Below are 56,781 nucleotides of genomic sequence, written 5' to 3' on the forward strand. Positions count from 1 at the left end.
CGCGCGAGCGCGACCGGGCCACGCCCCCTGCGGCAGCGCCCGCCCCCGCGCCATCGCGCAGCGCTGCCGCCGAGCCCACTCGCCCGCGCGGGGCAGCCCCGGCGCCCGCACCTGCCGCCGCTGCGAACCGGGCCGCCCCGGAGGCCCCCGCGGGCGCCCCGGTGTTCACCCAGGGCGAGCTGCCCGAGGCGCTGCGCACGCAACTGCCCACGCTCAAGGTCACCGGCGCCACCTATTCCACCAACCCGGCCTACCGCATGGCCATCGTCAACGGCCAGGTGCTGCATGAGGGCGACCCTGCGGCGCCCGGGCTGGTGCTGGAGCGGATCGAGCCCGGGCGGACGGTGTGGGCGTTTCGGGGGTACCGGTATGCGGTGCCCGCGCAGTAGCGGCGCCGCGCCGGCGCAGCGCGCCGGGGATCGCGCGGGGCGGGGGGCGCGATGAAGATCCTGCTGGCGGACGACCACGTCCTGTTCCGCGAGGGGCTGCAGTTCCTGCTCCAGTCGCTGGGGCCGCAGCCCGAGATGCTGTGCGCTGGCGACTATGCCGGGACGGCCGCGCTGTTCGCGCAGCACCCGGACGCCGCGCTTGCGCTGGTAGACCTGGACATGCCGGGCCGCGAGCGCGAGGGCGGCATCGAGCGGCTGCTGGCCCTGGCGCCGACGGTGCCGGTGGTGGTGCTGTCGGCCTGCGAGGATGGCGACGCCGTGCGCCGCGTGCTGGACGCTGGCGCCATGGGGTTCGTTCCGAAGCGGGAGCGCCCCGACGTGCTGCTGGGCGCGCTGCGCCTGGTGCTGGCGGGCGGTGTCTACGTGCCGCCCATGCTCCTGTCGTCAACGCCACGCGCCGCGCCGGCCGCGGTGCTCACGCCCCGGCAGGTCGAGGTGCTGCACTGCCTGTCCGAGGGCTTGGCCAACAAGCTCATCGCGCGCCAGCTGGGCATGACGGAGGCCACGGTGAAGGCGCACACCGGTGCCATCTTCCGCAGCCTGGAGGTGGCCAACCGGGCGCAGGCCGTGCTGGCGGCGCGGCGGCTGGGGCTGCTGCCGCCCGCGTAGTTCAGGCCGAGTTCAGGCCGCCTCGGGCGCCGGACGGCGGGTGGCCTGGCGCAGGAACGCCCGCAGGCGCGCGGCGGGCACGGGCTTGTGCAGCACCGGGTACCCGCTGGCGCTGGCCTCGCGCAGCCGGTCGGGCGCGGTGTCGCCCGTGACGATCAGCGCCGCGATGGCGTTGCCCCAGGCGCCGCGCACCTGTGCGATGGCCTCGGCGCCGGTGCGCTCGTCGCGCAGGCGGTAGTCGGCCACGATGGCGTGCGGCGGGTGGGTGAGCCGGGCCAGGGCTTCGCTGGCGGAGCTGGCCAGCGTCACCTGGTAGCCCCAGTCGCCCAGCAGCAGGGCCATGGCGTCGCGCACGCCGGCTTCGTCGTCGATGACCAGGATGTGTGCGCCCGCCACGTCGGCGGACGCTTCGGGCAGCGCCTCGGAGGGCAAGGGGCCGGCGGCCGACGGCATCGCGGCGTGTGCGGGCAGCGCCAGCGTGAAGGTGGTGCCCCGGCCGGGGGCCGAACGCAGGGTGAGCGCATGGCCCAGCAGCTTGCCCAGGCGCTCCACCACGGCCAGGCCCAGGCCCAGGCCCTTGCTGCGGTCGCGCTCGGGGTTGTGCAGCTGCACGAATTCGCGGAACACCGTGCGGTGGTGTTCCGGCGCAATGCCCACGCCGGTGTCGCGCACCTGCAGCACGGTGGTGCCTTCCTGCGTGTACCACAGCAGCGCGACCTCGCCCGCGTGCGTGTAGCGCACGGCGTTGGACAGCAGGTTGCGCAGCATGGTCTCGAGCAGGACGGGGTCGGACTCGACCACGGTCGGCGGTCCTTCGCAGCGCCACGCCAGGCCCTTGGCCTGCGCCAACGGCGCAAACTCTGCCGCCAGCCGGTCGAGCAGCCCGTGCAGCGCCACCGGGCCGCGCTGGGGCTGCAGCACGCCCGCGTCCAGCCGCGAGACATCCAGCAGCGCGTTGAGCAGGCCCTCCAGCGCACCCACGCTGCCCGCAATGCGGCCCGCCAGGGCCTCCAGCCCGGACCCGCCGGCCCGCTGCTGCAGCGCGGTGACGAACAGGCCCAGCGCGTGCAGCGGCTGGCGCAAATCGTGGCTCGCGGCCGCCAGGAAATGCGTCTTGGCCAGGCTGGCCTGCTCGGCCAGTTCCTTTTGCTGCTGCAGGCTTTCGGCCAGCGCAATCTTTTCGAACTGCAGGCGGATGGTCTCCATCGTCATGCCGTGCGCCTGGCCCATGATGCGGTAGAGGATGCCCAGGAAGAACACCAGCCCCACGCCCATGCCCACGCCGCCCTCGCTGCCTTGCAGGGCCAGTGCCACGGCGGTGAGCCCCACGGACGGCACGGCAAAGGCGAATTCGGACCGGGGCCAGAACGAGGTGACGAAGATCGAGCCGGTGGAGGTGCCCACCACCATGGTGATCAGCAGCATCTGCAGCGCCGGGGAGTCGTGCACCAGGAACAGCATCCCGGCCACGCCCCAGGCCACGCCGTCCAGCAGGGCCGACACCGTGACCTCGTTGGCCCAGCGCACTGCGCTGGCGTGGTCCGTCACGCTGGCCGCGTAGCGGCGCACCAGCAGGTAGCGCAGCCCGGGCGCCAGCAGCGCCGCCAGCAGCCAGGCGCCCAGCTGCCAGCCGCCGCAGCGGTTCCACAGCGCGCCGGCCGCGACCAGCGGCAGCGTGGGCATCAGCGGCACCGCCCCCACCAGCACGGCCTGCATGCGGCGGATCGCCTCCTGCTCGATGGCGGCTTGCGCCTGCGCCTGCGCCGGCGTTGTCGTCTGCGGTGTGCCCTCTGCGGCCATGGGCCTGCCTCCTGTGCGCGGTGCGGTGATCGGGTCTGCGGGGCCTTGCATTGTGCCGGCGGCCCGGGTCGTACGACCGGGGCATTGACGTCGTAGGCCTTCAGGCGAATGGACCCGCGGCGGGGCGATTTCCACAATGGCTGCAGCTGGGTGGCGGAGGCCGCCAAGTCCGTCTGCATTGCCGGATGCGTCGTTTGATTGCTATTTATTTGATAGCTGCTAGCGCTTGATGGATAAGCGCTAGAGCCCACTTTTATTCAAAACCTATGACCCGCCCTTTTCGCACTGCCCTTACCGCCTTCGTTCTGTCGACCGCCGCTGCCGCGGCAGGCGCCGCGCCCTATGCCACCACGTACACGGGCACGGTGTTCGAGTCGACGATTCCCGAGGTGCGCGATGGCGACCCGTACAGCCTCACCCTGGTGATGGACAACGGCGGCACCACGGCCCGCACCCAGACCTGGACCCCGGGCGACCTGCAGTGCGCCATCTGGCGGCTCGACAGCGGCGGCACGGCCGTCTTTCGGCACAGCCTGCGCGCGTTCCCGCTGGAGACGCTGGATGGCAATGTCGCCACCGACGCGGGCGGCGCGCTCACGCAGATGGCCAGCGCGCTCGTGTCCGACGGCCTGCGCACCGGCCAGTTCAGCGCCACCGGCGTTGCGCTGGTGCCGCCCGTGGCGTGGGAGGCCGACGGTACCAACCACGTGTTCTTTGACCGGGGTGGCCCCGGCGGCCTGCCGCGCGGCTTTGGCGACGCGGCCGGGGGCGTGCTGATGGATCCGGCCCGCTGGAGCGCACCCCGCGCGGTCGTGGGGCCTTGCGACGACACCCCGGTGGCGGCCGCGGCACCGGCGGCCGTGCCCACCGCCAGCGGGCCCGCGCTGGGCATGGCGGTCCTGGCGCTGGCCGGCCTGGGCGGGCTGCGGCTGCGCCGGCGTGCGGGACCGCAGGGCCGGCGGTTGTAAGGCGGAATTTTGAGGGGGTAAAGACATGAACATTTTTTCCAGGGAGGTTTTCTGATGCACACATCACACGCACACGGCGGCTTCGGCCACAGCCGCGGCGCCGCGGGGCCTACCCCACGGCGCCGGCGCACGGGGCTGCGCGCCTGGGCGCTGCCCCTCGTGGCTGCGCTGGCATGGACCAGCGGCAGCGCCCTGGCGCAGGCCTGCGCGCCCGGCCAGTGGCTGGCCGAGTATTTCCCCAACACGGCCCTGTCCGGGCCGGCGGTGCTCACGCGCTGTGAGAACGGCCCCATCGACCGCTACTGGATGACGGACAGCCCGGACCCGCAGCTGCCCGTGGACAGCTTCTCGGCACGCTGGTCGGCCACCTTGTCGTTCCCCGGGGGCAGTGCGACCTTCACCACCTTCACCGACGACGGCGTGCGGGTATTTGTCGACGGCCGGCCGGTCATTGACAACTGGACGCCGCACGGCATCACCATGGACACGGCGTCCGTGCCGCTTTCCGCAGGCGAGCACACCGTGCGCATGGAGTATTTCGAAGCCGGCGGCGAAGGGCTGGCGCAGCTGGTGGTGGACGGCACCGGGCCGGCACCGGCGCCCGCGCCGCGCATCGTGTCGTTCCTGGCGGAGCCGGGCACCATCGACGCGGGCGGTGCCAGCACGCTGGGCTGGTCCACCGAAGACGCTGTGGGGTGCGTGGCCTCGGGCGGGTGGAGCGGCAGCCGCCCCGCCAGCGGCACGGTCAGTGTCACGCCGGCCGCCACCACCACCTACAGCCTGGAGTGCCAGAACGCGCAGGGCGACAGCACCAGCGCGTCCACGGTGGTCGTGGTGCGCGGCACGCCGCCGGGGGCGCCCAGCATTGCGCACTTCAGCGCCACGCCCGCCAGCATCCGCCGCGGCGAAAGCGCCAGCCTGAACTGGCAGGCCGACAACGCGGCAGAGTGCACGGCGTCGGGCGGCTGGAGCGGCGCGCGCCTCACCCAGGGCAGCGAGCCGGTGAGCCCATCGGCCACCACGGCCTATGCGCTGGTCTGTGCCAACAGCGCCGGCCAGACGGCCAGCGCCACGGTCAACCTCACGGTGGAGGCCACCAACTCGCTGCCGCAGGTGGGCGGCGTGACGGCCAGCGCCACCTCCCAAGGCGTGCGCGTGGGCTGGAATCCCGTGGCGCAGAGCGGCAAATGGGTCTATGGCTACTACGCCGGCTGGTACTGGAACACGTACCCGCCGGAGGCGGTGGATATGACCACCATGACGCACTTCGTCTTCGGGCGGTACGCCCCCGGCACCGGCCCGCTGGGCGGGCAGGCCGGCGACCTGGTGGAAGGCGCGGGCGGCGCGCACACCGAGGTCGAGGAGCCGCTGATCGCCAAGGCCCACGCCAGCGGCGCCAAGGCGGTGATGATGGTGGGCGGCGAAGGCGACGGCCCGGGTTTCCGCGCCGCCACCGCCGATCCGCAGACCCGCGCACGCTTCATCAAGAACCTTCTGGACAAGGCCGAGCAGAAAAACTACGACGGCGTGGACATCGACTGGGAAGAGGGCCTGGACACCGACCAAAGCCGCGCCCAGGCGCTGGCCCTGCTGCGCGAACTGCGCGCGGCGTCGCAGCAGCGCCCCCGCTACCAGGCCACGCCGCTGGAAATCAGCTGGCCCGGCTTCTGGGTCAACGTGAACCACAAGGACGTGACCCAGTGGCACGCCGAAGTGGCGGCCGTGGTGGACCGCTTCAACCTCATGACCTACAGCATGACGGGCGACTGGGGCTGGCTGTCCTGGCACCACTCGCCGCTGTTTGGCGAAGGGCCGCAGCATCCGACCTCCGTGGCTTCCACCGTGCAGACCTACCTGGACGCCGGCATCCCGCGGGCCAAGCTGGGCATCGGCATCGGCCTGTACGGCGCGTATTTCAACAACCCGGTGACCGGCCCGCGCCAGAGCACGGCCGGCATGCAGGGCTGGATGAACAACGGCGACTGGATGAACAACACCCAGCGGCTGGTGGAGGACAACGCCTTCGGCCAGATCGGCGCCACCTACCACTGGGATGACGTGGCCAAGCAAAGCTACATCACCTACAGCCATCCATGGTGGCGCGCAGCCGATGTGCCGGTCACGTACCTGAGCTACGAGGACGAGCGCTCCATTGCCGAAAAAGGCAAATGGGTGCGCGAGCAGGGGCTGGGCGGCACGCTGGTGTGGACGGTGAACTACGGCTACCTGCCGCAGTCCGGCACCAATCCGCAGATGCAGGCCGTGAAGCAGTCCTTCATCGCGGGGGCCGCCGCGGGCTACCGGGTGTACCGCGACGGCGTGGCGATCGCCACCGCCACCAGCCCCGCCTACACCGACACCGGGGCGCCGTCCGGCAGCCACAGCTACCAGGTCAGCATGCTGGATGCTTCGGGCAACGAGGGGCCGCTGTCCAGCCCCGTGGTGGTCCAGGTGCCTTGAGCCTGGGGCCGCCAGCGGCGTGCGCGCCGCTGGCGGCGCTACCGCAGAAACCGGCCGTCGCGGCCCACCAGCGTCAGCTCCACGAAGCGCGACGCATTGCGGTCCGGGGTGGTGGCATGGATCTCGAAGCCGCCCAGGTCCCACTTCTTGAGACCCCACAGCGCATCCAGGAAGGCCGCGCGGCTGGGGTTGCGGCCCGCGCGCTGCAGCGCCTCGGCAAACACGCGGGCGTTGATGTAGCCCTCCAGCGCCAGGTGCGACGGTTCTGCCGTCGCGCCGGCCGCCTTCCACGCGGCCTGAAAATCGCGCACCACCGGCATGACGACGTTCGACGGCAGGGGAACCACCTGCGAGATGGCCATGCCCGTGGCGTCCGGCCCCAGGGCCTTGACGGTGGCGGGCGTGCCCATGACGGACAGCGCATACAGCGCCACGCCGCGCTGGAGTGCGCGGAATGCCTTGACGAACTCGAGGGTGGGCTTGCCGGCCAGGCCGATCACCACCGCCTCCAGATGGCCCCCCGCCAGCTTGGCTGCGGCCGCGCCGGCGTCTGCCGCGTTGTTCTCCACCGTCACGGTCAGGGCCTCGGGCAGCTTGAGCCGGTCCATCGACTGCTTGGCCGCCTGGAACACTTCTTTGCCGAACGAATTGTTCTGGTAGACGATGCCCAGGCGCTGGATGCCGATGGTCGAGAGGTGCTGCACGAGCTTCTCGGCCTCGTCGGCATAGCTCGCGCGGATGTTGAAGACGTTGCGCGCGCCTTTCACGCGGCTGAGCTGCGCCCCGGTGAAGGGCGCCACGAACGGCATGCCGCTGTCAATCACCTTGGGCAGCATCGCCTCGATCATGGGCGTGCCCATGCAGTTGAACAGCGCGAACAGGTCGCGGTCGGCCAGGAACTGGTCCACGTTGGCGAGCGCCTTGGGCACCTCGTAGGCGTCGTCCAGGGTGACCAGTTCGATGGCCTTGCCATGAACGCCGCCCCGGGCGTTGAGGGCGGCAAAGGCGGCCTTGGCACCCTGGTGCATGGCCGAGCCGAGGTCGCCGAGCGGGCCGGTGAGGGCGGTGGACTGGCCGATGCGCACGGCGCCTTCTTGCGCGTGGGCACGGCCCGCGCCCAGCCAGGGCGCGCAGGTGGCGGCTGCGGCCGCGGCCAGCCAGCGGCGCCGCGTGGCATGCGCCGGGGGGAGGGCGAAAGTCAGGTCAGGCCGGGCGGCGGCCGGCCGTTGCGGGATGGACATCACGGGGTCTCCTCTAGAAATCCCGGGCAGCCGCGAGCGGCCCCGGGGAGGCGCCATCATCCCGTCAGAATTGGCATTTTTTTGTCGGTCTGACGACAATCTGAATCGTGGTATTCCCGGAGGCCGGCACCCGGCGCACCGTGCGCGAGCGGGGCCGAGCGGTTTCCTGCAGTCTGCCGGGGGCCTCCTGCGAGATACTCGGCCCGCTCCCCTCTCCGCCCATGGACCACCGAACGCACCACGACCTGTCGCTGCACCAGCGCCGCCGCTCGCCCACCGCCGCCGAGCTGGACGGCATCCCGTGGCTGGGGCTGCTGCAGCCCGCCGAGCGGGAACGCGCCGTGGCTTCGCTGCTGGTGGGCGACGCCAATGCGGGCGACTACGTGTGCCGCGTGGGGCGCCCGGTGACGTACTGGTTCGGGGTGGTCGAGGGCCTGCTCAAGATGAGCAGCGACAACGCGCAGGGGCAGACCATGACCTACGCCGGCCTGCCGCCGGGCGGCTGGTTCGGGGAAGGGACGGCCCTCAAGCGCGAGCCCTACCGCTACAACATCCAGGCGCTGCGCAGGAGCGTGGTGGCCGGCCTGCCGGTGGACAGCTTCCACTGGCTGCTGGACCACTCCATCGGCTTCAACCGTTTCGTGATGAACCAGCTCAACGAACGGCTGGGGCAGTTCATCGCCGCCCGCGAGATCGACCGCCTGAACAACCCCGACGTGCGTGTGGCGCGCAGCCTGGCGTCGCTGTTCAACCCGGTGCTGTACCCCGGCGTGGGCGAGGTGCTGCGCATCACGCAGCAGGAACTGGCCTACCTGGTGGGCCTGTCGCGCCAGCGGGTGAACGAGGCGCTGGCCGCGCTGGAGGCGCAGGGCGCGATCCGCGTGGAGTACGGCGGCCTGCGCGTGCTGGACCTGGCTGCCCTGCGGTCGAGCGTGACGCCCTCCTGAGACGCTGCGCGCCTTCCCTTCGGGGGGACGATGCTCTCGCTGCGGGGCGGTCTTCGCCCTGGCAGAAATAGTGTGTACAGGAGGCCCTACCTGCGCGGCAGTGCAGGCGCGCGGGAGGTGGCCGCCGCCAGGGGGCGCGGGGCTGCCGTGCGCACAGGCGCCGGCACAGCCCTGGGCGATGCGGCGGGGCTGGCCGTGCCCCAGCTGTCTTCGTCGCCGCCATCGTCGCGCGAGAGGCGGAACGCCCCCACCATCTGCGTGAGCCGGGCGGCCTGGTCCTTGAGGCTGTCCGCGGCGGCGGCGCCTTCTTCCACCAGCGCCGCGTTCTGCTGCGTCATTTCTTCCAGCTGCCCCACTGACTGGCTGACGTGGCCGATGCGCTGGCTCTGCTCCTGCGTGGCGGCGGTGATCTCACCCATGATGTCCGAGACGCGGCGCACCGACACCACCAGGTCTTCTATGGTCTGCCCGGCATGGTGGACCAGGCTGCTGCCTTCCTGCACCTGGTCGACGCTGGTGCTGATCAGTGCTTTGATCTCGCGCGCGGCCGTGGCCGAGCGGCCCGCCAGGCTGCGCACCTCGCCCGCCACCACGGCAAAGCCCCGCCCCTGCTCGCCGGCGCGCGCTGCCTCGACGGCGGCGTTGAGGGCCAGGATGTTGGTCTGGAACGCGATGCCGTCGATCACGCTGATGATGTCGGCGATCTTGCGGGAGCTGGCGCTGATGGTGTCCATGGTCTGCACCACCTGCGACACCACCGCGCCGCCGCGCGTGGCGGTGTCCGATGCGGCGGCGGCCAGCTGGTTAGCTTGGCGCGCCGAGTCCGCGCTGTGGGCCACGGTGCCCGTCAGGTCCCCCAGGGCCGAAGCCGCGCCCTGCAGGTTGTGCGAGGTCTGCTCGGTGCGCTGGCTCAGGTCCAGATTGCCGGATGCCACCTCGGAACTGGCCACCAGGATCGAGTCGGCGGCCTGCCCGATGTCGCCCACCAGGGCGCGCAGCCGCGCCTGCATGGCAGCAATGGCCTCCAGCAGCCGCCCGGTCTCGTCGTGGATGCGCACCTCGACCTGCGAGGTCAGGTCGCCGCGCGCGATGCGCTCGGCCACCACCACCGCGCGGCCCAGGGGCGCCGTGATGCTGGCAGTGATGCGCCAGGCGATGAGCGCGCCCAGCCCGATGGCCAGCGCCACCAGCACCGCCGCCACCGTGCGGGCGCGCAGCTGGGTTTGCTCGGCGGAGGCCGTGGCCTCGGCATTGAGGGTGTTCTGCAGGTCGATGAGTTCGCGCAGCTTGGCGCGCCACTGGGCTTCCGCCGGGGCCACCCGCGTCATCAGCGCCAGCGTGGCGCTCACGGTGTCGCCGTCGTCCGCCGTCTTGATGGCGCCCTCCAGCTCCGGGCGCGTCTTGTCCCGCAGCGCGCGAATCTCGCCCAGCAGCTGCGTTTCCGCAGGCGTGGCCGAGGCCGGTGGCAGCAGGTCGGCCAGCGCCGCTTCCTGGCGGGCGTAGTCCTGCAGCGTCTTGGTCACGGCGCTGATCTGCTCGTGCGCCTGCTTGGGGTCGATGTCATTGAGCATGGCCGCCGAGCGCGCCTGGATGCCGATGGCGCTCACGTTCTCCAGCATGCCGTTGACCAGCTTGGCCTTGGCGGCCCCGGCCCCGGTGATCTGCTGCATCTGGCTGTGCAACTTGCCCACCGAGAGCTGGCCCACGGCGGCCACGGCCACCAGCAGCGCCAGCAGGCAGCCAAAGCCCAGGCCCAGCCGGCTGGAGATGGACAGGGATTTGAAAGTTCTGGCGGGCTGCATGGGGTTCCTCATCGGTCACGAAGACGTTGGGCGGATAGAGAGGTCAAGCAACATCGATGCCCGCGGCCCGTCCCGGTGCGGGGCAGTGTAGGCACAAACCGCAGGGCGCGTGATGTGCCTTTGGGATCGGACAATGCGCGATTTGCATGGCGTTCTTGTTACATGTTTGCGACCTGCTGGGCGACAAGGTGTGATGCAGGGGCGTGGCGCCCTCCGATGCTGCGTTTCGAAGATTTCTTCAAGGAACGCATGGGCTCAGCGCAGAGTGCTCTTATTTACGAAGCAAAGCGGCGGCAGTGGGGCGCGATGTACCTGCGGGGAAAAGATTGCTTCTTGTATAAATCAGTTACATCCAGAGGGGTCTAGAGGGAACCCTTAAAGCCCTTTTGCGCCCGGCACTGCGGTGCGCCGTTCGCGGGGCGCGCCATGATCCTCCGGCGCTCTGTCGCCGGCCGCAGGGACCCAGGCGAAAATACCGGCAATGTCCTCGTCTTCCTCCCGCCCGCCCGGCGCGCCTGCGGCGCCGTCGGCCCCGGCCTCTGCCGGCCGCCCCATCCTGCGCCGCCCAGTGCTGGCCCCCCAGCCTGCCCCTGCGGCGGGCCGTAGCGCCGCGCCGGTGCCGCCTGCGCCCCGCAAGGGGCCGGCGCCCGCGCGCCCCCGCCCCGCGCCGTCCGCCGCCAGCGGCGGACCGGTGCGCGGCGCCCCCGTGAAGGCTGCAGCGGCCGCAACGGCCGCCGGCGGCAGCAGCGCCGAGGGTTCGCGGCTGAACAAGCGCATGGCCGAGCTGGGGTTGTGCTCGCGCCGCGAGGCCGACGACTGGATCGCCCAGGGGTGGGTCCGCGTCAACGGCCAAGTGGCCGAGATGGGCATGCAGGTGCGGCCCGGCGACCGCATCGAGGTGGACAAGGCCGCGCAGGGGTTGCAGCAGCAGCGCGTGACCATCCTGTTGCACAAGCCCGTGGGCTATGTGAGCGGGCAGGCGGAGGACGGGCATACCCCGGCCGTGGCGCTCATCAACCCGCGCACGCACTGGCCGGGCGATCCCAGCCGCCAGCGGTTCTCGCCACCGCAACTGCGCGGCCTGGCGCCCGCGGGGCGGCTGGACATCGACTCCGTGGGGCTGCTGGTGCTGACGCAGGACGGCCGCGTGGCCCGCCAGCTGATCGGCGAGGATTCCTCGGTGGACAAGGAGTACCTGGTCCGCGTGCAGTACGGCGAGGTGGCCACCAACGTGCAGGCCGCGTTCCCGCCTGCACAGCTGGCGCGCCTGTGCCATGGCCTGTCGCTGGACGGGCAGCCGCTCAAGCCCGCCCGGGTCGAGTGGCAGAACCCCGAGCAGCTGCGCTTCGTCCTCACCGAGGGCAAGAAGCGCCAGATCCGCCGCATGTGCGAACTGGTGGGGCTGAAGGTGGTGGGGCTCAAGCGCATCCGCATCGGCCGCGTGACGCTGGGCAACCTGCCGGTGGGGCAGTGGCGCTACCTGGCGCCCCACGAGCGGTTCTGAGCGCTGGGCGCCTTCCCCGGCCGGCCTCCCTCTTCCGGATTCAGGAGCCCCGTGCCATGACCTCTTCCTCGCGGCGCAAAAGCGCGGCTCCTCCGTCCCGGGCTGTGGCCAAGCCGCAGGCGCCGGCCTCCGCGGCGGGGGCGCTGCGGCAGCTGCGTGCGTCGGACTTGCGGGGCGTGGCGCGGCTGGCCGCGCAGGCCACGACCCGCGTCAGCCGCGTGGCCGAGGGGGTGCACCAGGCGGTGCTGGGCACGGTGGGCCTGCCCGGCGGTGCGCAGCCCGGCCAGGCCCGGGGTCTGACCGGGCTGGTGTACCGGAGCATTCGGGGGGTGACGCGTCTGGTCGATGGAGGGCTGCAGGCGGGCCTGGCACGGCTGGAACCGTTTTTCGAGCCCGCGCAGGCCTCTGCAGTCGTGCATTGGGAGCGTGAGGCCGTGCTGGCAGCCCTCAACGGCGTCCTGGGCGACCGGCTGCAGCGCGATGGCAACCCCTTGTGCACGCACATGGGCCTGTTCCAGCACGGGCTGCCGCTGGACTTGCCCGCGCTGGCCGCCAGCGGAGCAGCGACCGGCAAGCTGCTGGTGCTGGTGCATGGCCTGTGCATGAACGACCTGCAGTGGCTGCACGGCGGCCACGACCATGGTGCCCACCTGGCCCAGGCCCTGGGCTATACCCCTGTGTACCTGCGCTACAACTCCGGCCTGCACGTCTTCGACAACGGCGCCCAGCTCAGCGCACAGCTGCACGCGCTGGTGGCGGGCTGGCCCGTGCCCGTGACAGAGCTGGCGCTGCTGGCGCACAGCATGGGGGGACTGGTGTCGCGCAGCGCCTGTGCGCAGGCGGGCGGGCTTGCCGCCCCACCGGCGGCTTGGCTGCCGCTGCTGCGGCATCTGGTCTTCTTGGGAACCCCGCACCACGGCGCTCCGCTGGAGCGCGCCGGGCACTGGGTGCATGCGTTGCTGGGCCGCTCTGTGTATTCGCGGCCTTTTGCGCGCCTGGCGCGGTTGCGCAGTGCGGGCATCACCGACCTGCGCTATGGCCATGTGCTCGCGTCCGACGGGCAGGGGCGCGACCGTTTTGACCCCGGACCGGACCTGCGCACCCCGGTGGCGCTGCCGCCCGGTGTGGCCGCCTGCGCCGTCGCCGCCACGCTGGCCGCGCAGCGCAGCCCGATGGCAGAGCGGCTGGTGGGTGACGGACTGGTGCCGTTGCGCAGCGCCTTGGGTGTGCACGACGATCCGGCACGCACGCTCGCATTTTCAAAGGACCGTCAGGCGGTGTTCTTCCGGATGGGGCATCTGGATCTGCTGGGTGACGTGCGTGTGGCCCGCCAGATTGAGCGCTGGCTGGCAGGCGGAGTCTGAGCTTCCGCCCGAAAGGACGTTTTTTTGATCCCAGCGGGCTTGCCGCCCGCGACCGCGCCGCTACCATGGGGCCCGGCGAATGTAACAAGGAGAAACGCGTGAGCGAAGCGAAATACCGTCTGGTGACCCGCAGCGATTTCGACGGACTGGTCTGTGCCGTGCTGCTCAACGAGCTGGACCTGATCGACGAGATCACGTTCGTGCATCCGAAGGACATGCAGGACGGCAAGGTGGCCATCACCAGCCGCGACATCACCACCAACCTGCCCTATGTGCCCGGTGCCCACCTGGTGTTTGACCACCACGAGTCGGAGACCGTGCGCAACTCGGGCCGGCGCGACACCAACCACATCATCGAGGCGCATGCCCCGTCGGCCGCGCGCGTGGTCTACAACCACTATGGCGGCAAGGCTGCGTTTCCGCGCATCACCGACGAGATGATGGCGGCGGTGGACCAGGCCGACTCGGCGCAGTATTCGCGCGAGGACATCCTCAACCCCCAGGGCTGGGTGCTGCTGAACTACATGATGGATTCACGCACGGGCCTGGGGCGATTTCGCGACTTTCGCATCAGCAACTACGCGCTGATGATGGACCTCATCCAATACTGCCGCGACCACACCATCGATGAGATCCTGGCGCTGCCCGACGTGCAGGAGCGCGTGCAGCTGTACCGCGAGCACGCCCCCAAGGCCCGGGAGCAGCTGCTGCGCTGCGGCATCCGCATCGGCAAGCTGGTGGTGCTGGACCTGCGCGAGGAGGAGACCATCTGGGCCACCAACCGGTTCATGATCTACGCGCTGTTCCCCGACTGCGACATCTCCATCCACGTGCTGTGGGGCCTGCAGAAGCAGAACACCGTGTTCGCCACCGGCAAGTCCATCCTGGACCGCGGCAACCCGGTGCACATCGGCAACCTGATGCTGGAGTTCGGGGGTGGCGGGCACGCCGCAGCCGGCACGTGCCAGGTGGCCAACGACAAGGCCGACGGCATCCTGCAGACGCTGGTGCAGCGCATCACTGCCGGCGGCTAAGGCCGTGTTGACGATCTCCCCGAGAGATCGTCAACACGTTCGCAGGCCCGCGCGTGGAGGGCCTGCGGCCTGTCACTCATCGCTCAGGAGCAAGCGGTAGATGGCCGCGCCCAGCAGGGCGCCGACGATGGGGGCGAGCCAGAAGATCCACAGTTCCGACAGCGCGTACGACGGGCCGAACAGCGCCGGGCCGGTGCTGCGCGCCGGATTGACCGAGGTGTTGGTCACGGGGATGGACACGAGGTGGATCAGCGTGAGGCACAGGCCGATCGCCAGGCCACCCATGCCGTTGTTCGCGCGCTTGGCTGTCGAGCCCAGGATGACGATCAGGAACACGGCCGTGAGCACCAGCTCCGTCACCGCCGCCGACAGCAGGCCGTAGCCGCCCGGGGAATGGGCGCCATAGCCGTTGGTGGCAAAGCCGCCCAGCGCGGCCTCGGGCTTGCCGGTGGCAATCAGGTACAGCACGGCCGCCGCAGCGATGGCGCCTGCCACCTGGGACACCACGTAGCCGGGCAGCTCGGAGAGCTTGAAGCGGCCGGCCAGCACCAGGCCCGCAGAGACGGCGGGGTTGAAGTGGCCGCCCGAGATCGGCCCCAGCGCATAGGCACCCGTCAGCACGGTGAGGCCGAAGGCCAGGGAAACGCCCAGGAAGCCGATGCCCAGTTGCGGGAAGGCGGCCGCCAGCACGGCGCTGCCGCAGCCGCCCAGGGTGAGCCAGAAGGTGCCAAGAAATTCGGCAGACCATTTTTGAAGGGAAGTGGGCACGGTGGGGCTCCTACGCAGGGAAATCAAAAGAAAAGGGAACACGGGCGGCGTTGCGCCCGGACGCCCGGGATGGTAGGGGGCTGAATGCGCTCCGGACGGGCGGCTTTGTTGCCAGAGCGTCAACAATGTTTAGGCACGCGCGGCGCCCCCGCCCTTGAAATGGCGCGGTGCGCCCCGAATTAGCACGCGCGAACGGTTTCGCCATTCCCAAGCCCATTCAAGACACCATGAGCCAGAACAAACAGACCCTGTCTTTCCAGGCCGAAGTGGCCCAGCTGCTGCACCTGGTCACCCACTCGCTGTATTCCAACCAGGAAATCTTCCTGCGCGAGCTGATCTCCAACGCCTCCGACGCCTGCGACAAGCTGCGCTTCGAGGCGCTGAACAACAACGCCCTCTACGAAGATGCGCCCAACCTGGAAGTGCGCGTGAGCTTCGACCCAGCCGCCCGCACGCTCACCATCACCGACAACGGCATCGGCATGAGCCAGCAGGAGGCCATCGACCACCTGGGCACCATCGCCAAGAGCGGCACCAAGGACTTCATGGGCAAGCTCTCGGGCGACCAGAAGCAGGACGCGCAGCTGATCGGCCAGTTTGGCGTGGGCTTCTACTCGGGCTTCATCGTGGCGGACAAGATCACGGTGGAGTCGCGCCGCGCCGGCCTGAAGGCCGAGGAGGGCGTGCGCTGGGTGAGCAGCGGCACGGGCGACTTCGAAGTGGAAACCATCACCCGGCCCGCGCGCGGCACCAGCATCATCCTGCACCTGCGCGAGGATGCCGAGGAGTTCCTGAACGCCTGGAAGCTCAAGTCCGTCATCGCCAAGTATTCGGACCACATCAGCCTGCCCATCCTGATGGAAAAGGAAGAGTGGAAAGACGGCGAGCTCATCAACCCCAATGACGAGAACGGCGGCCGCCAGCCCGGCGGCATGGTCAAGACCGGCGAGTGGGAGACGGTGAACAAGGCCAGCGCCCTGTGGACGCGGCCCAAGAAGGACATCACCGACGAGCAGTACGCCGAGTTCTACAAGACCATCAGCCACGACCACGAGGCGCCCCTCACCTGGGCGCACAACCGCGTGGAAGGCAACACCGAGTACACGCAGCTGCTGTACATCCCGTCCAAGGCCCCGTTCGACCTGTGGAACCGCGACAAGAAGGCGGGCGTGAAGCTGTACGTGAAGCGCGTCTTCATCATGGACGATGCCGAGGCGCTGATGCCCACCTACCTGCGCTTCGTCAAGGGCGTGATCGACTCGGCCGACCTGCCGCTGAACGTGAGCCGCGAGCTGCTGCAGGAAAGCCGCGACGTGCGCTCCATCCGCGAAGGCTCGACCAAGCGCGTGCTGAGCATGCTGGAAGACCTGGCCAAGCACGACAAGCACACGGCCGGTGAAGGCGCCGATGGCGTGACCGACGTGGTGAGCGAGGAGGACAAGGCCAAGGAAGGCAAGTACACCGCGTTTTACAGCGAGTTTGGCGCCGTGCTGAAGGAAGGCCTGGGCGAAGACTTTGCCAACCGCGAGCGCCTGGCCAAGCTGCTGCGTTTTGCCAGCACTACCAGCGACGCCGTGACCGTGTCCTTTGCCGACTACAAGGCCCGCATGAAGGAAGGCCAGGAGGCCATCTACTACATCACCGCCGAAACCCTGGCTGCCGCCAAGAACAGCCCGCAGCTCGAAGTCTTCAAGAAGAAGGGCATCGAGGTGCTGCTCATGACCGACCGCGTGGACGAATGGGCGCTGAACTACCTGCACGAGTTTGACAGCACGCCGCTGCAAAGCGTGGCCAAGGGCGCCGTGGACCTGGGCAAGCTGCAAGACGAGGCCGAGAAAAAGGCGGCCGAAGAGGCTGCCGAAGCCTTCAAGCCCGTGCTGGCCAAGCTCAAGGAAGCCCTCAAGGACAAGGCCGAGGACGTGCGCGTGACCACGCGCCTGGTCGACTCGCCCGCCTGTCTGGTGGTGCAGGACGACGGCATGAGCACCCAGCTCGCGCGCCTGCTCAAGCAGGCCGGCCAGCAGGCCCCGTCCACCAAGCCGGTGCTGGAGGTGAACGCCGAGCACCCGTTGGTCAAGAAGCTCGATGGCAGCGTGCACTTCCACGATCTGGCGCACATCCTGTTCGACCAGGCCCTGCTGGCCGAAGGCGGCTTGCCGGACGACCCGGCGGCCTACGTGAAGCGCGTGAATGCCTTGTTGGTGTAGCGCATGAAAATGGCTTCTGGCGCTGATGTGGTAAGCGCTGGAAGCTATTGAAAATATAGCGAACCCGGCGGTCCCGCACTGCCGGGTTTTTTGTGGGTGCGGCTGCCGTTCAGTCTTCTTCGGGCTGCGCCTGCTCCAGGATCCGGCTGTGCGCGCGGTTGCGTTCCTGGGGGTCTGCGTCCATCAGTTCCTTGAGGGCGCCCACGGGCGCGCGCAGCCCCTTGCGCCGGTCGTGCTTCACGGGCAGGTTGCGCCAGCCCGAGAGCACCAGCCAGTCCCACAGCTCGGGCGGGACCTCGTGCGTGATGAGCATCTTGACCGGGCCGCGCACCAACGTGGCGCCCGGCGCGGGCCGGGAGCCCACCGGCGCCGGCCGGCGTTGCTGGCGGATCGACAACGCGTTGCGTATCCAGTCCTTCATGGGCGTGGTGAACCGCGAGGCCACGGAATGATGAAAGAGCGGCCAGCATAGCGGAGATGGCGCCAGGCGGCTGGCACCGCCCTCGGGCCGGGGCTTTGCGCTCAGCGCGGCGGCATGCGCCGGCTGGCCAGCACCACCCCCAGCAGCACCATCATGCCCGCCAGCGCGGTGCGGGCCCAGTCGCCCAGCGTGGGCACCTGGGACACCGTGCGGCGGGACAGGAAGCAGCCCAGTGTGGCCAGGGCGGGGGCGTCCAGCTGGCCGGCGGCGGTGGAGAACCGGTTCCCCCCGGGCGCCGGCCCGGGGGCGATGGCATTGGTGACCAGCGACGCCGTCGCGCAGGCCTTGATGCCGTCGGCCGTCCTGGGCCAGGCGACTTCGGCGGTGATGGTGCAGCCCCCGGGCGGTATGGTGGCGCTGTACAGCTGCAGGCGGCTGCTGCCCGCCGCGGCCGCCAGCGCACCGCCGCCGCAGGTGTGCGCCGCCTGGATGAGCTGCAGCGGCGCGGGCAGTTCGTTGACCACGTTGGCGCCCGGCACGGGCGTGTCGAGATCGGGGTTGGCCAGCGTGATGGTCAGGGTGCTGTGCTCGCCGGGCGCGACCGCGGCGGGGGCGAAGGCTTCACTGACGCTGGGCACCTCCGCCGCCTGCGGGCCGGCGTCCGGCATGCCGGGGGTGCCGCCCGCCGGGGTGGTTGCGGTGGGAGCTGCGCCTGGCCCATTCGCTGCCGGGCTGTGCGCCGAAGCCCGGTCAGCGCCCAGGTCGGCGCGGGCGACGGTGCCAGGGTGGCCGTGGCCGCCCGGCGCGGTCTGCCCTGTGGCCGCCAGGCTTGCAAGTACCAACGCCGTGAAGGCTGTGGCCCGCAAAGCGGTGGAAACGGCGGGAAAAAGCGGGCGGCGTGAAGGCATCGTGAAACCCCTTGCAACGGGGTTTACCGATCTTCTCTTGCGGTTTCACGCGGGGCAATGGACGCCAGGGCTTGCCCGCGCACCTTTGACATTTGTTGACGGCCGGCGTGTCGGCACCACCACGGGGGGCGGCGCGGGGCCGCGCGCCGGCCGCGCCGCGCTGCAGCGCGCCGGCCCGCGGGAACGCCGCGGCGTTCAGTCCCGGGGGTTCATCGGCCCGATCACGTCCAGCCGGTACCCCATGCCGTAGAAGGCGTTGATGGTGTAGCCGTTGTCGGGGCTCAGGTGCAGCTTGGTGCGCAGGCGCGAGACGTGGGTGTCCAGCGAGCGCGACGGTGAGTCGCTGAATTCGCCCCAGGCCGCTTCGCGCAGGTGCGAGCGCGACAGCAGCCGCCCCGCATTGCGGAACAGGAAGAGGGCCAGGTCGTACTCGCGGTTCTTGAGGGAGATCAGTTCGTCCCGCAGCGTGAGATTGCGCTGCTCGGCATCGAAGCGGTAAGGGCCGAACACCAGCTGCTCGCTGTGCGCCTGGGGGTGCGAGCGGCGCAGCAGGGCCGACACGCGTGCGGCCAGTTCGCCGGTGCGCACGGGCTTGACCATGTAGTCGTCGGCGCCGCGGCTCAGGGCTTCGACCACGTCGCGCTCGTCGTTGCGGCGGGTGATCACCAGGATGGGCAGATGCTGGCCCGTCATCTCGCGGATGCGTTGCACGACCTCGATGCCGTCGCGGTCGCGCAGATGCCAGCCCGCGATCAGCAAGTCAAAGGTCTCGTGCCGGAAGTCCTTGAGGAGGTTCGTGGCGTGAACGTAAAAGTGGCAGGAATGTTCGGGCTGGAGGTGAACCCGGATCTTTTCAAGCAGGACGGGATCGTCGTGAAATACCGCGATGCGCATGGTGGAGTCTTCGGGCTGTGCTATCCCGGTATAAATCGAAGAAACCTCTTCCTTCGAAGGGGCATATTCCGATGTTCCGCGAGTTCGCGCATTGGTGCAAACCCATTGACAATCGTTTGCACAAGATGCCCAAAGAACAACGCAGCTGCGGCCCCAGGAGGGCACGGCCCGGACCTCAGGCAAGCCCGGAGGGATCTGGACGTATCGAGAGCGGGCAGTGTGCGAGGGGGCGAGCCGGCATGGCCTCGATCTGCTCGACCAGCATGTCCACCTGCCCGCGCCAGGAGTCGCTGGTGCCAAACCCCGGAAAGTTGGCGGGGAAGATCGGGTCTGCCAGCGGCGCGCCAGCCAGGCGCTGTAGTGGATGAGGCGCAGCGTGCGCAGCGGCTCGATGAGCGCCAGCTCGCGGCGGTCAAAGCGGCGGAACTGCTCATCACCGTCGAGCAGCACGCTGAGCTGGTGCGTGCGCTGGCGCCTCGGGAATTGCAATTCACCAGTTGCGTGCTCTCATCGCGAACGCTCCCCGAGCCTGGTGCCGCCAGGGGTTGCGCCCCTAGCGGAGACACCCCTGAATACACGCCAGAATGCTTGGGCCTATTGACAATAGTTGACATTTGCAGCAGGGGCTGTGGCGGCCGTGTGCGGCGATGATTGACATTTCGTTACTCAGTCTACATCTCGATGCCCACGCTTTTTCGCCCATTCGCTGCCAGCGTGATCGCGCTGATTTGCAGCCACAGCATTGCCCAGGAGGTGCCGGAAATTCCCACGGTTTCCTGCACAACCAATCCGTCGTCCTTCAACACCGGTGTGAACGCTGACGGTTCCATGATCGCTGCGGGTTCGCCCGATCTGCAGTGGTGGGTGACGTCGGTGATGCAGAACAACGCGACAAACATTCCGCCTCCCGGCGGTGCAGTCTGGACCCCTGCCTATGTGCCCACGGCGCCGCCGCCCTATGCGCACCCGAGCCAGGCAGATTGGGTGTCCCCGCTGCCTGGCGGATACACCTATCCTAGAAACTCGCCTTACCCGTGGCCCTATCCCACCCCGGTCACCACTTACTACCGAACGCAGTTCAATTTGGCCCCTGAGGTGCCGCCATCCGCCGTGCAGTTCACCATGAACTATGTGGTTGACGATGTTGCCCACGGGGCATTTGTGAACGGCACACCCACCGCCAGCATTGCGTCACCACTCGTTCTTTCCGGGCCCTGGCAGAGCGGCCTCAACACGATCGTTTTCCCGGTGGACGACTTGGGCTGGAACACCGGCCTGGTGCTGGACAGCCAACCGCCGGCCGCCTTCACAATCTGCAGTGTCTCTCCCATCCGCGTGCAGAAGGCCGTCTCGCAACCCTCGTTCACGCCTGGTGCGACGGCGACCTACTCCGTGCAAGTGACAAGCCTGGGGCTGCAGCAGGCAACTGGGGTGCAACTGGCCGACCCGGTGCCAAGCGGTCTCAAGAACCCGGTCTGGGGCTGTTCCGCCAGCGGGGGCGCAGTCTGCCCGACGGTGACTTCAGGCCCGCCGTTCACCTTTGATCTCCCCGGGCAGGGCTCTTTGACGTTTACCTTGAGTGGCACCGTAGCCACCACCGGAAGCCTGAGCAATACCGCAACCCTCAATCCCGGCACGGGCGGCGTCTGTGCGGCAGATACGCCCACGCCGTGCAGTGCAACGGCCGCGGCAGCCATCGGGGCGGTTCCACGGGTGGTGCCCACCCTGTCGGAATGGGCTTTGCTCGGCCTCTTCGGGGCGCTTGCGCTGTTCGGAGCCCGAAAGGTCGCACGGCGTCCTTCTCGCTGAAAAGCCCCGGGGCCGCTGCAGTCAGGTTCACACGTTTAACGGCGCCTCCTGCATGGCCTCGATCTGCTCGACCAGCATGTCCACCTGCCCGCGCCAGTAGTCGCTGGTGCCAAACCACGGAAAGTTGGCGGGGAAGATCGGGTCCTGCCAGCGGCGCGCCAGCCAGGCGCTGTAGTGGATGAGGCGCAGCGTGCGCAGGGGCTCGATGAGCGCCAGCTCGCGGCGGTCAAAGCTGCGGAACTGCTCATAGCCGTCGAGCAGTGCGCTGAGCTGGTGCGTGCGCTGGCGCCGGTCGCCCGACAGCAGCATCCACAGGTCCTGCACGGCGGGGCCCATGCGCGCGTCGTCCAGGTCCACGAAGTGCGGGCCGCCGCGGCCCCATTCGTCCAGCGGTGTCCACAGGATGTTGCCGGGGTGGCAGTCGCCGTGCAGGCGGATGGGGGTGGCGTCCTTCAAGCAAAAAGAGGCGCCAGCGCCGGTGGTTTGGGCGGTGGCAGCTATCAATTCAAGAGCAATATTGCACTGTGTCTGCCACGCGGCCTGCATGTCCAGTGGGATGATTTCGTTGGCGAGCAGCCAGTCGCGCGAGGCCGTGCCGAAGGTCTGCAAGTCCAGTGCCGGCCGGTGCGCAAAGGGCTGCGCCGCGCCCACGGTGTGGATGCGTGCCAGAAAGCGGCCGATCCACTCCAGCACCTCGAAGTCGTCCAGCTCGGGCTGGCGCCCGCCGCGCCAGGGGCTCACCGAAAAGGCAAAGCCGCCGTGGTGGTGCAGCGTGCGGCCTTCCAGCACCCGCGGGCCCACGGCGGGCACTTCGGCGGCCATCAGTTCGGCGGCAAAGGCGTGCTCCTCCAGGATCTGCGCCTCGCTCCAGCGGTCGGGCCGGTAGAACTTGGCCACCACGCGCTGGCCGTCTTCCAGCGTGGCCTGGTACACCCGGTTTTCGTAGGACGACAGGGCCATGAGGCGGCCGTCGCCGTACAGGCCCACGCTGGCCAGCGCGTCCAGCACCTGGTCGGGCGTGAGGCGGGCGTAGGGGTGTTGGTCGGGCGCGCTGTGGGCGCCAGCGGAGTGGGCGGGGAGGGCGGCGTTATCGTCGAATTCTTCGTTAGGGGGCGATGCGGTCATGCTCCATTGTCGCTGCCCGCCCCGTGCAATCCGCCCGCGTGGCGTCAGCTGGGCAGCATCGTCGCAATATGCCCGGAACGCGGGTCGCCGCCGCCCGCCAGCACGGCGGCAAACAGCGCCTGCGTGGCCTCGGGTCCTGCATGGTGCTGCACCACCAGCCAGGGCCGGGGGCCGGCCGACACGGCGGTGCTGAACTGGGTCCAGGCTGCCACCAGCCGGTCGTTCAAGCCCTGCGCGCCCCAGTCGGCGTGGCGCTTCTTGACCTGCGCGGGGGCAAAGAACATCACCGGCCGTGGGCCGGGCAGTTGGCCGGCGCCGCCCAGGTCTCCCACATGGCTGGCGCCCACCGAGCAGCTGTAGTTCAGGCCCTTGAAGTGCCCGTGCACGCGCTGGCGCAGGCCCACGCTGCCCGCGAAGTCGATGTACACGCTGGGCGTGGTGCTGTCGAGCTGGCCGAGCGCGTCATAGGTGACGACGCGGTCGTAGCAGCCCAGGCTCTCGCAGAACGCCACGTTGCCGGGCGAGGTGAGGCCCACGACCTCGATCCCGTCCCGCTGCGCGAGCTGGAACGCGGTGCCGTAGGCGGTCTTGCTCGACGCGCTGGACAGCAGCATGCGCTTGGCGCCAAAGAACTGCTGGTCCTCCAGAAAGTCGTCGATGAGCCACGACGTGATGAACAGCGGCCGCAGCAGCGCCTGCACATCTTCGTTGTCGGCGCGGTACAGCGGGTCGGTGGTGGTGCGCAGGTAGTGGTTGTAGACCGCGTGCAGGCCCGCGCGGTGCGGCGCGCCGTCGCTGAAGCCTGCGGCATTGGCGCGCTGCGGCAACAGCACCGCCTGCGTGCCCATGGGCCAGTAGCCGTACAGGCGCTCGCCCAGCTCCACGTCGGGGTGCAGCGATGCCATGACGGTGCCAAACCCCCACACTGGCACGATGCCCCAGCCGGGTTCTCCGGTGGGGTAGAAGTGCCAGTAGTTGAGCATGTCGCCCAGGGCGGCATACGTGATGTTGTTGGCGGTGAGGGCAAAGCCATCGACCCGCACGCGGATCTCGCCGTCCGCCAGGGCGGGTTCGTCGGCGGTGACCAAGCGGGTGGTGGCCAGATCGTCCTGGCGCACGAAGAGGGTGGTGGTGCTCATGCCGGCACGCTAAACGAAAGTGCGAACCGGCTCAATGCCATCCTGAAATCGGTCACGTATGTGACAGACAAAAAAGTAAAGGCGTGAACCGAGTTGCAACGTTTGTCACATTTGCACACGCTGTGAAGGGCTAGCAAAGCCCTACGATCTCGCGGTCTTTGGCTATCGACCAAAGCGGTTCCATTGCGCTCGGATTCTGCAGCGGCGTCAGACAAGCCCGGTTTCCATCCCACTGCGCAGTGCACGAATAAGAGAGGGATTCCATGTGTGTCGCGGCTGTCGGCCGCGCAGCCACTGCATTTGCGCAGTGGTTGTGCTGCGCTTTTGTCTTTTTGCTCTCATGTTCCGTGTGGGCCAGCGATGCGGCTGGTGTGGCGTGGTTGCAAGCTCAGGTCCAGCCCAATGGGAGCCTTGCGCAGGAAGGGACTTCCATCGCATGGCCGGTGCAAAGCCGATCTGAAACAGCCGCAACGCTCAAGGCGCTGCCGGGGTCGGTTCCGCCGCAGTTGCTTGATGTCATTGAATTGGCCAGCGACAGCACAGTAGAGGTACTGTCGCGGAAGGCACTGGCCAAGCAGTTGTCGTCCGCTGTCTCGACAGCCCATCTGGATGCGCTGGTGCTCCACCAGAACCCCGACGGCGGGTTTGGCGCTGCGAAAGGCTACGCGAGCAATGCGCAAGACACTGCGTGGGCGCTATCGGCACTGACTGCTTCCGCGACTGTCTATGGAGGCCCCTCGGGTCAAGCCGTGACTTGGCTACTTGGCGCGCAGCAATCGGGCGGGCAATGGCGTCTGGCGCCGGATGGAGATGACCTCATCCCCACAGCACTGGCGATTCAGGCGCTGCAGCCCTACCGGCAGACTTCTGCCGTGGCCTCGGCACTCAGCAAAGCGCGCTCGTGGATGCTGGCCGAGCGCAATGGTGCGCTTACCTGGGGCAGTTCGGTGCGCAGTGCACATGCGCTGATGGCGGTGCTGCCCGGCATGACCAATGCTGCCACGGTGCAGGTTGCTGTGGACGCCTTGCGCGCCTCTCAGCGACCGGATGGGAGCTGGGATGCAGACCCCTACACCACGGCCTTGGCGCTGCGCGCTTCCTTGGCTGCAAGCCAGCCTGTTACGGATCCTGACTTGGCCAGCCTCCGAGGAGTTTTGGTCAGTGACGCTACGGGCCAGCCGCTGGCGGGGGTGCAGGTGCGTCTGGGCAGCAGCGCCCAGTCCACCATCACCGATGCGCAGGGGCGTTTCGAGTTTCAGCAGTTGGTGGCTGGCACCCACAGGCTGGCTGTTGATGCTGCCGGTTTCCTTTCGCTCTCTGCAGACATTGGGCTGCTCAAAGGCCAGCAGCTGGATATGGGCACCATCCGTCTCAAAGCTCTTACCGTGGGCAACGCGAGCACGGTCACCATTGCAGGTGTTGCCAAGTTCACTAATGACGGGCTGAGCTATCAGAACGCTGCCAACGCCACCATTTCGGTCGGCAACCGGACCACGCAGACCAACGCCAATGGCGAGTACCTGCTGGAAGGTGTGACACCCGGCGCGATGGACCTCAAGGCAAACTATTCGTCCTATCAAGCTGTGGAAGTCAGTTTCAGTGCATTGGCGGGGCGGCAAGTCCGATTCGATCCTGTTTTCCGTCGCAGCACTGCGCAAAGCACGCTCAAAGTCGTTGTCACCAACCAGGGAACAGGCGCAGCGATTGCCATGGCCAGCGTGTCACTCAACGGTTTGGTTCGCAATACCAATGCCAAAGGCGAAGCTGCCTTTGATGTGGGCGTGGTAGCTGGCGACAACACCGTCACGGTGTCTGCCAGCGGTTTTGATACACGCATCCTCACTATGAACGTGCAAGGCCATCACACTATTACGCTGCCTGTGACGTTGACCGCGCAAACCACAAACCCTGGTCAAACGGTGCTGCAAGGCATCGTGTCGGATGCCGCCACAAGGCTGCCCCTGCAAGGCGTGACGGTGGTCGTGGATGGAACAGGCCGCACAGCCACAACGGATGCTTCCGGACGCTACTCCCTGGGCGGTGTGCCGGACATCGCAGGCTTGCGCACCGTGTCCATGGAAAAGGCGGGCTATCAGCGGTTCGAGCAAGCCATAGCGCTCTTGCAAAACGGCACGCACCAGTTTGACGTGCCAATGCATCCCACCGTCAATCCTCAGCAACCCATCTCTATCCAGGCCACCGTTACGGATAAAGCCACCCTCCAGCCCATTGCTGATGCGACGTTGACCCTCTCGGGCAGCAACCCGCGTGTGATGCAGACCGACGCGCAGGGCGTGGCAGAAATTTCCGGCCTGAATGCGGGACCCACACAGGTGCAAGTGTCTGCGCCAGGCTATGACAACGTGGCTTTTTCCGTCGATCTGGCAGCGGGCACACGGTATGTGCTGCCGGTGGAGCTGACGCCCAAACTGCAAGGGCAGGACCGCGTTCATGGAGTGGTGTTGGATGCCCAGAGCCAGCGCCCAGTTGCTGGGGCCAGGGTGGTGCTGGCTGGGGTCAGCCTGCTCGAGACCACATCGGGCGCGGATGGCCGATATGAGTTTGCCAACATCACCCCGGGCCGCTGGAATCTGGCGGCAAACGCTCCCGGCTACCAAGGCATCAGCAATGGTTTCGACATTCCAACGAGCACAGTCATCAATCTGCACCTAAGGCCCGACTTGGGTCTGGACGCCCGCAACACGCTGCGTACCGTGGCCGTGGGGCATCCGAACAATTCGACTACAGCCATTGGATACATGTTCATCTTTGGCGAGCACGGTACCTCAGGACAGATTCTGAGCAACGATGGCGCCATCAACTACAGCTTTGTCATCGGCACGAGTGGTGTGGCGGAACTCATGGTGCCCAACAACCAGTTTCTCCATGAAGGGGGCAAGGTGGTGGGCAAGGCCTTGCAGGTGTATGCCAGCAAAGGTGTGAGTGCATATTTCTTGAACCGGCAGATGTATACAACGGACATGTCGTACCTGCTCGATACCAGTGCGTTGGGAACGGAATATCGCATCGTTGATTGGAATCATGCATTGGGCCTCATTCAGTTCTCGCTGACAGCTACGGAGGACGGCACGGTCGCCACCATCACGCCTGCGAGCAGGCTGACGACAGGACAGCTTGCCAATGTGCCTTTTGACGTGACCCTGCAAAAAGGCCAGTCGGTGATTTTTACCGCTGGCTCCGGCAACGAAATTACAGGCACTGCCATACAAACCAATAAACCCGTGGCGGTGTTTGCGGGGGGGCAATGCGCCAACGTTCCAACCAACGCCGGATACTGTGATCACCTGTTTACGCAGTTGCCGCCAGTAAAGCACTGGTCCGCGGAATATGTCGCGCCAAAAACAGCCAATACCGGCAGGGCGGGCAATCTGGTGCGCATTGTGGCGAACACCGCTGCGACCCAGGTACGGGTGAATGGCAACCTGGTGGCCACGCTCAACGCGGGAGAATTTCATCAGGTCACAGACGCAGAGAGTCTCCATATCGTTGCGTCTGCGCCCGTACTGGTGGGGCAATTCCTGAAGGGGTCCACGATCACCACCGGAGGGGTGCTGGGCGACCCCGCATTCACCTATGTGGGCGGCATCGACCAGACCCTCTCTGACTACGTTTTCACGGCGCCGACCAATCTGTCGCCGTACACGGAAAACTACCTGAACATCGCGATTCCTACCTCTGCGTTGGACACCCTCCAGCTCAATGGAGTGGCGGTGGACGTGTCTGGTTTCACGCCCGTGGGCGCCAGTGGTTACAGCGCGGGGCATGTCGCGATCCCCTCCGGCCCAGGGCGCATCAAGGCGGCCAAGCCGTTCGTGGCTACCATTGCCGGCTTCAGTCGGGACGACAGCTACCTCACCATCATTGGGGCCAAGTATTCCGCTGGTGCGTCCCCCGACGACATCGTGGCGCGCGTCACAGCCAGCACCGACAAGCCCTCGTACCCTGCAGATGCAGCAGTCGAGCTGGGTGCCTTGGTGCTCAACCTTGGCACCACGCCTTCAATGTTGTCGGTGGTGCTGCGCATCAACGACGCCACCGGGGCCGAAGTTGCCCGATTTCCGGCGCATGATTTGGGGGCCGTGGCTGCTGGCGCAACAGCGCCGCACACGCAACCCTGGAACACCGCCCGCTATCCCGCTGGCACCTACACGCTGGTCGTCACGCTCCTGAACGCTCGAGGCGAAGCGGTGGGCGTGGACAGCACCCTCTTCGCCATCACCGCCGGTTCCGCACAAGGCGCTGGCAAGGCCGCGCTGACCGTGGCGGTGGACAGGGCCGAATACGCGCCCAACGACCGCGTGCGCATCAGCAACCTGGCCCGCAACCTCACGGTGAACGCGCCGGTGGACAACGCCCGTGTACGCATCACCGTGCGCAACCCGCAGAACGCTGTGGTCTACACCCACGTCCATGTGCTGGGCCAGTTGCAGGCCAACGGCCTGCGGTCCACCGACACCCAGCAGACGCTGAAAACGGCAATGGAGGGCATCTACACGGTAGAAGCCGTGCTCATCGGCAGTGGCAACAACCTCAAATCGGCAACCGTGCTGCCCGCCACCCAGACCAAGGCCTACGACGTGGATGTAGACCTGGCAACAGCCACTACCACCTTTGCAGTGCGGGCCAACGCACCGGGCGGGCCCGGCACCCCTGGCGGCCCCGGCACGCCCGGCGTGGCCAACCCCATCCCTGTCAACCAGCCGTGGTTCCTGTGGCTCGTTGCCGTGCTGTTGGCAGCCGCAGCATTGCAGCCGCTGCGGGCGGGTGCCCGCCCATCCGGCCCGGCACGCCAGCGCGGGGGGGTGCAATGAAGCCCTCGCAAAACCACGCAGCCATCACGATCACCCCCGATTTGAGAGAGAAAGCCACCATGCGCCCATCGCAGGCCCCGGAACACGAGCACGCCCGCAGCCAACCCCTCCAGCCAACCCTGCAGCACCGCCCGGTAGGCTGGTTCAAGCGCACGGTCGTGTGGCTGCTCACCGCTTCGGTGCTCAACACCGTGGGTCTGCCGCTGGTGCACGCGCAAATGGCCCAGCGCAACCAGCTGGCGGCCCAGCAGCGCATGAAAAGCGGCGCGCCCTCCGAGCAATATGCCGACACCCTGGAGCAGTTGTTCAACGCGCTCAATCCGGAATCCGGCCGCCCCGGCATTGCCCCCAGTTTTGCTGACGTAGCGTCCAGCCTGCCCGCCGTGCAAACCCTGGACCGTCAGGCCCAGGCGCTGCAGCAAGAATGGCAAACCCTGCGCAACACCTGGCAAACCGCAGGTGTGGAAGGCAGCGTGCTAGACCGCCAGCTCGCCCAGGAAGCCGTCTTTCTGGACAAGCACGAACAGCTGGTCAAGCGGATCGAGGCCGTGCAGGCCGGCGGTAGCGGCCAGACTGCCGCCCTGCAAGTGCTCAAAGAGTTTGTGGACGCAGAAGCCCCCCGCAAAACCCACCTGCCCGTCAACCTGAACAAGCTGCCCTGGCAGGCAGAGCGTGCCCGCCCCCAAGCGCCCATCCACGTGGATGCCTCCGAAGCAGAGCAGCCCGCAGCCGCCGCGAAGGCCGCTACCGTGCAAAGCTCCAAAGCCGCCAGCGCCCCCAGCGCTGCCGATTTGGCGCCCACTGTGGAAGCCCCCCATACCGACGCCATCAAAACCCTGGCCCAAACCCTGGGCCACAACCCCCACAAGATCTACCAGTGGGTGCACGACAACATCTACTACGTGCCCACCCAAGGCAGCGTACAAGGCGCGCAAGACACGCTCGACAAAAAATCCGGCAATGCTGTGGACACCGCCAGCCTGCTCATTGCCCTGCTGCGCGCCAGTGGCATCCCCGCGCGCTACGTCACCGGCACCGTAGACATCCCCACCGCCCAGGCCCTCAACTGGGTGGGCGGCGCGCAGACCATCGACGCAGCCCAACAAATCTGGGGCCAAGGCGGGGTCAGCAACGTCGCCCTGGTCTCGGGCGCACAAACCAAAGCCCTGCGCATCGAACACACCTGGGTCGAAGCCCTCATCCAATACCAACCCGGCCGAGGCACCCGCCACACCCCCGGCCAAAGCACCCCCGACACCTGGGTGCCCCTGGACGGCAGCTACAAGCAATACACCTTCAAGCCAGGCATGGACTTGGCCGCAGCCGTCCCCCTGGATGCGCAGGCCCTGCTGAGCGCAGCCCAGCAAGGCGCAGAAACCAACCAGGCCGAAGGCTGGGTCAGAAACCTCAACACCACCGCCCTGCAAAGCCAGCTGGGCAGCTACCAGGCCCGTCTTAAAACCTACATCGACAGCCAAAACGCCGGGCAAAGCACAGTAGCCGACGTGCTGGGCCAAAGAACCGCCACCATCGACCCCTTGCCCTACCTGGCAGGCACCTTGCCCTACACCATCAAAACCCGCAGCCAAACCCACAGCGACCTGCCCGCCAGCAGCCAAGCGCAATTCAAATACGAAATCTACGCAGACGCGCGCAGCGCTGCCTGGGGCGACAACCCCTTGCTGAGCTGGAAAACCTCCACCGCCGCCATCGCCGGTAAAAAGATCACCCTGGCCTGGGTGGGTGCCAGCGCAGCGGACGAAGCCGCCGTTGCCGCCCTCATCCCCAAGCCCGCGCCCGGCCAACAACTAGACCCCAGCCAACTGCCCCGAGGCCTGCCCAGCAGCATCAGCCTCAAACCCCAAATCTCGGTAGACGGCACCGTCGTAGCCACCGGCCCCGGCATGCGCGCAGGCACGGAACCCGTGGGCCAAGGCGGCTTCACCCGCTATGGCAGCCAAGACTGGGATGAAACCCAAGACCCACTCATCGCAGGCCAGCAAACTGCACTGGGCGTGAGCATCCAAGGCATCAGCCAAGCCCAGCTCAGCACCCTCAAAACCAGAATGGAGGCCACCAAACAAAAGCTGGAACAGGCCCAGGCCGCACCAGAAGCCCAACGCGCCACCATCCTGCAAGGCATCACCGGCGACCTCCTCACCGGAGACCTGCTCACCGCCACCCTGTGGGGCTACTTTGCAGCGCTTCAAAGCCATGGTGCCATCGCCAGCGCCCAGGCCCAAATGTTTGACCGCCCAGCCCTGAGCTACGGCCTGTTCCACGCCCAGGTCAAACCCAACAAGCTGTACGGCATCGTCACCACGGGCATCACCTTCCAGGGGCTGAACATGGACATCGGGCACCTGCGGCATGTCCGGTGGGTCAAGAACGATGATCCAAGCGCAGCTATCAACGCCAAGCCCGAACTGACCAGCAATGGCAAAACAGCAGCGCAAAACCGGTGGATTGCGTACAACAAGCTGCGCGGGCAATACGCCAGCGCGATGGAACACGCCGTGCCAGAACAATTCTGGGTGGACAAAAGCCAGTGCCGGTACACGGACGAACAAGGCCAAATCCAAAACCCCACAAAAGCAGATTGCGCGCAAGCGGTCTCAGCCGTCAAAGCCATCGCCATTGCCCAGGCAGAAGGGCAGCGCATCTACGCCATCAACCAGAGCAACGCAGCCACGGCTTTGCCCAAACTGCCGGTGGGTGGCACCGTGGGGGCAGAAATACGTTCTGCCATCCAAGCGGGGAAAGAAGTGACATTCCATGAGCGCGGGATCAACGCGCATGGGTTCTCGGGGTATGGGTACATCATTACCGACCCAGAGACGGGGGCGGGGGCTTACATGATTGAAGGGAAGGGGAATGGTATGTGGCTCTCGTTTGATGATGTTAAAAATATTATCTATACGATGCTTGGTGTGTTTCAGGACTTGATATCGGTTGTGATAGCGCTAAAGGACTATATAAAAAATATCTCTGGCATGCTATGGGACGGTTGTTCGGCGCCGTTTGTTGTAATTGCTGCTATATCCATGTTTTTATTCACGGGCGCGCTTCTTTTTTTGGGGGCGACTATTTACGGTTTGGCGACCATAGGATTTTTTGGTGCGTTTGCGATGGCAATGATATTTGGTTATATGATCAATGTAATGTGGGGTGGGTGGAGGTCTGTATGCAAAGTGTCTTGAAGGGGGTTTTGTATATATTGTTCATTATTTTGTTTTTGGCGGCTTCGGATGTTGCTGGGGAAAGGGGGTTATTTTTTTCAAAATTATTTGGAATTTTTTGTCTAGGTTTGTTGATTTTTGTTGTGGCCAATTTTGAATTTGGGCTTGGGGGGGGTAAAAGGATAAAATCGATTAAAATCGCTGGGCTGCTGCTTTTTTGTTTCGTGCTGTTGTTGCTATTCATGGCGATAGAAGCGAGAGTTGGCGGTGTTAATTTTTCTTTGACAGCCTTGGATTGTGAGGTGGTGATGGTGGTATAATTGTTTAATATAATCGACGTTGATGGTGTGCGTGACTATCCAGCTGTGATCCAGTTACGATCATTATTACTGTCAGGGGCTTGTGAGCGTCCAAGGCATCAACCAAGCCCACCGCAGTCCTCAAAACCTGAATGTAGGCCATAAAACTGCGCGCAGCGCTGCCTGGGGCGACAGCCCCCTGCTGAGCTGGCAAACCCCCCACCGCCGCCACCGCCGGTAAAAAGATCACCCTGGCCTGGGTGGCAGCCAGCGCAGCGGACGAAGCCGCCATCGCAGCCCTCATCCCCAAGCTCGCCCCCGGCCAACCGCTAGACCCCAGCCAACTGCCCCGGGGGCCTGCCCGGCAGCATCAGCCTCAAACCCCAGATACTGGTGGGTGGTCAAGTCCAAGCCCAAGGGTCCGGCAGGGATCAGAGCTTGGTCCGGAACTCACCGGCAACGGCAAACTGCTGCGCAGGGAACCCTGGGAAAGTCATCCGCCCGCGTTCGCCTGCCCCAACTGCTCAAACGGCAGCGCCTGCTTGACCAGGATGACGGTGCATGGCGCATCCCGCGCCACGCGCATGGGCACGGTGGCGATGAAGCGCTGCATCTGCAGCCCGTGCGTGGCGGCACCCAGGATCATCATGCTCACGTGGTTGGCCGCGGCGTAGCGCACCAGGGCCTGGGCCACGTCGCCGGCTTCGAGCACGTGGTAGCTCACGGGGTGGCCGGCCAGATCCAGCCCCTGGGCCCACTGGCGCAGGCGGGCCATGTGCTGGCGGTGCAGCATGGTTTCGCTGCGCTGGCTGTCGCTGTTGCTGCTGGCCGAGGGCGAGATCACCGTGACGCAGGCCAGCCGGGCGCCGGGGCGGATGGCCAGCGAGCGGCCCACGGCCTGGCGCAGCGAGTACAGCGTGGCGTCGGTCACGTCGGCGTGGGGCACTGCCACCATGAGAATGGGCGTGTCCTCGATCTGCTGCGCGGGCAGGGGGCTGGGCTGGTAGTGCATGCCGGCGGCGCGCAGCCAGTGGTGCAGGTGCGTGCGCCAGGGCGTGCCGCGCAGGCGCTCGCTGCGTTCGGTGAGCAGCACCTGGTCGGGGTTGGCCAGGTCGAAGGCCAGGTGCGCGGCGGAGGGGTAGCGGTTGGACGCCTCGGGCTCCAGGCAGCGCAGGATGACTTCCTGCAGCCAGGGTGGCAGGTCCTTGCGGTGCTTGCGCGGCGGGGCGGGCGCCATCCATAGGCGCTGGCGCATGCCGCCGCGGGTGGTGGGCGCGCCAAAGGGCAGCTCGCCCGTGGCCAGCTCGTACAGCATCACGCCGATGGCGTAGATGTCGCTGCGCGGGTCGCCGCGCACGCCCACCACCTGCTCGGGCGCGATCCAGGCGGGCGAGCCCACGGCCTGGCGCATCTCTTCGGCCAGCAGGTCGGGGTAGTGCGCGTGGCACGAGAGGCCGAAGTCCAGCAGCACGGCCGTGCCGTCGGGCTTGATGAGCACGTTGGCGGGCTTCAAATCGAGGTGGCACACGTTCTGCTGGTGCAGGCTGTGCGCCGCATGCGCCGTGGCCGCGCCCAGACGGGCTATGGTGGCCGTGTCGCAGCCGCCGGGCGCTTCGTCCAGCCAGTGCTGCAGCGTCTGGCCCGGGAGGTATTCCATCACCAGGTAGGGCAGCCGCACCAGGTCGCCCGCCGCCACAAAGCGCGGCACGTGCGGGCCGCTGAGCACCGGCAGAATTTGCAGCTCCACCTCGAAGCTCACGATGTTCTCGGCGCCGTCGCCCGCCGTCATGCGGGGGATCTTCATCGCCATCGGAAAGCCCGGGCTGCGGCCGGGCTGCGCGTACTCCACGGCATAGATGTGGGCCATGCCGCCCGCGTGGATGCACTCCAGCACGCGGAAGCCGTCGATCTCGGTGCCGGGCTCCAGCAGCTTCATCTCACTGGCCCTTTTCCAGGCGGTCGGCGTAAAAGTCCGGCAGGCCCGCGGCGCGGATGGCGGCGGCCGCGGCCAGGTGGTCGTAGGGCACGCGGTAGAACGTGAGCTGGCGCGCGGCCTCGTCGAACAGCGCGTACATGGCCCGCGCATCGCCATCGCGGGGCTGGCCCACCGAGCCCGCGATGCCCAGCCACTGGCGGTGCGGCGGCACGGGCACGGGCACGCCGGGTTCGGGCGCAAAGCGCATGAGCTTCGCCGTGGGCGTGAGGAAGTACAGCGCCTGGGCATGCACATGGCCGCAGAACACATACCGGATGGCGGGGTCGATGGCCTGGGCGGCCGCCATGCTGCGCTCGGCGGCGTTGGAGTCTTCCACATAGCGCCACTGTTCGGGCGCGTCCACGCTGGCGTGCACCAGCAGCGCGTTCATTCCCATGCGGGCCGTGAGGGGGCGCGACTGCAGGAAGGCGCGGTGTTCGGGGGCCAGGTGGTCGTGCGTCCATTGCGCACCCAGTTCGCTGCGGTTGCGCGGCGTGGCGGGCGGTGCCAGGGCCATGGCATCGTGGTTGCCCAGCACGCACAGTGCGCCGCCTTGGGCCAGGGCCATGGCCTGCTCGACCACGGCCACAGGGTCGCCGCCATAGCCGACCAGGTCGCCCAGCAGCGCGAACTGGCTGGCGCCGTGGGCGCGGGCGTGCTGCAGGCAGGCGTCCAGGGCCTGGCGGTTGGCGTGGATGTCGGACAGCAGGGCGATCTTCATGGGCGGTCTTACTCTTCTTGTCTCCGCCCCCATCATCGCGCGGATCGCTGAATGACAGCTTGCACAAAAGCCGGGCCGCTGCCCACGAAATGTCCATAAAAATAGCTGCCAGCGCTTGCTGGACAAGCGCTGGCAGCTATTGTTTTTGATACAGGCGGGTTCTTAGCGCTGTAGCTTCTTGTCCAGTGCCAGCACCAGCGCCAGCGCAATGATCGCGGGCAGCGCCTGGCTGAAGAAGATCTTGGGCGCAGCGGTGGCGGCGCCAAACACCCCGGCCACGATCACGCAGGCCAGGAAGAAGATCTTGAACACCCGGTTGCCGGTGAACAGCCCAAAGAACAGGCCCGCCGCCAGAAAACCGTTGTACAGCCCCTGGTTGGCCGCGAGCGTGGTGGTGGCGTCGGCAAATTCCTGGGTGAGGTCGAACGTCTTCATGCCCAGCGGCTGGTTCCAGAAGAACATTTCGAGCACGAGGATGTGAGAGCGTGTTCTCGATCTCCCAGGGGCTGCGTTGGAGCGCAATCGGGAGGAGTGGATGCTTCGGGTGCACCGCATGGGCTCGTGCCCATGCAAGCAGCCGAGGCGTCCAATCACCCGATTTCGCTCCAACCCTTCGGGCAGCGGCCTTTGCGGGCGGTCTGCGGCGTTGCGGCGCTTGCCAATAGCCGGGCTATTGGCTGCGCACCGCGCCTTGCATCCCATCCCGCAAAGACCGCTGCGCGGCCCCTGGGAGATCGAGAACACGCTCTGCATGCTCGATGGCCACCAGGGCCACCGCGATGCGGGGGATCAGCAGGCGGCTCATGGTCTTAGACGACGGTGATGGTCACGTCGATGTTGCCGCGCGTGGCGTTGGAGTACGGGCAGACCTGGTGGGCGGCGTCCACCAGCTTCTGGGCTGTGGCCTTGTCCAGGCCGGGCAGGCTGACGTTTAGGCGCGCGGCGATGCCGTAGGCGTTGGGGATGGGGCCCAGGTCCACTTCGGCGTCGATGGATACGTCCTGTGGCACGGGGATGCCAATCTTGCCGCCCACGGCTTTCATCGCGCCGATGAAGCAGGCGGCGTAGCCGGAGGCAAACAGCTGCTCGGGGTTGGTGCCGGTGCCGGAGGTGCCGGGCGAGGACAGCTTGACTTCCAGGCGGCCGTCGTCGGTCTTGGCGGCGCCATCGCGGCCACCGGTCACATGCGACTTGGCGGTGTACAGGACTTTTTCGAGCTTGGTCATGGTGTCTTCCTTGCGGTTGTTGCCCACTGGCGGGCGGTGGAGGGAATCGTTGAAGCGGGGCGGTGGCCGGATGGGTCAGCGTTGGCTGAGCCGGTCCCGCAGTTGTTTGAGTTCGGCAGTCAGGGCCGTCAGCTCGGCCATCGAGCACTGGCTGCTTTGCAGCACGCACTGCGGAATGGCCTCGGCCTGGTCGCGCAGCGCGCGGCCGTCGGCGGTGAGGGTGATGCGCACGCGGCGCTCGTCCTGCACATCGCGCAGCCGGGCAATGTGGCCCTGCGCCTCCAGGCGCTTGAGCAGCGGCGTGAGCGTGCCGGAGTCCAGGAACAGGCGCTCGCCCAGCTCAGACACGGTGACGCCATCCTGCTCCCACAGCACCAGCATCACCAGGTACTGCGGGTAGGTGAGGCCGATGCGGTCCAGCAGCGGCTTGTACAGCTTGGTCATCGCCAGCGAGGCGGAATACAGCGCAAAGCAGACCTGGTTGTCCAGCCGCAGGATGGCGGGGCTGGGAGGGAAGGGGGTGCTGGGGCTGGGCATGGAGCGAATTGTGCTGTGCAATTGAATTGCGTGCAATTGAATTGTGTAAAACCTCTTTGGGGCAAGGGGCAAGGGGCAAGGGGCAAGGGGCAAGGGGCAAGGGGCAAGGGGCAAGGGGCAGGAGGAAAAGCTCGGCGGGTGGTACTGGCGCGCCCGCGCAGCGCGTAGCGGGCGGAAATATTGCTACTGTTTTTATAGCTTCTTGCGCTTGATGGATAAGCGCTAGAGGCCGATTTTGTTCAAATTTCTCACGGGCCGGCACTCCGGCTTCGGCAACCCCGGTCCGATCGGGACCGCAGGTGCCGGGGCGAGCGGACGTTCCTACCGCCCGCTGAACCGCGCCGGCCGCCGCTCCACAAAGGCCCGCACCCCCTCGGCGGCATCCTCGCTGTGTGCCAGCCGCTGCTGCACGGGGATGAACTCCGCCACCGCAGCCGCCTGCCCCTGTTCGATGGCCTTGAGCACGTTGAGCCGCGTGGCCACCACGGCCAGCGGGGCCTGGGCGGCAATGCGCTCGGCGATCTGCAGGGCTTCCTCCAGCTCCTGGCCCGCGGGCACCACCTTCTGAACAAAGTTCAGGCGGTAGGCCTCGCTGCTCCCAAACTCGTCGGCCGTCAGCAAATGCAGCAGCGCGTTGCCCGTGCCCGCGCGCTCGGCCATGCGCAGCGTGGCGCCGCCCGTGGCCATGATGCCGCGCTGCACTTCCATCTGCGAGAAGCGGCAGTTGTCGGCCGCCACCACGATGTCGGCGCCCAGCATCAGCTCGATGCCCACCGTGAAGCAGATGCCCTTCACGGCCACCACCATAGGTTTGGTGCGGCGACGGTAGCCGGGCAGGCCGTAGTCGTGGGGCTCCACCAGGCCCTCGGGGATGGCCTTTTCGCCGCGCTGCATGTAGGCGCTCACGGCCGGCAGGTCCAGCCCGGCGGTGAAGTGGTCGCCCAACGCATGCAGCACGCCCACGCGCAGGCCGGGGTCGTCATCCAGGCGTGTGTACGCCTCGGCCAGCTGGCGGAACATGGGTGGCGTCCACCCATTGCGCTTGGCGGGGCGGTTGATGCCGATGAGCAGCACATGGCCGATGACCTGCGTGTCGATGCAGCCTTCGGGCGGTGGCGTGGTGGACGTGAGGGTGGGCATGGTGCGGAGGTCTCCTTTGCCGCGATTGAAAGCGCAACGTGGGGCTCCGGCGGTCTCCCGTGGGACAGGGGCTTCCCGCCGCGCAGCCGGGGGCTGCAAGGCTCCGTCACGCTTAGGCTCCGTCACGCTTGCGTCGGCGGCTCGCGCAAGATCTGCAGGGCTTCTTTCGAGATGGCCAGCGACAGCTCTTCCTGCAGGATGCCGGCCTTGAGCACCAGGTGCTGCAGCCGCCGCTCGCGGCCGAGGTCGCGGCCCGCGAAGTCGCGCTGCTCGATGTGCTGGTAGAGGGCGCGTTTCTGCTCATGCAGGGCCATGCGCCGCGCGATTTCCTTTTCAAGCCCGGCCGGGCCGATGGCCGCTTCGGCGCGCAGCCGCACCATGAGTGCGTCGCGCAGGGGCACCGGGTCTTCCTGCTGCGCTATCCAGCGGCGCAGCTCCTTGCGGCCGGCGGGCAGCAGGCGGAACTGCCGCTTGCGGCCGCGCCCCGTCTCCGCGGGCAGCGCCTCGATCCAGCCCGCTTCTTCCAGCCGCGCAAGTTCGCGGTAGATCTGCTGGTGCGTGGCGTGCCAGAAATAGCCGATGGAACGGTCGAAACGCTCGGCCAGTTCCGATCCGGAGCAGGGGTGCTCGACCAGGGCGGTGAGGAGGGCGTGGGGCAAAGACATGGACGAAGGCGCAGACAACGGAACAGGTTTCCAGACGCGCGATCTTGCCTCAACCGCGACACGGCGGCGTTTATGCAACCAGTTGCGCAAACCGTGGAAGCTGGCTACATTCGTGCAACTGGTTGCATAAACACAAAGGACCCCATGCTGAATGCCCCCGTTTCTCCCGCGGCCCCCAAGGCCGCCGCGCCATCTGCTGGGGCCGCAGCGGCAAGCCCCTACCCGCACCTGCACGCCCCACTGGACCTCGGCTTCACCACCCTGAAGAACCGCGTGCTCATGGGCTCCATGCATGTGGGGCTGGAGGAGGTGCCCCACGGATTCGAGCGCATGGCCGCCTTCTACGCCGAGCGGGCGCGCGGCGAGGTGGGGCTGATCGTGACCGGCGGCATCGCGCCCAACGAGCGCGGCCGACCCATGCCGGGCGGCGCCATGCTGGTCCACGAGCACGAGGCCGAACAGCACCGCAAGGTGACGCAGGCCGTGCATGCCGAGGGCGGCAAGATCGCCATGCAGATCCTGCACTTTGGCCGCTACGCCTACCACCGCGATCTGGTGGCGCCCAGCGCCCTGCGCGCGCCCATCAACCCCCACGTACCGCACGCACTCACGGCCGACGAGGTGGAGCAGACCATCGAGGACTTCGTTCGCTGCGCCGCGCTGGCCCAGCATGCGCACTACGACGGCGTGGAAATCATGGGCTCCGAGGGCTACCTGATCAACGAGTTCATCGCCGCGCGCAGCAACCAGCGCGACGACGCCTGGGGCGGCAGTTATGCCAACCGCATCCGGTTCCCCGTGGAGATCGTGCGCCGCACGCGTGAGCGCGTGGGGCCGAACTTCATCATCATCTACCGCCTGTCCATGCTCGACCTGGTGGAGGGCGGCTCCACCCTGGCCGAGGTGATCGAGCTGGCCCAGGCCATCGAGGCGGCAGGCGCCACCCTCCTCAACACCGGCATCGGATGGCACGAGGCACGCATTCCCACCATCGCCACCAAGGTGCCGCGGGCCGGATTCGCCTGGGTGACGAAGCAGGTCATGGGGCAGGTGGGCATACCGCTCATCACCTCCAACCGCATCAACACGCCCGAGGTGGCCGAGCGCCTGCTGGCCGAGGGCTGCGCCGACATGGTCTCCATGGCGCGCCCGCTGCTGGCCGATGCCGACTTTGTGCGCAAAGCGCGCCAAGGCCGGGCCGACGAGATCAACACCTGCATCGCCTGCAACCAGGCCTGCCTGGACCACACCTTCGGCGGCAAGATCACCAGCTGCCTGGTCAACCCCCGTGCCTGCCATGAGACGGAGCTGGTCATCGCGCCCGCAGCGGCGAAGAAGCGCATTGCCGTCGTCGGCGCCGGTCCTGCGGGCCTGAGCTTTGCGGTCACGGCCGCGCAGCGCGGCCATGCCGTGGTGCTGTTCGATGCGGCGGCCGAGATCGGCGGCCAGCTCAACATCGCGAAGCAGGTGCCGGGCAAGGAAGAGTTCCATGAAACGCTGCGCTACTACCGCCGCCAGCTGGAGTTGCAAGGCGTGGACGTGCGCCTGAACACCCGCGCGCAGGCCAACGACCTGGCGGGCCAGGGTTACGACGAGGTGGTGGTGGCCACGGGCATCCAGCCGCGCACGCCGGACATCGAGGGCATCACCCATCCCAAGGTGCTGAGCTACCTGGACGTGCTGCGGGACAAGAAGCCTGTGGGCCAGCGCGTGGCCGTGATTGGCGCGGGCGGCATCGGCTTCGACGTCGCGGAGTACCTCACGCACGAGGGCGAGAGCGGCGCCCTGGCGCCCGCCAAGTTCAACGCCGAATGGGGCATTGACGCCAGCTACGCGCACGCTGGCGGCCTGCGCGCCGCGCAGGTGGAGGCGCCCGCCCGCCAGGTGCACCTGCTGCAGCGCAAGACCAGCAAGGTGGGCGAGCAGCTGGGCAAGACCACGGGCTGGATCCATCGTACCTCGCTCAAGGCGCGCAACGTGGGCATGAGCTCGGGCGTGGCCTACGAGCGCGTGGACGACGCGGGCCTGCACATCCGCATCGATGGCGGCGCGCCGCAGGTGCTGGAGGTCGACCACGTCGTCGTATGCGCCGGCCAGGAGCCGCTGCGCGCGCTGTACGACGCGCTGGTGGCCGCAGGGCAGAGCACCCACCTCATCGGCGGTGCCGACGTGGCCGCCGAGCTGGACGCCAAGCGCGCCATTCTGCAGGGCACCACGCTCGCTGCCCGCATCTGATTTCTGATCCAAAACGCAGGAGACATGCCATGACCGAAGCCCCGAAGACCATCCACCCCGCCGTCGCCCGTTCGCTCAAGACCTGGCACCACATGGTGGCCAGCCGCGATCTGTCGAACCTGCCCTCCATCGTGCACCCCGACGCGGTGTTCCGCTCGCCCATGGCCAACACACCGTATGCCTCGGCGCCCGCGCTGCAACTGGCCTTGTCCACCGTCATCCAGGTCTTTGAAGACTTCACCTACCACCGCCAGCTGGCCACGGACGACGGCCTGAACATCGTGCTGGAGTTCAGCGCCCGCGTGGGCGACAAGCAGCTCAAGGGCATCGACCTGGTGCGCTTCAACGAGCAAGGCCAGATCACCGAGTTCGAAGTCATGGTGCGCCCCCTGAGCGGCCTGCAGGCCCTGGGGGCCGAGATGGGCGCGCGCCTGGGCGACAAGCTGCCGTCCTTCAAAGCCAAGGCCTGAAGCTGTGCGCCACCAGCGCCCCAAGTGGCCCGTGGGGAAGATCCTGCGCGCCGCCTTGCGGGAGACTGCGTGAGCGCGCGAGGCCTCGCCCCCGCGCGCCGCGCCCGGGGGCTTGTGCCCCCGGCTGAAGCTCAGTAGCTGTAGACGCCGCGTCCAGTCTTGCGGCCCAGGCGGCCTGCGGCCACCATTTCCTTGAGCAGCGGGCAGGGCCGGTACTTGCTGTCGCCAAACTCGGTCAGGTACACGTCCATCACCGCCAGGCACACATCCAGGCCGATCATGTCGGCCAGGGCCAGCGGGCCGATGGGCTGGTTGCAGCCCAGCTTCATGCCTGCGTCGATGTCCTCGGGGGTGGCCAGGCCCTCGGCCAGCACGAAGAAGGCCTCGTTGATCATCGGCACCAGGATGCGGTTGACCACAAAGCCGGGCGCGTTCTTCACGGTGATAGGGCTCTTGCCCAGCGCCTCGGCCAGGGCCTTCACGGCGTCGTGCGTCGCGTCGCTGGTCTGCAGGCCGCGGATGATCTCCACCAGCGCCATCATGGGCACGGGGTTGAAGAAGTGCATGCCGATGAAGCGGTCGGCGCGGCTGGTCGCGGCGGCCAGCTTGGTGATGGAGATGGACGAGGTGTTCGACGCAATGATCACCTCAGGCGCCACCAGCCCATCCACCTGCTTCAGGATCTTGAGCTTGAGCTCGTAGTTCTCGGTGGCCGCCTCGATCACGAGCTGCGCGGCCTTCAGGTCGTCGTAGCTGGTGGAGGTCTTGATGCGGGCCAGCGCGGCGGCCTTGTCGGCCTCGGTGATCTTTTCCTTCTTGATCAGGCGGTCCAGGCTGCCGGCCACCGTGGCCAGGCCCTTTTGCACTGCAGCATCCGAGATGTCGACCATCACCACGTTGATGCCCGACACCGCGCAGGCCTGCGCAATGCCGTTGCCCATGGTGCCTGCGCCGATGATGCCTACGGTCTGAATCGTCATATAGAGAGCCCTCTTCAAAGTGAAACGGATGGCGTGGATGGTAAGCCGAATCGCACGGTCGTTCGGTTATTGTGGGTCAGCTCCCGCGTACAGCGGGGCAGGAGACACCACAGCATGTTCGACTACATCATCATTGGCGGCGGCTCCGCGGGCTGCGTGCTGGCCGGCCGCCTGAGCGAGGACCCCGCCGTGCGCGTATGCCTGCTGGAGGCCGGGCCGGCCGACAGCAGCGTGCTCATCCACTGCCCTGCGGGGCTGGCCGTGATGGCCAAGTTCGAGCTCAACGGCTGGGGGCAGAACACCACACCGCAACCCGGGCTCGGCGGCCGCCAGGGCTACCAGCCGCGCGGCAAGGTGCTGGGGGGCTCCAGCTCCATCAACGCCATGGTCTATGTCCGCGGCCAGCATGCCGACTACGACCACTGGGCCGCGCAGGGCAACCCTGGCTGGGGCTGGGAGGACGTAAAGCCGTACTTCCTCAAGGCCGAGCACAACGAGCGCGGTGCCGACGCCTGGCACGGCCAGGGCGGGCCCTTCAATGTGGCCGACCTGCGCAGTCCGCATCGCTTCAGCCACCTGTTCACCGAAGCGGGCGTGCAGGCTGGCGAGGTGCACAACACCGACTTCAACGGCGCCACCCAGGAAGGCGTGGGCCTGTACCAGGTCACCCACAAGAATGGCGAGCGCCACAGCACCGCCAAGGCCTACCTCACGCCGCACCTGGCGCGGCCGAACCTGCAGGTCATCACCGGCGCCCGCGCCACGCGCATCCTTCTCGAGGGCCTGCGTGCCGTGGGCGTGGAATACCGCCAGGGCGGCACGCTGCAGCAGGTGCGCGCCACGCGCGAGGTGCTGCTGAGCGCAGGTGCGCTGCTCTCGCCGCAACTGCTGATGCTCTCGGGCGTGGGCCCGGGCGCGGCGCTGCAGCGCCACGGCATCCCCGTGCTGCACGACCTGCCGGGGGTGGGCGCGCACCTGCACGACCACCCCGACGTAGTGCAGGTGCTGGACGCCCCCAACCACCGCGACCTGTTCGGCCTGTCGCTCACGGGCATGGTGAACGCGCTGCGCGGCATCCGCGAATGGCGCCGGCACCGCACGGGCATCCTGACCACCAACTTTGCCGAGGCCGGCGGCTTCATCAAGAGCCACCCGGCCGAGCCCGCGCCCGACCTGCAGCTGCACTTCGTGGTGGGCAAGCTGGTGGACCATGGCCGCAAGACGGTGTTCGGACACGGGTACTCGGCGCACGTGTGCCTGCTGCAGCCGAAGAGCCGCGGCTCGGTGTCGCTGGCCAGCGCGGACCCGATGGCGCTGCCGCTGGTGGATCCCAATTTCTTCGGTGACCCGGACGACCTGCGGAGGCTGGTGCGCGGTTTCCAGCGTACGCGCGCCATCCTGTCCCAGCCCGCGCTGGCGCGCTTGGGGGCCAAGGAGCTTCCCGCCTCGGCCGCCGCACGCACCGAGGCCGAAATCGAGCAGTTCATCCGCCAGCACGCCGACACCATCTACCACCCCGTGGGCACCTGCCGCATGGGCCAGGGGGCCATGGATGTGGTGGATGCCGAGCTGCGCGTGCACGGCCTGGCGGGCCTGCGCGTGGTGGACGCCTCCGTCATGCCGCGCATCGTGAGCGGCAACACCAACGCGCCCACGGTGATGATTGCCGAGAAGGCCGTGGACCTGCTGCGCGCTGCCGCGTGAACGATTTCACATTTGGCGCGCAGAACGCGATTTTTAAGGTTTTCAAAGGGTCTGTTTAAGGAGTTTTTAACAGGCAAAGACGGGCCGAATTTCTAGACTTCTCTGCATGGAAACGGGTGCACGGTGCACCCGGCCCGGCGCCTCAAAAAAAAGCGGCGCTGAGACAGGAAAGAAAGACCCTCATGAAAATCGACGCCCGCGAAATTGCCGCCCTGGCAGCGGCCCAGCCCGCCGCTCCCCGCATGGACATGTACGCCAGCATCCACAAGGCGCTGCGCGCCTTCATGGCCGACACCCTGCTGGGCCTGGGGCGCATGGACACCGACGATGACCTGGAATTTGCGCAGACCTGCGACCGCGTCATGCAACTGCTGGACCTGTGCCGCGCGCACCTGCGGCACGAAAACAACTTCGTCCATGCCGCCATGGAGGCCCGCCAGCCCGGCTCCAGCCAAGCCGTCGCGGGGGAACATGTGGAGCACGAGCAGGCCATCGCTGCGCTGGCAGAGGGTGTGAACCATCTGATCGCGGGTGCCAAGCCCGCGCGCCCTGCCGCCACCCAGGCGCTGTACCGCCAGCTGGCGCTGTTCGTGGCGCACAACTTCGAGCACATGCACGAAGAAGAGACGGCCCACAACCGCGTGCTCTGGCAGTGCTACACCGACGCGGAGCTGGCCGGCATCCACGACGCGCTGGTGGCCACCATCCCCCCGCAGGAGATGATGCTGGTGGCGCGCTGGATGGTGCCTTTCATGTCGCCCGCCGAACGCACGGCCATGCTCTCGGAAATGCAGCGGCACGCGCCCGCCCCCGTGCTCGCGGCCGTTCTGGCGCAAGTGCAGCCCCACCTCACGCAGTCCGAGTGGACCAAGCTCACGCGCAGCCTGGGCCTGCCCGTGGTACCTGGCCTGGTCCACTGACCCTTGCAGCCCCGCGGCGCGCGGGCATCACGCGTCTTCGAGCACCACGGGGCGCAGCAGGCACAGCCGAAAGCGGCCGCGCCCCGTCTTTTCGATACGGAGGTGCGGGCTGTTCTCCTGCAGGCGGCGCTGCAGCAGCAACAGCCGCGCCTCCAGGTTGTCGGCCACCTCGGGCAGCCGCAGGGCCGCGTCCAGGCGCAGTTCGCGGTTGGTGAAATCCACGCGGCCTGTCTGCTGGTGGTCGCGCAGCAGTTTCCAGAAGATGGCGCCCGCCACGCCCTTGATCAGGTAGTCGTCGTTGATGAACACGCTGTCGTTGGCTGCGAAGTGGCGCACCCGCAGGGCCGCGCCGCTCACGGGTGCTGCGGCGGCCGTGGCCGGCGGTGGCTCGGGGCCTCCGGTGCCGCCTGCAGCAGCTCGATGGCGGCCGCCAGCTGGCCTGCCAGCGCCACCAGCAGGTCTTCGTCCTCGAAGCCAAAGCGCAGGTCCACCGGGCTTTCGGCAAACAGCACGCCCAGCAGCCGGCCTGCGGACAGCAGCGGCACCGCGAGCTGGCTGTGGGGTTCGGGCAATCCGGGGTAGGGAATGTCCAGGCCGCGCAGCGGGAGCGCGCCGGGCGCGGCGTGCGCGTCCAGGCTCTCGCGGATGGCGTGGCTGTACAGGGCCGCATGGGTCATGTGGCTGATGCGCACCGGCGTGCGTTCGCGCGCGGCCACGCCGATCACGCCCTGGCCCAGGCGGATCTCCGAGCCCACGCCCGAGGTGGCATAGCCACAGCTGGCCACGGTGTACAGCTGCTCGGTGCCGGCGTCGAGCAGCAGCACCATCGCATGGGCTATGCCCAGGTGCCGCTGCAGCCCGGCCAGCGTGCCCTGCAGCAGGTCGTCCAGGCTGGCGCTGCGGGCCATGTGCTCGCTGCAGGCCCGCAGCGCGTGCAGCAGCCCCGTGCGCGGTGGCGGCGGGGGCAGGCTGTCGCCCGCCACGGCCTCGATGCGCTCCACGGCGTAGATGTCGGCCCCCTTGAGTTCAAACACCTCGGCCATGCCGGCATGCGAGGCGATGCCTGCCAGCTGGGCGCGCATGTTCTCGAACACCGGGCCGCTGTCCTCGGTGCGTTCGTACCGCAGGTGCAGGCGGTAGAACCGGGCCGTGACCGGGTCCAGCACCAGCACGGCAGCGTGCGGATTGCGCAGGATGTTCTGCCGCGTCTTGTTGAAGAACTGGAACGACAGCGCCACGTGCGCCTCGTCCACGTAGACCACCTGCGAGATGTAGGCCACATTGGGCGTACCGTCGGGGTCGCAAGTGGCCGCGATGGCGGGGATGGCGCCTTCCAGGCAGGGCCGGATCGCGTGCAGCGAGAGGGCGGTATTCATGGCTGTGGGGGCAGCGCGGCGCCTGCGCGCGGCCCCGGCGTCTGGTCGAATGCGGCCTCGGGCTGGAAGTGCACCGCCACCACATCGTGCAGCGGCGCGGCCAGCATGGCGGCCACGTAGCGCGCGCCGTAGCCGACACGGCCCACTTCCTCTTCCATGGAGCGCAGGTAGGCCTGCAGCACCGGCAGGTCCTCTTGCGTGGCCGGGCGCTGCGTGGCCTGTCGGGCCTTGAGCTGCAGCGTCTGGTGCGTGGAGGGCACGCTGAAGACCACGGCGATCTCGCCGGTCTGGGCGATGTCGCTGAGAAGCTGTCCGGACTGGCTGCGCCGCAGGTACACGGTGACCTCGCGGCCGTCGGCGCTGATGCGGCTGCCCACGGCCCGCATCAGGCTGGGCCGCAGGGCCGCATTGCGCGAGGCCACGATGGCCGACACGCCCTTGGCCACCATGGCAATGTGGGCCGGGCCGAGCAACACGGTCATGCCTTGAAACGCTTGCGGGTCAAAGCCAGTGCCACCCAAAAGGCCACGACCGTAGTCACGACCAGCACCAGCCCGTGGCGCAAGGCGTGCTCGGGCCAGCGGTCCATGAACAGCGGGCGCACCAGCTCCACCGCGTTGGTCAGTGGCAGCCAGTCAGAAATGACGCGCACCACGGGTGGCAGCTGCTCGCGCGGGAAGAAAACGCCCGAGAGGAACATCATGGGCGTGAGCACCAGCGTGAAGAAGTAGGTGAAAAAGTCGTAGCCTTTGGCCAGCGCATTGAAGATGAGCGCAATGCTGGAGAACATGATGCCCACGAACAGCAGCACCGGCCAGGCCATCAGCAGCCGGGGGCTGTGGCTGATACCCAGGGCCAGCATCACGCCCAGGATGGCGGTGACGGTGAAGAGGGCCTTGAAGGCGGCCCACAGCATCTCGGCCAGCACCACGTCGTCCAGGCTGACGGGCGCGTTCATGATGCCGTCCCAGGTCTTTTGCACGTGCATGCGCGAGCAGGCCGAGTACAGCGCCTCGAAGCTGGCCGCATTCATGGCGCTCATGCAGATCGAGCCGCTGGCCAGAAACAGGATGTAGGGCACGCCCTGGCCGCCGACCTGCACCTGCCCCACCAGCGCCCCCATGCCGTAGCCAAAGGCCACCAGCCACATTAGCGGTTCGGCGATGTTGCCCACCAGGCTGGGAAGGGCCAGCTTGCGCCAGACCAGGAAATTGCGCAAGAACACCGGCCACCACCGTGCGGAGAGCGCAGGGGCGCGCCAAACCGACGGCGCAGGCGGCGGCGAGGCCGCAGCGGGAGAGGCGGAAGAAGCGGTGGCGTGCATGGGGCTATTGTGCTGTGTCAGGCCGCCGCGTGCCGCCCGGTGGCGACCCTGCCCTGGCGGGCACGGCCATTGCTAGCCCGCCAGACATGGCTGCCCATGTCCTTGAACTCCCCGCTGCGGCGGCGGCCCTCTGGCGCGACCGGCTGGACCTGCTGCTGGATTCCACCGGCGAGGGGGTGTTCGGCATCGACCTGGCGGGCAACTGCGTGTTCCTCAACCGCGCCGGAGCGCAGATGCTGGGCATTGCGCCCGAGGACGCCCTGGGGCGCAACATGCATGCGCTCACCCACCACTCGCACCCCGACGGCAGCCCGTACCCCGACAGCGACTGCCCGATCTTCAACGCGTTCCGGCGCGGGCTGCCCTGCCGGGTGGACTCCGAAGTCTTCTGGCGGCGTGACGGCTCGGCGTTTGCGGTGGAGTACTCCAGCCATCCGCTGCTGGAGGACGGGCAGGTGCACGGCGCGGTGATCGCTTTCGTGGACATCACCAGCCGCAAGCGCGCGGCCGACGAGTTGCAGCGCGCCCACGATGAACTGGCCCGTGCCAACGACGGGCTGGAGCGGCGCGTGGCCGCCCGCACGCAGGAACTGTCGCAGGCGCTGGCCCAGCTGCGCGAGCTGTCGGCCTATTCGGAGCAGGTGCGCGAGGAAGAGCGCACGCGCATTGCCCGCGAGGTGCACGACGAGCTGGGCAGCCTGCTGGTGGCGCTGAAGATGGATGTGAACTGGCTGCACAAGCGCCTGGGCGAGCAGGGCGCGCGCACGCCCGAGGCCGCGGGCGACATGCGCACCCAGATGCGCTGCAAGTGTCAGAACATGAGCCGCCTGATCGAGACCGCCGTGGACAACGTGGGCCGCATCATCACCGACCTGCGCCCCAGCATCCTGGACCACCAGGGCCTGTGGGCCGCGCTGGAGTGGCAGGCCCAGGAGTTTGCGCAGTCGGCCGAGCTGCGCCTGGCCTGGCGCATGGACGTGCCGGACACCTTGCACCTGCCCGAGCCGGCGGCCATGGCCGTGTTCCGCATCTTCCAGGAGATGCTGAGCAACGTGGGCCGCCACGCACGGGCCAGCGCGCTGGATGTGGCCATCGAAGTGCAGGGCGAGGTGCTGCAGCTGCGCGTGCAGGACAACGGCGTGGGTGCCACCCGCCAGGCGCTGGAGGCACCCACCGCCTATGGTGTGATGGGCATGCGCGAGCGGGCGCGGCAACTGGGCGGGCGGCTCAGCATCACCAGCGCGCCGGGCGAGGGGTCGATCCTGCAATTGCTGATTCCTCTGGAGCTTGCATGAATGCCACCGTTCGCGTGTTGATTGGGGACGACCACCGCATCGTGCGCGAGGGGCTCAAGCAGGTGCTGGCCGACCCGGCCAACGGGGCGCCCGAGATCGTGGTGGCAGCCGAGGCCACCGAGGGTGCCGAGGTGCTGGCGCAGGTGGAGCGGCTGCTGGGCGCCGGGGGCGCGCTGCAGCTGGACGTGGTGCTGCTGGACATCGCGATGCCAGGGATGGATGGCCTCGAAGTGCTGCAGGCGCTGCGCCGGGCGTGGCCCGGGCTGCCCGTGCTCATGCTCAGCACCTACCCCGAGCGGCAGTACGCCGTGCGCTGCATCCAGATGGGTGCGGCGGGCTATCTGCACAAAAGCGCCGACCCCGATGACATGGTGGCCGCCGTGCGCAAGGTGGCTGCAGGAGGCCGGTACCTGACCGAGGCCACGGCGTCGGCCCTGGCCGGCGCGGTGCAGCGCACTGGCGTGGTGCGGATCGCGCCGCGCGGCCAGCCGCCGGGCATCGAGGCACTGTCGCACCGCGAGCACCAGGTGTTCCGCCTGCTCACCGCGGGGCACAGCGTGAGCGAAATTGGTGCGCAGCTCAAGCTGGCCCCGAACACGGTGAGCACCTACCGTGCGCGCATCCTCGAGAAAACCGGTGCCCGCAACGACGTGGAACTGGCGCTGCTGGCGCGTGGCACACCAGCAGATTGAATTCGGTGCGTTGCCCGACCGATTTGTAGTGCTGGCCCTACACGCTGTAGACGCCACACCCACGAATTCATGACAGCGGGGCGGCCAGGGCTGCAACTGGCCCGCGCTTTGCGTAATGCCCGGCACCAACTTCTCCGAGGTGTGCCATGTCCGAATTCTTCTCGCCCTACGATGCCGACCGCCCGCTGATGCTGAAATGCAGCTGTGGCCGCGACCACACGCTGGCCGACCACCATGCCGAAACCGTGGCCGATGCAGCGGCCGCCACCTTGCGCCAGCGCAGCATGACCTCTGAGTTCGAGGCCTACAGCAACGAGTTCATCGAAGCCACCCTGGTCAAGGCCCTCTTTCCGCAGGACGCGGTGCGCCGCCGCTTCCTGCGCGCTGTGGGCAAGGGCACGGCCATGGCCGCCATCGCCAGCGTACTGCCCGTGGCCAGCCTGCAGGCCATGGCGCAGGAGAAGCAGGGCGCGCTGGAGAAGACCAACCTCAAGATCGGCTTCATCCCCATCACCTGCGCCACGCCACTGATCATGGCCCATCCGCTGGGCTTCTACAGCAAGCAGGGCCTGAACGTGGAGGTCACCAAGACGGCGGGCTGGGCGCTGATCCGCGACAAGATGATCAACAAGGAGTACGACGCCACGCACTTCCTCTCGCCCATGCCGCTGGCGATCTCCATGGGCCTGGGCTCGAACGCCACGCCCATGAACGTGGCCACCATCCAGAACGTGAACGGCCAGGCCATCACGCTGGCCTTGAAGCACAAGGACAACCGCGACCCCAAGCACTGGAAGGGCTTCAAGTTCGCGATCCCGTTCGAGTACAGCATGCACAACTTCCTGCTGCGCTACTACCTGGCCGAGGCGGGCCTAAACCCCGACACCGACGTGCAGCTGCGCGTGGTGCCCCCGGCGGAAATGGTGGCCAACCTGCGCGCGGGCAACATCGACGGCTTCCTGGGCCCCGACCCGTTCAACCAGCGTGCGGTGTACGAAGAAGTGGGCTTCATCCACCTGCTGACCAAGGACCTGTGGAACGGCCACCCCTGCTGCGCGTTCGGCACCAGCACCGAGTTCATCCAGAAGAACCCCAACACCTTTGCCGCGCTGTACCGCGCCGTGCTCACCTCGGCCGCCATGGCGCGCGACCCCAAGAACCGTGAACTGATCGCCAAGGTGATCGCGCCGCAGGCCTACCTGAACCAGCCCGAGGCGGTGATCGCCCAGGTGCTGACGGGCAAGTTTGCCGACGGCCTGGGCAAGGTGCAGAACGTGCCTGACCGCGCCGACTTCGACCCCATGCCGTGGCAGAGCATGGCCGTGTGGATGCTCACGCAGATGCAGCGCTGGGGCTACATCAAGGGCGACGTGGATTACCAGCAGATCGCCGAGAAGGTGTTTCTCCTCACCGACGCGAAAAAGCAGATGAAGGCCCTGGACCAGAAGGTGCCCGACGGCGCGTACCCCAAGTTCAAGATCATGGGCAAGGAGTTCGATGCCGCCAAGGCGGCCGAGTACGCCAAGAGCTTCCCCATCCGCAAGGCAGCTTGATGGAGCACCCCCTGAGTCGCCTTCGGCGCCTTCCCCCTGAGGGGGACGCACCCGGTGGCCTGGCAAAGCCAGTTCCACGGATGCACTGGCCTGCGTCGTGCCCGTTTCGACCTTCCTCGCGCTTTGCGACGCTACAGGAGAACTAGGATGAATTCTGCCAATAGCCTCAACCTGCGCGCGGGCCTGCTGTCCGTGCTGATCTTCCTCACGTTGCTGGGCATCTGGTACGTGGCCACATCGTCTTCCGCCGGCGGTGGCGGCGCGGCGGGCATGACGGCCGAGCAGATCGAGTACGCCAAGATGATGGGCAAGGACCCGGGCGCCAGTGCCAAGGGCAGCGGCTTCCCCTCGCTGGCAGACATGGGCAGCACGGTGTGGGCCCACCTGTCCAATCCGTTTTATGACAACGGGCCCAACGACAAGGGCATTGCCATCCAGCTCGCGCACTCGCTGGGCCGGGTGGCGCTGGGCTTTGGCCTGGCTTGCCTGGTAGCCATCCCGCTGGGTTTCATCATCGGCATGTCGCCGCTGCTGCGCCGCGCGTTCGACCCGTTCATCCAGGTGCTCAAGCCCATCAGCCCGCTGGCATGGATGCCGCTGGCGCTCTACACCATCAAGGACTCGTCGATCTCCGGCATCTTCGTGATCTTCATCTGCTCGGTGTGGCCCATGCTGGTGAACACGGCCTTTGGCGTGGCGTCCGTCAAGCGCGAATGGCTCAACGTGTCGGCCACGCTGGAGGTGCACCCGCTGCGCAAGGCCTTCCAGGTGATCCTGCCCGCTGCGGCGCCCACCATCCTCACGGGCATGCGCATCAGCATGGGCATTGCGTGGCTGGTCATCGTGGCGGCCGAGATGCTGGTGGGCGGTACGGGCATCGGCTACTTCGTGTGGAACGAGTGGAACAACCTGTCGCTCACCAACGTGATCTTCGCCATCCTGGTGATCGGCGTGGTGGGCATGTTGCTGGACCTGGCCTTCGGCCAGCTGCAAAAGGCGGTGACCTATGTGGAGTGATGTGACCCACCGTGCCGCCGCCGCGCCCGAAGCCGACGATTCCCCGCCCAGAAAGGCCGCCCACGTGACCTCCGGATTCCTCCAGATCGACCGCCTCGCCAAGGCCTACGTACCGGCCAAGCCCGTGTTTGCCGACGTGTCGTTCACGCTCGACAAGGGCGAGTTCGTCTGCATCATCGGCCACTCGGGCTGCGGCAAGACCACCATCCTCAACGTGCTGGCGGGGCTGGACACGGCCACGTCCGGCACCGTCATCATGGACGGGCGCGAGGTGGCCGGCCCCAGCCTGGACCGGGGCGTGGTGTTCCAGAGCCATGCGCTGATGCCCTGGCTCACGGTGCGCCAGAACATCGCGTTTGCCGTGAAGTCGCGCTGGCCCGAGTGGAAGACCGCGCAGGTCGATGCGCATGTGGAGAAGTTCGTGGCCCTGGTGGGCCTGAGCCCGGCCATCGACAAGAAGCCCTCCCAGCTGTCGGGCGGCATGAAGCAGCGCGTGGGCATTGCGCGCGCCTTTTCCATACAGCCCAAGATGCTGCTGCTGGACGAGCCCTTCGGTGCGCTGGATGCACTCACCCGCGGCACCATCCAGGACGAGCTGATGGCCATCGTGCGCCAGACGCAGCAGACGGTGTTCATGATCACCCACGACGTGGACGAAGCCATCTTGCTGGCCGACCGCATCCTGCTGATGAGCAACGGCAACGAGACCCCCGAGGGCTACCGCCCGGGCGGCGTCGCCGAGGTGGTGGTGAACCCGCTGCCGCGCGAACGCACGCGCACCAGCCTGCACCACCTGGACGGCTACTACGCGCTGCGCAACCACATCGTGGACTTCTTGGTGACCCGGGCAAAGGCATAACACCCCTGAGTCGCTTCGCGCCTTCCCCCTCCAGGGGGACGCCGCCCGTGCGGCGGGGCGGCCCTTGCACGGCGGCCCTGGCCTGGGCCGCGCCAGTTTCCGCAATTGCTTGCAAAGCACGACCGAAATACGTCTTCCATCTTCCTTTTAACCCCGTCTTTTTCAAGGAGCCATCCCCATGAACCGCAACGACGTTACCGAAAAGATCATCAGCACCAAGGTCGCCAAGGGCCTGCAATGGGACGCCATTGCCAAGAAGGTCGGCCAGTCCAAGGAGTGGACCACGGCCCTGTGCCTGGGCCAGATGACCGCCACACCCGAGCAGGCCAAGATCGTGGGCAAGATTTTTGGCCTCACGGCGGAGGAGCAGAAGTGGCTGCAAGTGGTGCCCTACAAGGGCTCGCTGCCCACGCCCGTGCCCACCGACCCGCTGATCTACCGCTGGTACGAGGTGGTGAGCGTGTACGGCACCACCATCAAGGAGCTGATTCACGAAGAGTTTGGCGACGGCATCATGAGCGCCATCGACTTCAGCATGGACATAAAGCGCGAGGCCAACCCCAACGGCGACCGCGTGAACGTGGTGCTGTCGGGCAAGTTCCTGCCGTACAAGCAGTATTGAAATCCCCCCGCGCCGCTGGCGCGGCGTCTCCCTGCTGCGCGGGGGGGCGAACCGGGGGGCCTCCGGAGCGGGACCCCGGTGTGCCTGGACCGAAGGGTCCTGTTGCCATGGCCCGGATGCAGTTCGGCGGCGTTGGGCAGGCCCTTCCACGGGTTCGCGTCGAAGTTCCCCTGCGCCGCTGCCGCAGCCAGACCATCGCATCGCCGGGCGTGTGTGCGCCGCCGCGGCGCTTCATTTCAATGGCCCTGCGGCCGAGATGATTGGGTCTTGAGTCGGGACCTTGGTGCTTGAACCCGCCGTTCGGGCGGAGCCTGTTGAAGCCTCGCGCGGCGCTTCGACCCGCAAGAACGGATTCAAGTGGTGGGATGCCGACTCCATAGCGCTGCGGTGCACGGCGGTGCGGGCCCGGGGATGAGCACGGGGCGTCCCGAGGTTGGGTCGAGAACACCCCGGTAGATGCGGCTTCCGGCCCGCGCCGGGCGGCGCAATTACCCGGCCAGCGTCATCGGGCAGGACGAGGTCTTCACCCGCACCGTGGTCGGGCGCACTTGGTAGGGCACGGGGCAGGCATCGAGCGCCGCGCCCTGGCGCCGTGCCACCAGCTTGGCGGCAATGGTGGCGGCCTGGCGGGCTATGGGTTCGATGTAGCGGCTGGCCTGGCCGGCGATGGTGATGCAGTCGCCCAGCGCGTGGATGCGCGGGTGGCTGGTGGCCAGGGTGGTGCCGTCCACCGCGATGCCGTGGGCCCAGGCCAGGCCCGCGCTGGTGGCCAGGCGGTTGGGCGTGACCAGGCCGGTGGCGGCGATCACCTGGTCGGCCAGCAGTGCCTCACCGTTGCCCAGCGCCAGGCGCTTGCCGCCGCCCTCGGTGCGCTCCATGGCCTCCACACCCGTGCCGCCGATGAAGCGGATCGGCAGGTCTTTCCACGCGTCCAGCGCGGTGCGGCCGGCGGCCTGCGCGCTCCAGCGCGCCAGCGGCTCGGGCAGGGGGTCGATCAGCGTGACGCGGCAGCCCGCCAGCGCCAGGTCGTTGGCCAACTCGCTGCCGATCAGGCCCGCGCCGACGATGGCCACGTGCGGCGCCACGCCACGCGGCTGTAGACCGCCTGACGCATCCGGCAACGCGCCCGTGTCGGGCAGGCCCAGGCTTTGGCGCAGGCGCAGGTAGGCGTCCAGGTGGTTGATGCGCCAGCACAGCTCGGCCGGCAGCGTGGGCGGCAGCGCCACCTGCGCGCCGTGCGCCAGCACCAGTTCAGCAAACGGCAGCGTGCCGCGCGTGGTGGTCAGCGTCATCGCGCGCGGGTTCACCAGTGTGGCCTGGGTCTGCGCCATCAAGCGCACGCCCAGCCGCGCGGCGGCCTGCGCGCCGGTCTCGCGCACCAGGCTGCTCACGGCCAGGCGCTTGGCCAGCGCCACCGACAGCAGCGGCTTGTCGTACACGTCGGCCGCGCAGGCGCTCACCAGGGTGATCGGCAGCGCTTCGTCGAGGCCGCGCAGCGCCTCGGCCATGGCCCAGCCGGCGCGGCCGCCACCGACGATGACCACGCCGGGCGCCGCCCTGCCGCCCGCGCGGGGCGCTGCCGTGGCCGTGCGCGGGGCACAGCCGCCCGCCGGGCGCGAAGGCGGCGTGTAGGGCGAGAAATCGGCCTTGGTCACCTGGCACAGCGGGCAGGCCCAGTCGTCCGGGATGTCCGCAAACCGCGTGCCCGGCGCCAGCCCGCTGTCCGGGTCGCCCTTGGCCTCGTCATAGATCCAGCCGCAGGCGTTGCAGATGTATTGGAGGAACGGGGCCTCGGTGGGCGGGGTGACGGGCAGGCTCATGGGCGACTCACAGGCGGGCGGGGGTGGTGAAAAATTTCAGAGGCTGAGGGTTCTTCGGGCGTGCCCGAGCAACGCGCCACGGCGTGCCCGATCAAGGCGCAAAGCACAGCCATAGCCCGTGCTATGGCGCGCATTTGCAACGCTGAGCGGGTGCGTTGTGGGGTGGTGAGCGGGCATGAACGAGGGACCCTCAGCCTCTTAGGCCGGCAGCGTCTCGGCGCACAGGTCGGCCGCCTGCTTGCGCAGGTGCTTGATGGCCGGGGTGACGATGGCGACGAATTGCGCCTCGCGCACGCGGCGCTGCACGTCCGAGCACATCAGGTAGCCGCGTGCGCCCTGGTGCATGAGGGCCGCGTTGGCCGCGCGCAGGCACAGCTCGCCGCCGGCCAGGCGGGCGTTGACCACGTCCAGGTAGAACGCGTCCGACGGGTCGTACGGCGTCTCGCACAGCTGGGCCACGGTGCCCACCAGGTCATCCAGCTCGGCCTGCAGCTGGTCGGGCCGGTCGTCCAGGAACTGGTTCACGTGGCCCAGCTGGTCTTCCACCTTCCACATGCTGTCGATGGCGCCCTGGATGATGCCGGCCGCGATGCCGCACTGCAGCAGCAGGAAGGCGCCGCGGATGCGCTTGATGTAGGGCAGGCAGGGGTCGGCCAACAGTTCGTTGGGGCCGATGAACACGTCCTTGCATTGCACCGCGAAGGTGGCCGTGCCTTCCATGCCCGAGAACTTGGGGCAGTGCTTGAGCGTCACGCCCGGCGCGCTGCACGGCAGCATGAACATGATCTCGCTGCCCGGGCCCTTGCCGTTCACCGTGGCCACCGTGCCCAGGCTGTGATCGGGCGCCAGGTTGCTCACCCAGGGCAGGGTGCCGTTGATGAGGTAGCCGCCCTCCACGGGCGTCGCGTTGAGCAGGATCTTCTCGATGCCGGCGAAGCCCTTCATGGGGTTGGACATGCCGGTGGCGCCCATGATCTCGCCGGCCAGGTGGCGCTGCAGGCGCTCGCCGTTCATGGCCGGGTTCTCGGAGCCGTACAGGTACAGCGCCGACACCGCCTGCTGCCACATCAGGAACGACGACGCCCCGCAGACCTTGCCCACCTCGGCCATGGCCAGGATGGCCGTGACGTAGTTGCCCGGCCGGCCCGGCTGGTCGATGTGGGCGCTCATCGCTCCCATTTGCGCCAGCTCGCGCATCAGGTCGATGGGGTAGGCCCCTTCGTCGATGGCCTGGGCGCGCGCGGCCAGCGGCCCCTGCGCAATGGCCCGCACGGCGGCGAGCAGGTCCTCGGTCTGGGCGGCGGCGGAAACGTCGGCGGGCATGTCGGCGGGGTTCATGGCAGGGCTCCTGGGGGATGGGGTGAGGTGAGAGGGAAGGCTGAGCCCGTTCAGGCCAAGGAAATCTCGAACGGGATCGGGTTGCGCATCGTGTTGGCCACCGGCGAGTAGTAGTTCGCCTGCTTCACGATCTCGTCCAGCACGTCGCGCGGCGCGTCGCCTTCCACCAGCACCTTCACGCGGATCGCCTGGAAGCCCATGGCCGGCGGCGTCGTGTCCAGCGCGCCGCCGGCGCCCCAGGCGGCGATGTTGCGGATGTCGCCTTCCAGAAAGACTTCGAGCTTGCTCAGCTTCACGCCCTTCCAGGTGGCCACCGCCGTCACGCCCACGGCGATGCAGCCGCCCAGGCCCGACAGCACGATCTCGCCCGGGGCGGGCGCCGTGTCCTGGCCGAACAGGTGCAGCGGCTCGTCCACCACCACGCAGTGCTTCTCGCCCACATAGCTCAGCGAGCGGTACTGCCCCTCCATCACCGTGTGGACCTTGTTCGTGCCCAGGCGGTTGGGGTTGGCCTTGCCGGCGGCGGCAAATTCAGCCAGGCCCTTGCCGTCGA

Annotated in this window: 47 protein-coding genes and 1 pseudogene (1 of these 48 only partly in view); 23 read left to right on the top strand and 25 right to left on the bottom strand. The window is 67.8% G+C overall.

From position 1 onward, the window contains the following. Both LWW96_RS00250 and LWW96_RS00255 read left to right on the top strand, forming a co-directional pair. Window positions 1-389 (top strand): general secretion pathway protein GspB (locus LWW96_RS00250; RefSeq protein ID WP_291483533.1); only part of this gene is annotated, 389 nt, incomplete at its 5' end. A gap of 51 nt (window positions 390-440) precedes the next feature. Further along, entirely contained in the window at window positions 441-1,058 is a 618-nt protein-coding gene (locus LWW96_RS00255; protein WP_291483535.1) for a response regulator transcription factor, read from the top strand. Between the two features lie 12 nt (window positions 1,059-1,070). Here LWW96_RS00255 and LWW96_RS00260 read toward each other — a convergent pair whose 3' ends face one another. Beyond that, on the bottom strand, window positions 1,071-2,858 hold the full coding sequence (locus LWW96_RS00260) for an ATP-binding protein (RefSeq protein WP_291483538.1): 1,788 nt from the start codon (window positions 2,856-2,858) through the stop codon (window positions 1,071-1,073). 266 nt (window positions 2,859-3,124) lie between these two features. Here LWW96_RS00260 and LWW96_RS00265 point away from each other — a divergent pair, with 266 nt between their 5' ends. Both LWW96_RS00265 and LWW96_RS00270 read left to right on the top strand, forming a co-directional pair. Next, the gene (locus LWW96_RS00265) at window positions 3,125-3,826 is read left to right on the top strand and encodes a hypothetical protein (protein ID WP_291483540.1); all 702 of its coding nucleotides are present in this window, start codon (window positions 3,125-3,127) and stop codon (window positions 3,824-3,826) included. A 54-nt stretch (window positions 3,827-3,880) separates the two neighbouring features. Beyond that, the gene (locus tag LWW96_RS00270) at window positions 3,881-6,286 is read left to right on the top strand and encodes a glycosyl hydrolase family 18 protein (RefSeq protein ID WP_291483542.1); all 2,406 of its coding nucleotides are present in this window, start codon (window positions 3,881-3,883) and stop codon (window positions 6,284-6,286) included. Window positions 6,287-6,324: 38 nt separating this feature from the next. On the opposite strand, the gene LWW96_RS00275 is transcribed toward LWW96_RS00270, so the two are convergent. Continuing rightward, window positions 6,325-7,527 (bottom strand): ABC transporter substrate-binding protein, encoded by a 1,203-nt coding sequence (locus tag LWW96_RS00275; protein ID WP_291483544.1) that lies wholly within the window; start codon window positions 7,525-7,527, stop codon window positions 6,325-6,327. A 221-nt stretch (window positions 7,528-7,748) separates the two neighbouring features. On the opposite strand from LWW96_RS00275, the gene LWW96_RS00280 reads away from it, so the two are divergent. Then, a complete protein-coding gene (locus LWW96_RS00280; RefSeq protein WP_291483546.1) occupies window positions 7,749-8,474 on the top strand; it encodes a Crp/Fnr family transcriptional regulator in 726 nt (241 codons plus the stop codon). An 86-nt stretch (window positions 8,475-8,560) separates the two neighbouring features. On the opposite strand, the gene LWW96_RS00285 is transcribed toward LWW96_RS00280, so the two are convergent. Then, entirely contained in the window at window positions 8,561-10,276 is a 1,716-nt protein-coding gene (locus LWW96_RS00285) for a methyl-accepting chemotaxis protein (protein WP_291483548.1), read from the bottom strand. Window positions 10,277-10,757: 481 nt separating this feature from the next. Here LWW96_RS00285 and LWW96_RS00290 point away from each other — a divergent pair, with 481 nt between their 5' ends. The 3 genes from LWW96_RS00290 (at window position 10,758) to LWW96_RS00300 (ending at window position 14,178) form a co-directional block, all read left to right on the top strand. Beyond that, complete coding sequence (locus LWW96_RS00290; protein WP_291483550.1) at window positions 10,758-11,780, top strand: pseudouridine synthase; 1,023 nt, start codon at window positions 10,758-10,760, stop codon at window positions 11,778-11,780. A gap of 56 nt (window positions 11,781-11,836) precedes the next feature. Continuing rightward, a complete protein-coding gene (locus LWW96_RS00295) occupies window positions 11,837-13,144 on the top strand; it encodes an alpha/beta hydrolase (RefSeq protein ID WP_291483553.1) in 1,308 nt (435 codons plus the stop codon). A 98-nt stretch (window positions 13,145-13,242) separates the two neighbouring features. Next, complete coding sequence (locus tag LWW96_RS00300) at window positions 13,243-14,178, top strand: exopolyphosphatase (protein WP_291483555.1); 936 nt, start codon at window positions 13,243-13,245, stop codon at window positions 14,176-14,178. 72 nt (window positions 14,179-14,250) lie between these two features. Here LWW96_RS00300 and aqpZ read toward each other — a convergent pair whose 3' ends face one another. After that, window positions 14,251-14,946 carry an aquaporin Z gene (gene aqpZ, locus LWW96_RS00305; RefSeq protein ID WP_291483557.1) on the bottom strand — a complete coding sequence of 232 codons (696 nt, stop codon included), beginning with the start codon at window positions 14,944-14,946 and terminating at the stop codon, window positions 14,251-14,253. 227 nt (window positions 14,947-15,173) lie between these two features. Between aqpZ and htpG the strand changes: the two genes are divergently transcribed. Then, window positions 15,174-17,153 (top strand): molecular chaperone HtpG, encoded by a 1,980-nt coding sequence (gene htpG, locus LWW96_RS00310; protein ID WP_291483560.1) that lies wholly within the window; start codon window positions 15,174-15,176, stop codon window positions 17,151-17,153. Window positions 17,154-17,262: 109 nt separating this feature from the next. Here htpG and LWW96_RS00315 read toward each other — a convergent pair whose 3' ends face one another. The 4 genes and pseudogenes from LWW96_RS00315 to LWW96_RS00330 form a co-directional block, all read right to left on the bottom strand. Then, window positions 17,263-17,598: a hypothetical protein gene (locus LWW96_RS00315; RefSeq protein WP_291483562.1), complete on the bottom strand. Its 336-nt coding sequence runs from the start codon at window positions 17,596-17,598 to the stop codon at window positions 17,263-17,265. A gap of 77 nt (window positions 17,599-17,675) precedes the next feature. Continuing rightward, on the bottom strand, window positions 17,676-18,482 hold the full coding sequence (locus LWW96_RS00320; protein WP_291483563.1) for a hypothetical protein: 807 nt from the start codon (window positions 18,480-18,482) through the stop codon (window positions 17,676-17,678). A gap of 195 nt (window positions 18,483-18,677) precedes the next feature. Further along, window positions 18,678-19,376, bottom strand: a complete 699-nt coding sequence (locus tag LWW96_RS00325) for a response regulator transcription factor (protein ID WP_291483564.1) — start codon at window positions 19,374-19,376, stop codon at window positions 18,678-18,680. 175 nt (window positions 19,377-19,551) lie between these two features. Continuing rightward, window positions 19,552-19,853, bottom strand: a pseudogene (locus LWW96_RS00330) (hypothetical protein); the annotation flags it as partial. A gap of 204 nt (window positions 19,854-20,057) precedes the next feature. Between LWW96_RS00330 and LWW96_RS00335 the strand changes: the two are divergent. After that, the gene (locus tag LWW96_RS00335; protein ID WP_291483565.1) at window positions 20,058-21,185 is read left to right on the top strand and encodes an IPTL-CTERM sorting domain-containing protein; all 1,128 of its coding nucleotides are present in this window, start codon (window positions 20,058-20,060) and stop codon (window positions 21,183-21,185) included. 27 nt (window positions 21,186-21,212) lie between these two features. On the opposite strand, the gene LWW96_RS00340 is transcribed toward LWW96_RS00335, so the two are convergent. Continuing rightward, the gene (locus tag LWW96_RS00340) at window positions 21,213-22,310 is read right to left on the bottom strand and encodes a serine/threonine protein kinase (protein WP_291483566.1); all 1,098 of its coding nucleotides are present in this window, start codon (window positions 22,308-22,310) and stop codon (window positions 21,213-21,215) included. 44 nt (window positions 22,311-22,354) lie between these two features. Continuing rightward, window positions 22,355-23,449, bottom strand: coding sequence for a DUF2855 family protein (locus LWW96_RS00345; protein ID WP_291483568.1), 1,095 nt, complete (start codon window positions 23,447-23,449; stop codon window positions 22,355-22,357). 263 nt (window positions 23,450-23,712) lie between these two features. On the opposite strand from LWW96_RS00345, the gene LWW96_RS00350 reads away from it, so the two are divergent. The 3 genes from LWW96_RS00350 to LWW96_RS00360 are packed head-to-tail and all read left to right on the top strand — an operon-like array spanning window position 23,713 to window position 31,780. Continuing rightward, entirely contained in the window at window positions 23,713-28,281 is a 4,569-nt protein-coding gene (locus LWW96_RS00350) for a carboxypeptidase regulatory-like domain-containing protein (protein WP_291483570.1), read from the top strand. After that, the gene (locus LWW96_RS00355; protein ID WP_291483572.1) at window positions 28,278-31,481 is read left to right on the top strand and encodes a transglutaminase domain-containing protein; all 3,204 of its coding nucleotides are present in this window, start codon (window positions 28,278-28,280) and stop codon (window positions 31,479-31,481) included. The genes LWW96_RS00350 and LWW96_RS00355 overlap by 4 nt, the downstream gene beginning before the upstream one ends. Then, window positions 31,466-31,780: a hypothetical protein gene (locus tag LWW96_RS00360; RefSeq protein ID WP_291483574.1), complete on the top strand. Its 315-nt coding sequence runs from the start codon at window positions 31,466-31,468 to the stop codon at window positions 31,778-31,780. The genes LWW96_RS00355 and LWW96_RS00360 overlap by 16 nt, the downstream gene beginning before the upstream one ends. 472 nt (window positions 31,781-32,252) lie before the next feature. Here the strand turns inward: LWW96_RS00360 and LWW96_RS00365 are convergent, their stop codons facing one another. The 7 genes from LWW96_RS00365 to LWW96_RS00395 form a co-directional block, all read right to left on the bottom strand. Then, on the bottom strand, window positions 32,253-33,695 hold the full coding sequence (locus tag LWW96_RS00365) for a bifunctional serine/threonine-protein kinase/universal stress protein (RefSeq protein ID WP_291483576.1): 1,443 nt from the start codon (window positions 33,693-33,695) through the stop codon (window positions 32,253-32,255). Between the two features lies 1 nt (window position 33,696). Beyond that, a complete protein-coding gene (locus LWW96_RS00370; protein ID WP_291483578.1) occupies window positions 33,697-34,455 on the bottom strand; it encodes a metallophosphoesterase family protein in 759 nt (252 codons plus the stop codon). Between the two features lie 162 nt (window positions 34,456-34,617). Beyond that, window positions 34,618-34,926: a DUF1304 domain-containing protein gene (locus LWW96_RS00375; RefSeq protein ID WP_291483579.1), complete on the bottom strand. Its 309-nt coding sequence runs from the start codon at window positions 34,924-34,926 to the stop codon at window positions 34,618-34,620. A gap of 338 nt (window positions 34,927-35,264) precedes the next feature. Beyond that, complete coding sequence (locus tag LWW96_RS00380) at window positions 35,265-35,681, bottom strand: organic hydroperoxide resistance protein (RefSeq protein WP_291483581.1); 417 nt, start codon at window positions 35,679-35,681, stop codon at window positions 35,265-35,267. Window positions 35,682-35,756: 75 nt separating this feature from the next. Beyond that, the gene (locus LWW96_RS00385) at window positions 35,757-36,218 is read right to left on the bottom strand and encodes a MarR family transcriptional regulator (protein WP_291483583.1); all 462 of its coding nucleotides are present in this window, start codon (window positions 36,216-36,218) and stop codon (window positions 35,757-35,759) included. Between the two features lie 321 nt (window positions 36,219-36,539). After that, window positions 36,540-37,358, bottom strand: a complete 819-nt coding sequence (locus tag LWW96_RS00390) for a crotonase/enoyl-CoA hydratase family protein (RefSeq protein ID WP_291483585.1) — start codon at window positions 37,356-37,358, stop codon at window positions 36,540-36,542. A 122-nt stretch (window positions 37,359-37,480) separates the two neighbouring features. Next, window positions 37,481-38,023 carry a PadR family transcriptional regulator gene (locus tag LWW96_RS00395; RefSeq protein ID WP_291483587.1) on the bottom strand — a complete coding sequence of 181 codons (543 nt, stop codon included), beginning with the start codon at window positions 38,021-38,023 and terminating at the stop codon, window positions 37,481-37,483. A gap of 144 nt (window positions 38,024-38,167) precedes the next feature. Here LWW96_RS00395 and LWW96_RS00400 point away from each other — a divergent pair, with 144 nt between their 5' ends. Continuing rightward, window positions 38,168-40,258: an NADPH-dependent 2,4-dienoyl-CoA reductase gene (locus tag LWW96_RS00400; RefSeq protein WP_291483589.1), complete on the top strand. Its 2,091-nt coding sequence runs from the start codon at window positions 38,168-38,170 to the stop codon at window positions 40,256-40,258. Between the two features lie 29 nt (window positions 40,259-40,287). Continuing rightward, window positions 40,288-40,728, top strand: a complete 441-nt coding sequence (locus LWW96_RS00405) for a nuclear transport factor 2 family protein (RefSeq protein WP_291483591.1) — start codon at window positions 40,288-40,290, stop codon at window positions 40,726-40,728. Window positions 40,729-40,859: 131 nt separating this feature from the next. On the opposite strand, the gene LWW96_RS00410 is transcribed toward LWW96_RS00405, so the two are convergent. Continuing rightward, a complete protein-coding gene (locus LWW96_RS00410; protein ID WP_291483593.1) occupies window positions 40,860-41,708 on the bottom strand; it encodes a 3-hydroxybutyryl-CoA dehydrogenase in 849 nt (282 codons plus the stop codon). Between the two features lie 114 nt (window positions 41,709-41,822). On the opposite strand from LWW96_RS00410, the gene LWW96_RS00415 reads away from it, so the two are divergent. Next, the gene (locus LWW96_RS00415) at window positions 41,823-43,412 is read left to right on the top strand and encodes a GMC family oxidoreductase N-terminal domain-containing protein (RefSeq protein WP_291483595.1); all 1,590 of its coding nucleotides are present in this window, start codon (window positions 41,823-41,825) and stop codon (window positions 43,410-43,412) included. Window positions 43,413-43,594: 182 nt separating this feature from the next. Then, a complete protein-coding gene (locus LWW96_RS00420; protein WP_291483597.1) occupies window positions 43,595-44,332 on the top strand; it encodes a hemerythrin domain-containing protein in 738 nt (245 codons plus the stop codon). Window positions 44,333-44,359: 27 nt separating this feature from the next. On the opposite strand, the gene LWW96_RS22185 is transcribed toward LWW96_RS00420, so the two are convergent. The 4 genes from LWW96_RS22185 to LWW96_RS00435 are packed head-to-tail and all read right to left on the bottom strand — an operon-like array spanning window position 44,360 to window position 47,032. Continuing rightward, entirely contained in the window at window positions 44,360-44,689 is a 330-nt protein-coding gene (locus LWW96_RS22185) for a hypothetical protein (protein WP_366117918.1), read from the bottom strand. Continuing rightward, window positions 44,686-45,708, bottom strand: a complete 1,023-nt coding sequence (locus LWW96_RS00425; RefSeq protein WP_366117919.1) for a GAF domain-containing protein — start codon at window positions 45,706-45,708, stop codon at window positions 44,686-44,688. Before LWW96_RS00425 ends, LWW96_RS22185 begins: the two co-directional genes overlap by 4 nt. Then, on the bottom strand, window positions 45,705-46,190 hold the full coding sequence (locus tag LWW96_RS00430; protein WP_291483598.1) for a hypothetical protein: 486 nt from the start codon (window positions 46,188-46,190) through the stop codon (window positions 45,705-45,707). Before LWW96_RS00430 ends, LWW96_RS00425 begins: the two co-directional genes overlap by 4 nt. Beyond that, a complete protein-coding gene (locus LWW96_RS00435; RefSeq protein WP_291483601.1) occupies window positions 46,187-47,032 on the bottom strand; it encodes an ABC transporter permease in 846 nt (281 codons plus the stop codon). The genes LWW96_RS00430 and LWW96_RS00435 overlap by 4 nt, the downstream gene beginning before the upstream one ends. Window positions 47,033-47,118: 86 nt before the next feature. Here LWW96_RS00435 and LWW96_RS00440 point away from each other — a divergent pair, with 86 nt between their 5' ends. From LWW96_RS00440 to cynS, 6 genes are all read left to right on the top strand, one after another. After that, window positions 47,119-48,327, top strand: coding sequence for a PAS domain-containing sensor histidine kinase (locus LWW96_RS00440; protein WP_291483603.1), 1,209 nt, complete (start codon window positions 47,119-47,121; stop codon window positions 48,325-48,327). Further along, complete coding sequence (locus LWW96_RS00445; protein ID WP_291483605.1) at window positions 48,324-49,019, top strand: response regulator transcription factor; 696 nt, start codon at window positions 48,324-48,326, stop codon at window positions 49,017-49,019. The genes LWW96_RS00440 and LWW96_RS00445 overlap by 4 nt, the downstream gene beginning before the upstream one ends. A gap of 146 nt (window positions 49,020-49,165) precedes the next feature. Next, window positions 49,166-50,572: a CmpA/NrtA family ABC transporter substrate-binding protein gene (locus LWW96_RS00450; protein ID WP_291483607.1), complete on the top strand. Its 1,407-nt coding sequence runs from the start codon at window positions 49,166-49,168 to the stop codon at window positions 50,570-50,572. A gap of 147 nt (window positions 50,573-50,719) precedes the next feature. Continuing rightward, window positions 50,720-51,589: a nitrate ABC transporter permease gene (gene ntrB / locus LWW96_RS00455; protein ID WP_291483609.1), complete on the top strand. Its 870-nt coding sequence runs from the start codon at window positions 50,720-50,722 to the stop codon at window positions 51,587-51,589. Continuing rightward, window positions 51,579-52,448, top strand: coding sequence for an ABC transporter ATP-binding protein (locus LWW96_RS00460; RefSeq protein ID WP_291483611.1), 870 nt, complete (start codon window positions 51,579-51,581; stop codon window positions 52,446-52,448). The genes ntrB and LWW96_RS00460 overlap by 11 nt, the downstream gene beginning before the upstream one ends. 178 nt (window positions 52,449-52,626) lie before the next feature. After that, the gene (cynS, locus tag LWW96_RS00465; RefSeq protein WP_291483613.1) at window positions 52,627-53,070 is read left to right on the top strand and encodes a cyanase; all 444 of its coding nucleotides are present in this window, start codon (window positions 52,627-52,629) and stop codon (window positions 53,068-53,070) included. A gap of 488 nt (window positions 53,071-53,558) precedes the next feature. Here cynS and LWW96_RS00470 read toward each other — a convergent pair whose 3' ends face one another. The 3 genes from LWW96_RS00470 to LWW96_RS00480 form a co-directional block, all read right to left on the bottom strand. Then, window positions 53,559-54,890, bottom strand: coding sequence for an FAD-dependent oxidoreductase (locus tag LWW96_RS00470; RefSeq protein WP_291483615.1), 1,332 nt, complete (start codon window positions 54,888-54,890; stop codon window positions 53,559-53,561). Between the two features lie 198 nt (window positions 54,891-55,088). Beyond that, window positions 55,089-56,228, bottom strand: a complete 1,140-nt coding sequence (locus LWW96_RS00475; protein WP_291483618.1) for an acyl-CoA dehydrogenase family protein — start codon at window positions 56,226-56,228, stop codon at window positions 55,089-55,091. A 50-nt stretch (window positions 56,229-56,278) separates the two neighbouring features. Next, window positions 56,279-56,781: the 3' portion of an OsmC family protein gene (locus LWW96_RS00480; RefSeq protein WP_291483620.1), read on the bottom strand. The gene runs 55 nt beyond the window's last position; 503 of the gene's 558 nt are visible here — the last part of the coding sequence; its start codon lies beyond the right edge, outside the window; it ends in the stop codon at window positions 56,279-56,281.

The sequence above is a fragment of the Acidovorax sp. genome (assembly GCF_021287135.1).
Classification (GTDB): domain Bacteria; phylum Pseudomonadota; class Gammaproteobacteria; order Burkholderiales; family Burkholderiaceae_C; genus Acidovorax.

Excerpts from the sequence above, each read along its gene's own strand:
- LWW96_RS00475 (WP_291483618.1), bottom strand. The coding sequence starts at position 56,228 with ATGAACCCCGCCGACATGCCCGCCGACGTTTCCGCCGCCGCCCAGACC.
- LWW96_RS00450 (WP_291483607.1), top strand. The coding sequence starts at position 49,166 with ATGTCCGAATTCTTCTCGCCCTACGATGCCGACCGCCCGCTGATGCTG.
- LWW96_RS00340 (WP_291483566.1), bottom strand. The coding sequence starts at position 22,310 with ATGACCGCATCGCCCCCTAACGAAGAATTCGACGATAACGCCGCCCTC.
- LWW96_RS00415 (WP_291483595.1), top strand. The coding sequence starts at position 41,823 with ATGTTCGACTACATCATCATTGGCGGCGGCTCCGCGGGCTGCGTGCTG.
- LWW96_RS00365 (WP_291483576.1), bottom strand. The coding sequence starts at position 33,695 with ATGAAGCTGCTGGAGCCCGGCACCGAGATCGACGGCTTCCGCGTGCTG.
- LWW96_RS00325 (WP_291483564.1), bottom strand. The coding sequence starts at position 19,376 with ATGCGCATCGCGGTATTTCACGACGATCCCGTCCTGCTTGAAAAGATC.
- LWW96_RS00320 (WP_291483563.1), bottom strand. The coding sequence starts at position 18,482 with ATGCCTTCACGCCGCCCGCTTTTTCCCGCCGTTTCCACCGCTTTGCGG.
- LWW96_RS00260 (WP_291483538.1), bottom strand. The coding sequence starts at position 2,858 with ATGGCCGCAGAGGGCACACCGCAGACGACAACGCCGGCGCAGGCGCAG.
- LWW96_RS00265 (WP_291483540.1), top strand. The coding sequence starts at position 3,125 with ATGACCCGCCCTTTTCGCACTGCCCTTACCGCCTTCGTTCTGTCGACC.
- LWW96_RS00390 (WP_291483585.1), bottom strand. The coding sequence starts at position 37,358 with ATGCCCACCCTCACGTCCACCACGCCACCGCCCGAAGGCTGCATCGAC.
- LWW96_RS00470 (WP_291483615.1), bottom strand. The coding sequence starts at position 54,890 with ATGAGCCTGCCCGTCACCCCGCCCACCGAGGCCCCGTTCCTCCAATAC.
- LWW96_RS00335 (WP_291483565.1), top strand. The coding sequence starts at position 20,058 with ATGCCCACGCTTTTTCGCCCATTCGCTGCCAGCGTGATCGCGCTGATT.
- LWW96_RS00295 (WP_291483553.1), top strand. The coding sequence starts at position 11,837 with ATGACCTCTTCCTCGCGGCGCAAAAGCGCGGCTCCTCCGTCCCGGGCT.
- LWW96_RS00460 (WP_291483611.1), top strand. The coding sequence starts at position 51,579 with ATGTGGAGTGATGTGACCCACCGTGCCGCCGCCGCGCCCGAAGCCGAC.
- LWW96_RS00290 (WP_291483550.1), top strand. The coding sequence starts at position 10,758 with ATGTCCTCGTCTTCCTCCCGCCCGCCCGGCGCGCCTGCGGCGCCGTCG.
- LWW96_RS00255 (WP_291483535.1), top strand. The coding sequence starts at position 441 with ATGAAGATCCTGCTGGCGGACGACCACGTCCTGTTCCGCGAGGGGCTG.
- LWW96_RS00350 (WP_291483570.1), top strand. The coding sequence starts at position 23,713 with ATGTGTGTCGCGGCTGTCGGCCGCGCAGCCACTGCATTTGCGCAGTGG.
- LWW96_RS00270 (WP_291483542.1), top strand. The coding sequence starts at position 3,881 with ATGCACACATCACACGCACACGGCGGCTTCGGCCACAGCCGCGGCGCC.
- LWW96_RS00435 (WP_291483601.1), bottom strand. The coding sequence starts at position 47,032 with ATGCACGCCACCGCTTCTTCCGCCTCTCCCGCTGCGGCCTCGCCGCCG.
- LWW96_RS00345 (WP_291483568.1), bottom strand. The coding sequence starts at position 23,449 with ATGAGCACCACCACCCTCTTCGTGCGCCAGGACGATCTGGCCACCACC.
- LWW96_RS00380 (WP_291483581.1), bottom strand. The coding sequence starts at position 35,681 with ATGACCAAGCTCGAAAAAGTCCTGTACACCGCCAAGTCGCATGTGACC.
- LWW96_RS00275 (WP_291483544.1), bottom strand. The coding sequence starts at position 7,527 with ATGTCCATCCCGCAACGGCCGGCCGCCGCCCGGCCTGACCTGACTTTC.
- LWW96_RS00440 (WP_291483603.1), top strand. The coding sequence starts at position 47,119 with ATGGCTGCCCATGTCCTTGAACTCCCCGCTGCGGCGGCGGCCCTCTGG.
- LWW96_RS00395 (WP_291483587.1), bottom strand. The coding sequence starts at position 38,023 with ATGTCTTTGCCCCACGCCCTCCTCACCGCCCTGGTCGAGCACCCCTGC.
- cynS (WP_291483613.1), top strand. The coding sequence starts at position 52,627 with ATGAACCGCAACGACGTTACCGAAAAGATCATCAGCACCAAGGTCGCC.
- LWW96_RS00385 (WP_291483583.1), bottom strand. The coding sequence starts at position 36,218 with ATGCCCAGCCCCAGCACCCCCTTCCCTCCCAGCCCCGCCATCCTGCGG.
- htpG (WP_291483560.1), top strand. The coding sequence starts at position 15,174 with ATGAGCCAGAACAAACAGACCCTGTCTTTCCAGGCCGAAGTGGCCCAG.
- LWW96_RS00445 (WP_291483605.1), top strand. The coding sequence starts at position 48,324 with ATGAATGCCACCGTTCGCGTGTTGATTGGGGACGACCACCGCATCGTG.
- LWW96_RS00280 (WP_291483546.1), top strand. The coding sequence starts at position 7,749 with ATGGACCACCGAACGCACCACGACCTGTCGCTGCACCAGCGCCGCCGC.
- LWW96_RS00370 (WP_291483578.1), bottom strand. The coding sequence starts at position 34,455 with ATGAAGATCGCCCTGCTGTCCGACATCCACGCCAACCGCCAGGCCCTG.
- LWW96_RS00360 (WP_291483574.1), top strand. The coding sequence starts at position 31,466 with ATGCAAAGTGTCTTGAAGGGGGTTTTGTATATATTGTTCATTATTTTG.
- LWW96_RS00405 (WP_291483591.1), top strand. The coding sequence starts at position 40,288 with ATGACCGAAGCCCCGAAGACCATCCACCCCGCCGTCGCCCGTTCGCTC.
- LWW96_RS00420 (WP_291483597.1), top strand. The coding sequence starts at position 43,595 with ATGAAAATCGACGCCCGCGAAATTGCCGCCCTGGCAGCGGCCCAGCCC.
- LWW96_RS00425 (WP_366117919.1), bottom strand. The coding sequence starts at position 45,708 with ATGAATACCGCCCTCTCGCTGCACGCGATCCGGCCCTGCCTGGAAGGC.
- ntrB (WP_291483609.1), top strand. The coding sequence starts at position 50,720 with ATGAATTCTGCCAATAGCCTCAACCTGCGCGCGGGCCTGCTGTCCGTG.
- LWW96_RS00355 (WP_291483572.1), top strand. The coding sequence starts at position 28,278 with ATGAAGCCCTCGCAAAACCACGCAGCCATCACGATCACCCCCGATTTG.
- LWW96_RS00400 (WP_291483589.1), top strand. The coding sequence starts at position 38,168 with ATGCTGAATGCCCCCGTTTCTCCCGCGGCCCCCAAGGCCGCCGCGCCA.
- LWW96_RS00430 (WP_291483598.1), bottom strand. The coding sequence starts at position 46,190 with ATGACCGTGTTGCTCGGCCCGGCCCACATTGCCATGGTGGCCAAGGGC.
- LWW96_RS00410 (WP_291483593.1), bottom strand. The coding sequence starts at position 41,708 with ATGACGATTCAGACCGTAGGCATCATCGGCGCAGGCACCATGGGCAAC.
- LWW96_RS00285 (WP_291483548.1), bottom strand. The coding sequence starts at position 10,276 with ATGCAGCCCGCCAGAACTTTCAAATCCCTGTCCATCTCCAGCCGGCTG.